The 57,671-nt window shown below is 68.8% G+C and carries 46 protein-coding genes, 1 pseudogene and 1 riboswitch (2 of these 48 running past the window's edge); of the genes and pseudogenes, 26 read left to right on the top strand and 21 right to left on the bottom strand.

All coding sequences use genetic code 11. From position 1 onward, the window contains the following. The 7 genes from DEH84_RS17205 to dapF all read right to left on the bottom strand — a co-directional run. A protein-coding gene (locus DEH84_RS17205; protein WP_159099032.1) for an ATP-binding protein crosses the window boundary here: on the bottom strand, window positions 1–1,815 show its 5' portion. 111 nt of this gene lie to the left of the window's left edge; only the first 1,815 of its 1,926 coding nucleotides appear in the window; its start codon is at window positions 1,813–1,815; its stop codon lies beyond the left edge, outside the window. 231 nt (window positions 1,816–2,046) lie between these two features. Continuing rightward, window positions 2,047–2,874, bottom strand: a complete 828-nt coding sequence (locus DEH84_RS17200) for an HDOD domain-containing protein (protein WP_159099031.1) — start codon at window positions 2,872–2,874, stop codon at window positions 2,047–2,049. A gap of 131 nt (window positions 2,875–3,005) precedes the next feature. After that, on the bottom strand, window positions 3,006–3,986 hold the full coding sequence (locus DEH84_RS17195; protein WP_159099030.1) for an AraC family transcriptional regulator: 981 nt from the start codon (window positions 3,984–3,986) through the stop codon (window positions 3,006–3,008). Between the two features lie 214 nt (window positions 3,987–4,200). Continuing rightward, a complete protein-coding gene (locus tag DEH84_RS17190) occupies window positions 4,201–5,403 on the bottom strand; it encodes a class I SAM-dependent rRNA methyltransferase (RefSeq protein WP_109038081.1) in 1,203 nt (400 codons plus the stop codon). A gap of 60 nt (window positions 5,404–5,463) precedes the next feature. Next, entirely contained in the window at window positions 5,464–6,444 is a 981-nt protein-coding gene (locus tag DEH84_RS17185; protein ID WP_109038080.1) for a tyrosine recombinase XerC, read from the bottom strand. Between the two features lie 2 nt (window positions 6,445–6,446). Beyond that, on the bottom strand, window positions 6,447–7,139 hold the full coding sequence (locus tag DEH84_RS17180; RefSeq protein WP_109038079.1) for a DUF484 family protein: 693 nt from the start codon (window positions 7,137–7,139) through the stop codon (window positions 6,447–6,449). A 14-nt stretch (window positions 7,140–7,153) separates the two neighbouring features. Beyond that, window positions 7,154–8,017: a diaminopimelate epimerase gene (dapF, locus tag DEH84_RS17175; protein WP_109038078.1), complete on the bottom strand. Its 864-nt coding sequence runs from the start codon at window positions 8,015–8,017 to the stop codon at window positions 7,154–7,156. A gap of 148 nt (window positions 8,018–8,165) precedes the next feature. Between dapF and DEH84_RS17170 the strand changes: the two genes are divergently transcribed. Then, window positions 8,166–9,371, top strand: coding sequence for a nucleotide sugar dehydrogenase (locus DEH84_RS17170; protein ID WP_109038077.1), 1,206 nt, complete (start codon window positions 8,166–8,168; stop codon window positions 9,369–9,371). Here DEH84_RS17170 and DEH84_RS19685 read toward each other — a convergent pair. The 3 genes from DEH84_RS19685 to DEH84_RS17155 all read right to left on the bottom strand — a co-directional run bounded on the left by DEH84_RS19685 (window position 9,362) and on the right by DEH84_RS17155 (window position 12,845). After that, on the bottom strand, window positions 9,362–10,933 hold the full coding sequence (locus DEH84_RS19685; protein ID WP_109038076.1) for a methyl-accepting chemotaxis protein: 1,572 nt from the start codon (window positions 10,931–10,933) through the stop codon (window positions 9,362–9,364). The two genes, DEH84_RS17170 and DEH84_RS19685, sit on opposite strands and share 10 nt — an antisense overlap. A 92-nt stretch (window positions 10,934–11,025) precedes the next feature. Beyond that, window positions 11,026–11,940 (bottom strand): lysophospholipid acyltransferase family protein, encoded by a 915-nt coding sequence (locus DEH84_RS17160; RefSeq protein WP_109038075.1) that lies wholly within the window; start codon window positions 11,938–11,940, stop codon window positions 11,026–11,028. Then, entirely contained in the window at window positions 11,940–12,845 is a 906-nt protein-coding gene (locus tag DEH84_RS17155) for a lysophospholipid acyltransferase family protein (protein ID WP_109038074.1), read from the bottom strand. The genes DEH84_RS17160 and DEH84_RS17155 overlap by 1 nt, the downstream gene beginning before the upstream one ends. A 324-nt stretch (window positions 12,846–13,169) precedes the next feature. Here DEH84_RS17155 and metK point away from each other — a divergent pair, with 324 nt between their 5' ends. Next, window positions 13,170–14,354, top strand: a complete 1,185-nt coding sequence (gene metK / locus DEH84_RS17150) for a methionine adenosyltransferase (RefSeq protein WP_109038073.1) — start codon at window positions 13,170–13,172, stop codon at window positions 14,352–14,354. Between the two features lie 87 nt (window positions 14,355–14,441). Here metK and DEH84_RS19680 read toward each other — a convergent pair whose 3' ends face one another. Continuing rightward, window positions 14,442–15,986 (bottom strand): methyl-accepting chemotaxis protein, encoded by a 1,545-nt coding sequence (locus DEH84_RS19680; RefSeq protein ID WP_170119679.1) that lies wholly within the window; start codon window positions 15,984–15,986, stop codon window positions 14,442–14,444. Between the two features lie 243 nt (window positions 15,987–16,229). On the opposite strand from DEH84_RS19680, the gene DEH84_RS17140 reads away from it, so the two are divergent. Then, on the top strand, window positions 16,230–17,486 hold the full coding sequence (locus tag DEH84_RS17140; protein ID WP_109038072.1) for a cyclic di-GMP phosphodiesterase: 1,257 nt from the start codon (window positions 16,230–16,232) through the stop codon (window positions 17,484–17,486). Between the two features lie 21 nt (window positions 17,487–17,507). On the opposite strand, the gene DEH84_RS17135 is transcribed toward DEH84_RS17140, so the two are convergent. The 4 genes from DEH84_RS17135 to DEH84_RS17120 all read right to left on the bottom strand — a co-directional run bounded on the left by DEH84_RS17135 (window position 17,508) and on the right by DEH84_RS17120 (window position 24,474). Further along, window positions 17,508–18,227 carry a PEP-CTERM sorting domain-containing protein gene (locus tag DEH84_RS17135; protein WP_159099029.1) on the bottom strand — a complete coding sequence of 240 codons (720 nt, stop codon included), beginning with the start codon at window positions 18,225–18,227 and terminating at the stop codon, window positions 17,508–17,510. 155 nt (window positions 18,228–18,382) lie between these two features. Further along, complete coding sequence (locus DEH84_RS19325; RefSeq protein ID WP_218929740.1) at window positions 18,383–19,267, bottom strand: PEP-CTERM sorting domain-containing protein; 885 nt, start codon at window positions 19,265–19,267, stop codon at window positions 18,383–18,385. A gap of 142 nt (window positions 19,268–19,409) precedes the next feature. Next, entirely contained in the window at window positions 19,410–21,026 is a 1,617-nt protein-coding gene (locus DEH84_RS17125) for a peptide chain release factor 3 (RefSeq protein ID WP_109038070.1), read from the bottom strand. Window positions 21,027–21,087: 61 nt separating this feature from the next. Continuing rightward, window positions 21,088–24,474 carry a PAS domain S-box protein gene (locus tag DEH84_RS17120; protein ID WP_109038069.1) on the bottom strand — a complete coding sequence of 1,129 codons (3,387 nt, stop codon included), beginning with the start codon at window positions 24,472–24,474 and terminating at the stop codon, window positions 21,088–21,090. Window positions 24,475–24,714: 240 nt separating this feature from the next. Between DEH84_RS17120 and DEH84_RS17115 the strand changes: the two genes are divergently transcribed. The 6 genes from DEH84_RS17115 to DEH84_RS17090 all read left to right on the top strand — a co-directional run bounded on the left by DEH84_RS17115 (window position 24,715) and on the right by DEH84_RS17090 (window position 30,990). Next, on the top strand, window positions 24,715–25,782 hold the full coding sequence (locus tag DEH84_RS17115) for a GGDEF domain-containing protein (protein ID WP_109038068.1): 1,068 nt from the start codon (window positions 24,715–24,717) through the stop codon (window positions 25,780–25,782). A 35-nt stretch (window positions 25,783–25,817) separates the two neighbouring features. Continuing rightward, window positions 25,818–25,910, top strand: a riboswitch (S-adenosyl-L-homocysteine riboswitch). Between the two features lie 86 nt (window positions 25,911–25,996). After that, complete coding sequence (ahcY, locus tag DEH84_RS17110) at window positions 25,997–27,433, top strand: adenosylhomocysteinase (protein WP_109038067.1); 1,437 nt, start codon at window positions 25,997–25,999, stop codon at window positions 27,431–27,433. A 129-nt stretch (window positions 27,434–27,562) separates the two neighbouring features. Then, window positions 27,563–28,336 carry a TlyA family RNA methyltransferase gene (locus DEH84_RS17105; protein ID WP_109038066.1) on the top strand — a complete coding sequence of 258 codons (774 nt, stop codon included), beginning with the start codon at window positions 27,563–27,565 and terminating at the stop codon, window positions 28,334–28,336. A 4-nt stretch (window positions 28,337–28,340) separates the two neighbouring features. Beyond that, window positions 28,341–29,204 carry a methylenetetrahydrofolate reductase [NAD(P)H] gene (metF, locus tag DEH84_RS17100; RefSeq protein WP_109038065.1) on the top strand — a complete coding sequence of 288 codons (864 nt, stop codon included), beginning with the start codon at window positions 28,341–28,343 and terminating at the stop codon, window positions 29,202–29,204. Between the two features lie 213 nt (window positions 29,205–29,417). Beyond that, window positions 29,418–30,056 carry an OmpW/AlkL family protein gene (locus DEH84_RS17095; RefSeq protein WP_109038064.1) on the top strand — a complete coding sequence of 213 codons (639 nt, stop codon included), beginning with the start codon at window positions 29,418–29,420 and terminating at the stop codon, window positions 30,054–30,056. A gap of 244 nt (window positions 30,057–30,300) precedes the next feature. Continuing rightward, window positions 30,301–30,990 (top strand): PEP-CTERM sorting domain-containing protein, encoded by a 690-nt coding sequence (locus DEH84_RS17090; RefSeq protein ID WP_159099028.1) that lies wholly within the window; start codon window positions 30,301–30,303, stop codon window positions 30,988–30,990. A 100-nt stretch (window positions 30,991–31,090) separates the two neighbouring features. Here the strand turns inward: DEH84_RS17090 and DEH84_RS17085 are convergent, their stop codons facing one another. Beyond that, on the bottom strand, window positions 31,091–31,678 hold the full coding sequence (locus DEH84_RS17085) for a 5-formyltetrahydrofolate cyclo-ligase (protein ID WP_159099027.1): 588 nt from the start codon (window positions 31,676–31,678) through the stop codon (window positions 31,091–31,093). A gap of 17 nt (window positions 31,679–31,695) precedes the next feature. Between DEH84_RS17085 and DEH84_RS17080 the strand changes: the two genes are divergently transcribed. Both DEH84_RS17080 and DEH84_RS17075 read left to right on the top strand, forming a co-directional pair. Next, window positions 31,696–34,041 (top strand): lytic transglycosylase domain-containing protein, encoded by a 2,346-nt coding sequence (locus tag DEH84_RS17080; protein ID WP_245932630.1) that lies wholly within the window; start codon window positions 31,696–31,698, stop codon window positions 34,039–34,041. A gap of 19 nt (window positions 34,042–34,060) precedes the next feature. Continuing rightward, window positions 34,061–35,032 carry a complex I NDUFA9 subunit family protein gene (locus tag DEH84_RS17075; protein WP_109038060.1) on the top strand — a complete coding sequence of 324 codons (972 nt, stop codon included), beginning with the start codon at window positions 34,061–34,063 and terminating at the stop codon, window positions 35,030–35,032. 239 nt (window positions 35,033–35,271) lie between these two features. On the opposite strand, the pseudogene DEH84_RS17070 reads toward DEH84_RS17075, so the two are convergent. From DEH84_RS17070 to DEH84_RS17060, 3 genes and pseudogenes are all read right to left on the bottom strand, one after another. Beyond that, window positions 35,272–35,658, bottom strand: a pseudogene (locus tag DEH84_RS17070) (barstar family protein); the annotation flags it as partial. Window positions 35,659–35,762: 104 nt separating this feature from the next. Continuing rightward, entirely contained in the window at window positions 35,763–36,152 is a 390-nt protein-coding gene (locus DEH84_RS17065) for a guanyl-specific ribonuclease (protein WP_109038474.1), read from the bottom strand. A 332-nt stretch (window positions 36,153–36,484) separates the two neighbouring features. Continuing rightward, complete coding sequence (locus DEH84_RS17060) at window positions 36,485–38,779, bottom strand: NADP-dependent malic enzyme (protein WP_109038058.1); 2,295 nt, start codon at window positions 38,777–38,779, stop codon at window positions 36,485–36,487. 371 nt (window positions 38,780–39,150) lie between these two features. On the opposite strand from DEH84_RS17060, the gene DEH84_RS17055 reads away from it, so the two are divergent. From DEH84_RS17055 to DEH84_RS17035, 5 genes are all read left to right on the top strand, one after another. Continuing rightward, entirely contained in the window at window positions 39,151–41,604 is a 2,454-nt protein-coding gene (locus DEH84_RS17055) for a hypothetical protein (protein WP_159099026.1), read from the top strand. A gap of 110 nt (window positions 41,605–41,714) precedes the next feature. Beyond that, window positions 41,715–42,881, top strand: a complete 1,167-nt coding sequence (locus DEH84_RS17050) for a hypothetical protein (RefSeq protein ID WP_159099025.1) — start codon at window positions 41,715–41,717, stop codon at window positions 42,879–42,881. A 42-nt stretch (window positions 42,882–42,923) separates the two neighbouring features. Continuing rightward, window positions 42,924–43,913 (top strand): thiamine-phosphate kinase, encoded by a 990-nt coding sequence (gene thiL, locus DEH84_RS17045; protein WP_109038473.1) that lies wholly within the window; start codon window positions 42,924–42,926, stop codon window positions 43,911–43,913. Window positions 43,914–43,916: 3 nt separating this feature from the next. Then, on the top strand, window positions 43,917–44,495 hold the full coding sequence (locus DEH84_RS17040; protein ID WP_109038055.1) for a phosphatidylglycerophosphatase A family protein: 579 nt from the start codon (window positions 43,917–43,919) through the stop codon (window positions 44,493–44,495). Between the two features lie 13 nt (window positions 44,496–44,508). Continuing rightward, window positions 44,509–45,000 (top strand): CinA family protein, encoded by a 492-nt coding sequence (locus tag DEH84_RS17035; protein WP_109038054.1) that lies wholly within the window; start codon window positions 44,509–44,511, stop codon window positions 44,998–45,000. 22 nt (window positions 45,001–45,022) lie between these two features. Here the strand turns inward: DEH84_RS17035 and DEH84_RS17030 are convergent, their stop codons facing one another. Further along, window positions 45,023–45,394 carry a phage holin family protein gene (locus tag DEH84_RS17030; protein WP_109038472.1) on the bottom strand — a complete coding sequence of 124 codons (372 nt, stop codon included), beginning with the start codon at window positions 45,392–45,394 and terminating at the stop codon, window positions 45,023–45,025. Window positions 45,395–45,552: 158 nt separating this feature from the next. Between DEH84_RS17030 and DEH84_RS17025 the strand changes: the two genes are divergently transcribed. From DEH84_RS17025 to infA, 9 genes are all read left to right on the top strand, one after another. Continuing rightward, entirely contained in the window at window positions 45,553–46,686 is a 1,134-nt protein-coding gene (locus DEH84_RS17025; RefSeq protein WP_218929739.1) for a GGDEF domain-containing protein, read from the top strand. Further along, window positions 46,683–47,882 (top strand): GGDEF domain-containing protein, encoded by a 1,200-nt coding sequence (locus DEH84_RS17020; protein ID WP_109038052.1) that lies wholly within the window; start codon window positions 46,683–46,685, stop codon window positions 47,880–47,882. The genes DEH84_RS17025 and DEH84_RS17020 overlap by 4 nt, the downstream gene beginning before the upstream one ends. Window positions 47,883–48,133: 251 nt before the next feature. After that, window positions 48,134–51,364 carry a response regulator gene (locus tag DEH84_RS17015; protein ID WP_109038051.1) on the top strand — a complete coding sequence of 1,077 codons (3,231 nt, stop codon included), beginning with the start codon at window positions 48,134–48,136 and terminating at the stop codon, window positions 51,362–51,364. Beyond that, window positions 51,361–52,458 (top strand): response regulator, encoded by a 1,098-nt coding sequence (locus tag DEH84_RS17010; protein WP_109038050.1) that lies wholly within the window; start codon window positions 51,361–51,363, stop codon window positions 52,456–52,458. Before DEH84_RS17015 ends, DEH84_RS17010 begins: the two co-directional genes overlap by 4 nt. A 23-nt stretch (window positions 52,459–52,481) precedes the next feature. Next, complete coding sequence (locus tag DEH84_RS17005; RefSeq protein WP_159099024.1) at window positions 52,482–53,762, top strand: hypothetical protein; 1,281 nt, start codon at window positions 52,482–52,484, stop codon at window positions 53,760–53,762. Window positions 53,763–53,771: 9 nt separating this feature from the next. After that, a complete protein-coding gene (locus tag DEH84_RS17000) occupies window positions 53,772–54,197 on the top strand; it encodes a hypothetical protein (RefSeq protein WP_109038048.1) in 426 nt (141 codons plus the stop codon). Window positions 54,198–54,238: 41 nt separating this feature from the next. After that, window positions 54,239–54,562: a hypothetical protein gene (locus DEH84_RS16995; RefSeq protein ID WP_109038047.1), complete on the top strand. Its 324-nt coding sequence runs from the start codon at window positions 54,239–54,241 to the stop codon at window positions 54,560–54,562. A gap of 126 nt (window positions 54,563–54,688) precedes the next feature. After that, complete coding sequence (locus DEH84_RS16990; protein WP_159099023.1) at window positions 54,689–55,870, top strand: hypothetical protein; 1,182 nt, start codon at window positions 54,689–54,691, stop codon at window positions 55,868–55,870. 217 nt (window positions 55,871–56,087) lie between these two features. After that, window positions 56,088–56,345, top strand: a complete 258-nt coding sequence (infA, locus tag DEH84_RS16985) for a translation initiation factor IF-1 (protein WP_109038045.1) — start codon at window positions 56,088–56,090, stop codon at window positions 56,343–56,345. Between the two features lie 37 nt (window positions 56,346–56,382). On the opposite strand, the gene DEH84_RS16980 is transcribed toward infA, so the two are convergent. Then, a complete protein-coding gene (locus DEH84_RS16980) occupies window positions 56,383–57,312 on the bottom strand; it encodes a LysR family transcriptional regulator (RefSeq protein WP_109038044.1) in 930 nt (309 codons plus the stop codon). 122 nt (window positions 57,313–57,434) lie between these two features. On the opposite strand from DEH84_RS16980, the gene DEH84_RS16975 reads away from it, so the two are divergent. Beyond that, on the top strand, window positions 57,435–57,671 hold the start of the coding sequence (locus DEH84_RS16975; RefSeq protein ID WP_245932629.1) for a sulfite exporter TauE/SafE family protein. Its footprint extends 558 nt past the window's final position; 237 of the gene's 795 nt are visible here — the first part of the coding sequence; the start codon lies at window positions 57,435–57,437; its stop codon lies off the right edge, out of view.

Genomic DNA, 57,671 nt, shown 5'->3' with positions numbered 1-57,671 from the left:
GCAGCGCGCCCGGTCGCCCGACATGGCGTTGGCCGTGAGGGCCACCACCGGCATGCGCGGCACGCCCTGACGGGCCTCCCAGTCGCGCAGCCGCCGCGTGGCCTCCAGGCCGTCCATCTGCGGCATCTGGCAGTCCATCAGCACCAGGTCGATCGACCTGGGCAGGCGTGTCAGCACCGCCAGCGCGGCGGCGCCGTCTTCCACATGCGTGACGTGCAGGCCCATGGCATGCAGCGTCGCTTCGGCCACCATCGCGTTCACCGGGTTGTCCTCGGCCAGCAGCACGCGCCGCCCCGGCCGTGCGGTGGTTTCCGGCTCGATCGGCACATCCACCGGGGCCGTGTCGCCGAAGTCGGCCAGCGGCAGTGTGTCGGGTGCGGCGGCGGCATCGGCGCCCTCGTCCATCGGCAAGGGTACGTCCACGGACACCACATCGGCGGGCGGCAATGGCGCCGTGAACTCGAAGGTCGAGCCCTTGCCCGGCGCGCTCACACAGGTGATGTCGCCCCCCATGGCCCGCGCCAGTTCGCGCGAGATCGTCAGCCCCAGCCCGGTGCCCTTGTGGCGGCGTCCAAAGCTGCCATCGGCCTGATGGAAGGCCTCGAAGATCAGGCCGATCTGGTCGGCCGAAATGCCGACGCCCGTGTCCTGCACGCTGAACGCCATCCCCGCCTGTGTGCCGTCCCCCTGGCGCGTCACGCGCACCGTGACTTCGCCCTGGTCGGTGAACTTGATGGCGTTGCCCACCAGGTTGTGCAGCACCTGCCGCACGCGGGCCGCGTCACCTTCCACCCAGCAGGGCGCCGGCAGTGCCACGCGGGCGCGCAGGGCGATGCCCTTGCCCTGTGCCGTCACGCGCAGCAGGCCCAGCACCTCGTGCACCACCGTGCCGAGGTCGAACGGCGCGCGCTCGATGTGCAGGTGGCCCGCCTCGATGCGCGAGAAATCCAGCACGTCGTTGATCAGCGTGAGCAGGTGTTCGCCAGCGTGCTCGATGAGTTCGGCCTGCTGTCGGCATTCGGTCAGCACGCCGGGGCGCTGGGGCAGGCGTTGCCGGATCAGGCCGGCCAGCCCCAGGATGCCGTGCAGCGGGGTGCGCATCTCGTGGCTCATGGTGGCCAGGAACTGGTCCTTGACGGCGCTGTGTCGCCAGGCGAGTTTCAGCGCCTCGGCGCGTTCCCGGGCGATGCGGTCGGTGGTGAAGCGCAGTCGCAGCAACTCGGTGATGCGGCGTTCGGCCCGCCGGCTTTCGAACAGCATCAACGCCAGCAGGGCCACCAGCCCGAGCCCGCCGAAGGCGCCGTAGCGGTCACCCCGCATGGCAATGGCGGCGGCGGCCGGCAGCAGCATGGGCAGGTTGGCCGCCAGGTTGGGCAGCATGTGGGCCTGCATCGTGAAGGTGCTGACGGCACAGGCCCCCACCAGCACCGCCAGAATGACGGCGCTGGTGACCAGATCCTGCACCGGCGCCAGCCAGGCACCGGCCAGGCCCCAGACCAGGCCATGGAACAGGCAACCGGCGGTCAACGCATGGAGCCAGCCCGCGCTGTTGGGCTGCGCCCGCTCAGACCAGGCGGTGGCCAGCGCCACCCTCAGCCCCGAGGCGAGCAGACACAGCGCCACCCAGGCTGCGGTGCGGTCGGTGCCGCAGACGGGCGCGATCAGCACGCCCAGTGCCACGGCAAAGACGGCGCTGACCAGGGCCACCGGCACGGTGGGGGCCATCAGCATGCGCAGCCGTTCGCGGTGGACCAGCGTGTCGAGCTCGGGGTCGGCCTGCGAGGCGGTGCGCGTCAGGACGGTGGGGGACAGCATGAGGGCGGATTGCAACAGCGATGTCACATTTATCCCTGCTCTGGCGCGCGGAGGACTCATGGCAGACCCTGTAACCCCCCTGTTCACCGGACGGGATGCACGCGCTCGCGGGGTCAAAAGGTGACAAGTGACGTCCCGCCGACCTCGCCGGATGCCGGACACGCCTGCGAGACGCCGGGGCGTGACATGAGCAATCGCTCACGTCCCGTCGTTGCGGATGGCCCCGGGTGGTCAGCCCTGCATGTTGAGGCGCTCGCACACCCGCATGGTCGCGAGCTGGAACGCCTGGAAGTGCAGCCCCACCTGCGCGGCCACCGGCTCGAGCTCGGCCCACACGGCATCGTTGCCGCGCGTGCGGGTCGGATTGAGCAGCAGTTCGTCGACGGCCGAGCCGATGGTGAGCAGGCGCTGCACGGTGGGGCGCTCCTGCGTCCATTGCGTCGGGCTGTGCGGCCGCGAGCGCACGGTGTCGGCCACGTCCCGGGACAGGCCCCAGGACTGCACCATGGCCGCCCCCAGCGCCGAATGGCTGACGCCGAAGGACTCGATCTCGGCCGCACACAGCAGGGCCTCGTCGTCCGTCTCGGCCGAGTTCTCCAGCGTGCTGTAGCGGGCGCTGTCGTACACGTACAGCACCGCCCGCCCGGATTCGGCAAACAGCCCCGCGGTGTGGGCCAGCCAGGGATCGACATCGAGCTGGCGCGCGATGCGGCTCATGGCCAGGCCGCGCACGCCGGCGCGATCCCAGATGCGCTGCAGGATCGGGCTGGGCGGGAAAGCGCCCCGCAGGCCGATTTCGTAGGTGAGGCCCGCCACCTGCGCCATGCCCAGATAGCGGATCGCCTCGTGCACCGTCTCGACCCGCTTGAGCAGGCCGAACAGCGCCGAGTTGACCGTGCGCACCACGGCCGACGACAGCGCCATGTCGGTCTCGATCAGCGCGGCCAGCTGGTCGACCGAGCTCTCGTCGTCCGCCATCAGCAGGGACAACTTGACGAGCGTGTTGGGGCACGCGGGCAGGTCGATGTTCAGGTTGCGCAGCTGGGGGGCGATGGACATGGCGGGCTCTCGTGGATACCGGGTCAGTCTAGGCGGCCGCACCCGACGCAAAAAGCCGGACATCGCCCGTAAAACGTGCGCTATCTCTCGCCACGGCACGAAAAGCGCGGGCCGTGTCGGCCCATCGCCCGTCAGCGCGGAATGAAGCGGCGGCGCAGCTGGCCGCTCGACGGCGGCGGCAGACCCTGCGTGCGGCGGAAGGTGCTGGGTGCCACGCCTTTCCAGCGGCGGAAGGCTTCGATGAAGGTGGTGACGTCGGCATAGCCCAGCCGCTCGGCGATCTCGCCATGCGTCAGCCCCGCAGTCGCCATCAGTTCCTCGGCCAGGGTCGAGCGCACTTCTTCCAGCAGCCCGCGGAAGGTGGCGCCCTCGGCCGTCAGGTGGCGTCGCAGCGTGCGCGAGGTCATGCGCATCTCGGCCGCGATCTCTTCCATGTCGGGGATGTGGCCAGGGGTGCGCATCAGGCGGTTGCGCACGGTGGCGGCCACGCCGGTGCGGGCCTTGCGCGAGTCCACCAGCCGGCGGCACATCTGCTCGCACAGCTGCATGGTGTGGGTGTCGGCCTGGGGCAGCGGCACGTGCAGCAGACTGGCATCGAAGATGCCCGCGTCACGCGGCTGGCCGAACTCGGGCCGGATGCCGAACAGCTCGGCGTAGGCGTTCGCCACCTCGGGCGAGGGCTCGGCGCGGCGCATCTGGATGCGGCGGTAGCCCAGCGGGCGCCCGAGGATTTCGCGCTGGAGCGTCACGGCCGCCGCACGGTCGCGGTCGATGATGAACTGGCGCACGTCGGGCGGCAGGTGGTCGCTGTGATAGCTCACCTGCACCAGCTGGTCGTGCTGCTCGACGCTGTTCGTGGTGAGCGCGAAGGTCTGGTTCAGCATGCGCGAGGCCATGCTGACGGCGGCCCCCAGCGTGGGGCTGCTCAGCAGTGCAAAGCCCCACAGCCCGTACGTGGTCACGTGGTAACGCGTGCCGGCGATCAGGCCCAGCGTGGGCAGGTGGGGCAGGGCGTGAAGCAGGTTGCGGATCAGCTGCACTTCCTGCAGCGCCTCGATCTCGGCCGCCGGGTCATCCAGCACCGCCCGGGTGATGCCCGTGTGCTGCAACATGGCGTCGACCCCGACCCCATGGTCGAAACCCAGCTGGGTGAGAACCCGCGCGGTGGCAATGCCGCGCCGAAAATCCCAGATGTTCCCTTTTGTTACCGGCTTTTGACTCATGAAACACTCACGACTCGCTGAATTAGTCAAATGATTATGCGGTGTCCACCCCCCAAGTCGGACGTGATTTGTACATAACCCTAACTAAAAGTCGTAATGCCTGTCATTTCCGGACAATCGCCAGCCCTTTGAGGTACTCCCCTTCCGGAAACGTGATGGTCGTGGGGTGGTCCGATGTGGCTTCCAGGCGCCGCAAAAGGTAACCGTCTGCCTGGGCATCCAGCCCCGCGCCGGCCACGATCTTGTGGAACAGGTCGGCGCTGATGCCCCCCGAACATGAGAAGGTGAGCAGCAGACCGCCCGGGTTCAGCAGCTTGAACGCCAGGCGGTTGATGTCCTTGTAGGCGCGGCTGGCGCGGTCGGCATGGGCGGCGCTGGGCGCGAACTTCGGCGGGTCGAGCACGATGGCGTCGAAGGTGCGCCCTTCCTGAATGAAGCGGCGCAGCGTGCCGTTCACGTCGGCATCCAGGGCGGTGTGGGCGCCGGCGTCGAAGCCATTGAGCGTGACGTGGGCCGTGGCGCGGGCGAGTGCCGGGCCCGACGAGTCGACGCTGGTGACCTCGGTGGCCCCGCCCGCCAGGGCCGCCACGCTGAAGCCGCCGGTGTAGCTGTAGCAGTTCAGCACCGTCTTGCAGCCCAGTTCGCGCACGAGGCGGGCAAACAGCCCGCGGTTGTCACGCTGGTCGAGGTAGTAGCCGGTCTTGTGGCCTTCGGCCACGTCCAGTGTCAGCTTCCAGCCGTTCTCGTGGATGGTCACCTCGGTGGAGCGGCGGCTGCCGTCCGGGGTCTCAGGGTGGCGCAGCCAGCCGGTCACGGGCTCGAGGCCCTCCAGTCCGCGCACGTTCGCGTCCGAGCGCTCGTAGACATACGCGCACCCGGTGGCGGCCACCAGGGCATCGGCGATCTGCTGCTTCCAGCGTTCGCTGCCGGTGCTCAGGAACTGCGCACTCAGCAGGTCGTCGTACTGGTCGACGATCAGGCCGGGCAGGCCGTCGGCCTCACCGTGGATCAGGCGGATGCCGTTGGAGTCGATGCCCAGGCGGCGACGCAGGGCCACGGCCTGCGCCACACGGCGCTGGAAGAAGGCCGCGTCGATGCGTTCGGCCTCGTCGAAGCTCCAGGCCCGCACGCGGATCTGCGAGCTGGGGCTGAAGGCGGCCCAGGCCAGGAAACGGCCATCGTGCGCCTGCACCCGCACCGTTTCACCCGCATCGCCGCCGCCCTTGGCGATGCTGCCCTGGAAGACCCAGGGGTGTTGCCGCAACAGGGAGCGCTCTTTGCCATCGCGCAGCGTGATCGTCTTCATCGTGGGAACCGGGTGGGTGCAAAACCCGGATTGTCCCCCAGTGCCCCGCGGCAAGGGGGCTCAAGGCTTGCGGCGCGCGCGGGGGTGGGCCGCGTCGTAGACCTTGGCCAGGTGCTGAAAATCGAGCTTGGTGTACACCTGTGTGGTCGTGATGTGGGCGTGGCCCAGCAGCTCCTGCACGGCGCGCAGGTCACCGCTGGACTGCAGCAGGTGGCTGGCAAAACTGTGGCGCAGCATGTGAGGGTGCACATGCGTGGGCAGCCCGGCCAGTTGGGCGAGTTGCTTGAGCCGGTTGCGCAGTTGCATCGGCGTCAGGCGGGTGCCCAGCCGGCTCAGGAAGAGGGCGTTGTCCTGAGGCGCGGTCAGGCTCGCACGCACGTCCAGCCAGTGCCGCAGGGCCCGCAGGGCCGCGCTGCCGACCGGCACGCTGCGACGCTTGTGGCCCTTGCCCAGCACGTGGGCTTCGGCGGCCTGCAGGTCGATCCAGCCGGCCGCCTGCGGGCTGGCGGCCACATCCAGCCCGATCAACTCGGCGCTGCGCAGGCCGCTGCTGTAGAGCAGTTCGATCATGGCGCCATCGCGCGCGGCCAGCCACGGGGCCTCTCGTTCCTGGCGGGCCGCGGCGGCGGGCGAGGCCGCCGTCGGCGGGCTGAGGCGCGGCGCCTGCTCGGCCAGTTGCACGGCCTGGTCCACCGACAAGGCCTTGGGCAGCGGTTTGGCGGCCTTCGGCGGTTTGATGCCGTCGGCCGGGTTGACCTTCGCCAGGCCTTCGCGGCCCATCCATTTGAAGAGCCCGCGCCAGGCGGCCAGCGTGATGGCCAGGCTGCGCGGGCCGAGGCCCTGGGCGTGCAACCGTGCGATCCAGCCCCGCACATGGTGCGATCGCAGTGCGTCGAGTGCAAGCCCTTCCGGCTCGCACAGCGCCTGCAGGCGGGCGAAGGCGTCGCCGTACATCGCGAGCGTGCGCTCGGCCAGCCGGCGCTGCGTGCGCAGGTAGGCCACGTGCTGGGTGATCAGCGTGTGGCCCGGCGCGTCGCCCATGCTCAGTCCAGCAAGCGGCTGAGCGAGGCGCCGGCCACCTCGCCGACCTGGACGAGGAAGTCCACGCCCATGTCGGCCGTGTAGCGGGTGGCGTCGGGCGAGCCGAGCACCAGCAGGCCGTAGCAGGCGCCATCGCGGTGCAGCGGGATCAGCGCCAGCGAGGCCACGGTGCCGGCGTCGTCCAGCCACTTGGCGGCCTCGAAGCCGGCGTTGACGCCGCAGTAGGGCTGGCTCAGGCTGCCGGCGAAGCTGCGGGCGTCGTCGCTGACGGGCTGCAGCGCGGGCAGGGCGCCGGCGCGCTCGGTCAGCGCGGCCTGCACCGGGTGCGTGGTGGTGCCCCAGATGCGCACGGCCGCCTGCGGAATCAGGAACTGGTCCTGCAGGCCCTTGACCACGACATCGGGCAGCGCCGCATCGTCGTGGCACAGCAGCACGCTGCGCACCCACAGGTGCAGGCGGTGCACGATGGCTTCGTTTTCCTGGCTCAGGCGAATCATGTCCATGATGCGCTTCTCGAGTCCACGGATCTTGTCACGCAGCATTTCCATCTGCCGCTCCTGCAGCGAGACGGCGCGGCTGCCGTGCGGGCTGCTGAGCTGGATGCTGGCGAGCAGCTGCGCGTGGCGTTCGAAAAACGCCGGGGTGTTCACCAGGTAGTTGGCGATTTCTTCTTCGGTGATGCCTTGCAGGGTCATGAGGGGAATGGGGTTCAGAGTGCGGGGACGTCGATTTCGCCGTCAAACACCTTGACGGCCGGACCGGTCATGAGAACGGGCGTGCCGGGGCCGGCCCAGCGGATGGTCAGGCGGCCGCCCGGCATGTCGACGTCGACGGCCTCGTCCAGCCAGCCCAGGCGGATGCCGGCCACGACAGCGGCGCAGGCGCCCGAGCCGCAGGCCAGCGTCTCGCCCGAACCGCGTTCGTACACGCGCAGGCGGATGTGGCCGCGGTTCACCACCTCCATGAAGCCGGCGTTCACGCGGCGCGGAAAGCGGCGGTGGCCTTCGATCTGCGGGCCGAGCTCATCGACCGGGGCGTGTTCGGTGCTGTCCACCCGCATCACGGCGTGGGGGTTGCCCATGCTGACGACGGCCACTTCCACCGGGTGGTTGGCCAGCTCGATGGGCCACAGCTCCCCGCCGTTTTCCAGGCGCGGCGTGAGGCCGGTGCCGTCGAAGGGCACCTCGGCCGGCACCAGAAAGGGGGCCCCCATGTCGACCGTGACGCGGCCATCGGCCTGCAGGTGCGGCTCGATCACGGCCTTCTGGGTCTGCACGCGGATCACATCCTTGGACGTCAGCCCCGTGTCGTGCACGAAGCGCGCAAAACAGCGGGCACCGTTGCCGCACTGTTCCACCTCGCCGCCATCGGCGTTCATGATGCGGTAAGTGAAGTCGGTGCCGCGGGCGGCGTCGCCCGGCTCGACGATGAGAATCTGGTCGGCGCCGATGCCGAAGCGCCGGTCCGCCAGAAAGCGGTACTGGGCCGGGCTCAGGTCGATCGGGGCGCGGGTGGCATCGAGCACAACGAAGTCGTTGCCCGCGCCGTGCATCTTGGTGAAACGCAGCTTCATGCGCCGGATTATCCGCCCATCGGGTGCCCCCTGCTTGAGGGCGGCCCAGCTGGAAACGAGGGGGGTGCTCACACCTCGTTGCGCTGCAGCAAAGGAAGGCGGTTAGCATCGGCGCTGTGTCCATCCGCACCCGCTGCCCCGCGTCAACATGAGCCATCCGTCGTCCACCCCGTCGCAACACGCTCCGTCGAAGATCGCCGTCGTCGGTCTCGGCTATGTTGGCATGTCCATGGCCGTGCTGCTGGCCCGCCAGAACCAGGTGACGGCCGTCGACATCACGCCGGCGCGCGTCGACATGGTCAACAACCGCGTCTCGCCCATTGAAGACGCCGACATCACTCGCTACCTGCAGACCGAGCAGCTGAACCTGCGCGCGACCACCGCGGCGGCCGAGGCCTATGCCGAGGCCGAATACGTGGTGATCGCCACGCCGACCGACTACGACGCCGACACCAACCGCTTCAACACGCGCAGCGTCGAAGCCGTGATCCAGGAGGTGCTCAAGGTCAACCCGAACGCGGTGATGGTGATCAAGTCGACCATCCCGGTGGGCTACACCGAAGAGGTCAACCGCAAGTTCAACACCAGCCAGGTGATCTTCTCGCCCGAGTTCCTGCGCGAAGGCCGTGCGCTGCACGACAACCTCTACCCCAGCCGCATCGTGGTGGGCGAGCGGTCCGAGCGGGCCGAGCGCTTTGCCGGGCTGCTCAAGCAGGCCTCGCTCAAGCCGGACGTGCAGGTGCTGCTCATGGGGCCGTCCGAGGCCGAAGCCGTCAAGCTGTTCGCCAACACGTATCTCGCGATGCGCGTGGCCTACTTCAACGAGCTCGACACCTACGCCCAGACCCACGGCCTGAACACCCGCGAGATCATCGACGGCGTGTGCCTGGACCCGCGCGTGGGCACGCACTACAACAACCCGAGCTTCGGCTACGGCGGCTACTGCCTGCCCAAGGACACCAAGCAGCTGCTGGCCAACTACTCGGCCGTGCCGCAGAACCTGATCGGTGCCATCGTCACGTCCAACACCACGCGCAAGGACTTCGTGGCCGACAGCATCCTGGCGCGCAAGCCCAAGGTGGTCGGCATCTACCGCCTGATCATGAAGGCCGGCAGCGACAACTTCCGCGCCAGCTCCATCCAGGGCGTGATGAAGCGCATCAAGGCCAAGGGCGTGGAAGTCATCCTGTACGAGCCGGTGCTCGAGCAGGACGAGTTCTTCAACTCCAAGGTCATCAACGACCTTGCCGAGTTCAAGGCCCGCTCGGACGTGATCGTCGCCAACCGCATCGGCGCCGACCTGCAGGACGTGCTCGACAAGGTCTACAGCCGCGACCTCTTCGGTCAGGACTGATCGAGCCGGAAGCGCTGCACGGTCTTCGACAGGTCGATGGCCTGCTGGCGCAGGCTGTCGGCGGCGGCGGCCGATTGCTCGACCAGCGCGGCGTTCTGCTGCGTCATCTGGTCGAGCTGCCCGACCGACTGCGTGACCACGCCGATGCCGGTGGACTGCTGACGTGTCGCGTCGGCAATCTCGTTCATCGCCTGCGAAACGCGCTGAATCGACTCCACGATCTCGGTCATCACCGAGCCGGCCTCGCGCACCTTCTGCGAGCCCACCTCGACGCGGTCGACCGACTGGCCGATCAGCGTCTTGATCTCGCGGGCGGCCTCGGCACTGCGCTGCGCCAGCGAGCGCACTTCGCCGGCCACCACCGCAAAGCCGCGGCCCTGTTCGCCGGCGCGCGCGGCCTCCACCGCGGCATTGAGCGCCAGGATGTTGGTCTGGAACGCGATGCCGTCGATGACGCTGATGATGTCGGCGATCTGGCGCGAGGCCTCGGTGATCTGCTGCATCTGGGCCACCACGCTCTCGACGACCTCGCCACCCTGTGCAGCGCGCTGGCTGGCGGTGTCGGCCAGGTGGTTGGCCACGCCGGCCGATTCGGCCGAGTGCTCCACGGTCTTGCTCAGCGTGTCCATCGACGAGGCGGTGGCCTGCAGGTTGGACGCCGTCTGCTCGGTGCGGTTCGAGAGGTCCTGGTTGCCGGCCGCGATCTCGGTGCTGGCCGTCAGCATGCTTTCCGATGAACTGCGCACCGAGGCCACCATGTCGCGCAGCCCGGTCTGCATGGTCCGCATGGACAGCATCAGGTGGGCGATTTCGTCCTTGCCCCTCGGGTTGATTTCGCGGGTCAGGTCGCCGTGGGCAATGGCCTCGGTGATCTCCTCCGCGCGGCGCAGCGGGCCGGTGATGGAGGCGATCGTCAGGCCCATCAGCGGCAGGAAGACCAGACCGGGCGACAGCAGCAGCACCCACAGCAGGATGACGGTGTGGGTGGCGCTGTCGGCCGCACGGTCACGCCGGGTCTCGGCCAGCTGGTTGATTTCCTTGTCGAGCTGCGTCACGCCCAGTTCCAGCACGTCGGCCTTGGCGCGCGCGGCTTCGGTGGCGAGATAGGCTTCCCCCGGGGCGGTCAGGGCGTTGTCGGCCACCATCTGCAGCGTGGGCGCCAGCAGCTTGCCGTAGCCGTCGAGCTGCTCCTGCAGCTTGCGCGCCTGATCCCGCAGGCCTTCGCTGGGGGCCGATTCCAGCATGCGGGCCATGGTCTGGCGGGTCTGCTCGAGCAGCTTCTGCCAGGCCTTGAACTCGGTTTCGGCCGAAACGGAGTCACCCGCATTGATGATGGCGGCCTTCTCGTGGCCCCGCAGCCGCCCCATGTTGAGGGCCAGTTCGGCCATGGTCTGCGTGGCCGAGAACTCCTGCCGGGCGAAGCCGTCGAGCTCCCCCTTGAGGCTTTGCAGCTGCACCGTCATCCCGACACCGACGATGGTGCCGATGCCCACCACCAGGGCCATGCAGGCCAGCAGGCGCGAGCGAATCGAAAAACCACGCAGCCACGTGATCCAAGCCATGGGTTGTCTCCATCTGTCCAGACACGAACGATGAAGTGGTATCGGCAGGTACCGCGCCGCGCTTGATGTGGGCTAACCCGCGGTTAGCACAATCAATACAAGCCGGGCTGGCCCTCCGGGCGGGTCTTGAACCGCTTGTGCACCCAAAGATACTGGGCCGGTTGCCTGGCGATCTCACCCTCGATGTAGTGATTGAGGGCAGCGGTGTCGGCCTCGGCGTCCGGCGTGGGGAAACCGGTCAGCGGGGCCTCGAAGCGCACGCGCCAGCCACGTCCACCGGGCAGGATCTCGGCGATCACCGGCTGCACGACCATGTCGAGCATGCGCGCCAGCCGCGACGGCGCCAGCAGCGTGGCCGCCGGCACGCCAAAGAACGGCACGAAGGCCGCGTCCTTGGCGCCGAAGTCCATGTCGGGCAGGTTGAAGAAGCCCCGGCCCTGCTTCACGGCCTTCAGCAGCGGCTTGACCGAATCGCTGCGGGGAAAGATCTCGGCATTGCCGAAGCGCAGGCGGCCGCGGCGCATCAGTGCGTCCATCAGCGGGTGGCTCTGCGTCTGGTAGATCGAGGCGCCGGGACGGGCCTGCTTGAGCAGGATGGCGGCGCCGGCCACGTCGAGCCCGACGAAATGCGGGCACAGCCACATCGTGGGGCGGCCCGTCTCGTGGAACATGCGTTCGGCCAGACCAATGTCGCCTTCGACATGGATGAGCCGACTCACCCGAGCCGGCGGGGCCCACCACAGCACGGTGCGGTCGAGCAGGCTCTGCGTGAGCCAGCGGAAGTGCTGCTTGAGCAGCGCTTCGCGCTCGTCCGGCCCCATCTGCGGGAAGCACAGTTCGAGGTTGCGCAGGCCGATGCGGCGGCGCGAGCCGGCCAGGCGGTACAGCGCCTTCGACAGCACCACAGCCAGCCCGGCCAGCACCGGCAGCGGCAGGAAATGCAGCAGCCAGAGCACCCCGATGGCGCTGCGGATGCCGGCTTCGCGGGCGAGTTCGCGCGTGCGCATCAGGCGGCGTCCCCGGCTGGCGCCGAGGTCAGGATCTCCGCGCGGGGCGTCTTGTAGCGGTTGTAGCCCCACAGGTACTGCTCGGGTGCTTGCATGATCTGGTGTTCCATCAGCCGGTTCACGGCGGCGGCCGATTCTGCCGCATCACTGCCGGCCAGCACGGCCTCGACCTCGGGGGCCACGCGTTCGGCATGCACGACGTAGTCGCACCCGAGCGATCGGCGTTGCGCGGCGTCCAGCCGCTCGCCGCGCAGCAGCACCACGGCGCAGCGTGTCTGCGCCACGAGCTTGGCGGCCATCGTCATCGTGTAGGCAGACCGACTGAAAAACGGCGCCCATGCGCCCATGCCTTCGGGCGGGACCTGGTCGGGCAGCAGGCCCACGGTCTCGCCTTTCTTGAGCGCACGCAGCATCTGGCGCACGCCCGCCAGCGTGGCTGGGCTGGTCTGCATGCCCGGGCGATTGCGCGAATCCTTCATCATCTCGGCCAGCCAGGCCTGCTTGGCCGGGCGGTACAGTGCCGTGATGGGTTTGACGGCGCCAAAGCGCTCGGCATAGGCCTGCGCCGTGACCTCGAAGCAACCGAGGTGCGGTGTCAGCAGCAGCAGGCCGCGCCCCTCGGCGAGGGCCGCCTCGACCACCTCGGGGTGGCGCCACTGCACGCGGTGGCCCAGGGCCTCGTCGCGCGGGCGGCCCCACATCCAGGGCAGCTCGCCGACCATCCGGCCTGCATGGGCCACGGCCTGCCGCACCTGCGCGTGGCTCAGCCCGGCGGCGCGGGCGTGCGCCTGCAGGCGCCGGCGGTAGGTGGGCGACAGCAGGTAACTCAGCCAGCCCAGGCCCGCGCCCAGGGCGTGCAGGAGACCGAGCGGCCAGCGGGACAGGAGCGAGAACAGGCGGGCCATGCGGCGATTGTAGGGAGTCCCCCGCCTGCGCCCGCCGCGGCGGGCACACCGGCTTCGGGACAACCCGGCACCTTCCGCGCCCGCGGGTCCGGAAAACAACCCCGCTTCTGTGGTGCATCTGGCGCGTTTTCCGGGGCGCTGCGGCGAGCACGGCGAGCGCCCTTCCTCTAGAATTGCGCCATCGCCGAGTTAACAGGACAACTTGCGGGGCGATCCACAAATGCCGCTAAAGCGTTCGCCGCTGCCAGAAGAACCGCACCTTGCATGACTTCCACAGCCTCGGCGACGCCGAGTGCCCGTCATCAATCTTCTGGAGTACCCACTGTGGCGAACGATTTCCTCTTCACTTCCGAATCCGTCTCTGAAGGCCACCCCGACAAGGTCGCCGACCAGATCTCGGACGCGATCCTCGACGCCATCTTCGAGCAGGACCCCAAGTCCCGCGTGGCCGCCGAAACGCTGTGCAACACCGGCTTGGTCGTGCTGGCCGGTGAGATCACCACCAACGCCCACGTCGACTACATCCAGGTGGCGCGCGACACCATCAAGCGCATCGGCTACGACAACACCGAGTACGGCATCGACTACAAGGGTTGCGCCGTGCTGGTGGCCTACGACAAGCAGTCGAACGACATCGCCCAGGGCGTGGACCATGCTTCGGACGACTACCTGAACATCGGCGCCGGCGACCAGGGCCTGATGTTCGGCTACGCCTGCGACGAGACGCCCGAGCTGATGCCCGCGCCCATCTATTACGCACACCGTCTGGTCGAGCGCCAGGCCCAGTTGCGCAAGGATGGCCGCCTGCCCTTCCTGCGCCCGGACGCCAAGAGCCAGGTGACGATGCGCTATGTGGACGGCAAGCCGCACAGCATCGACACCGTGGTGCTGTCGACCCAGCACGCCCCCGAGTGGAGCCTGGGCGACAAGATGAAGCCCGAGTTCAACGAGGCCATCATCGAAGAGATCATCAAGCCGGTGCTGCCCAAGGAATGGCTCAAGGAGACCCGCTACCTGATCAACCCGACCGGCCGTTTCGTGATCGGGGGCCCGCAGGGTGACTGTGGCCTGACCGGCCGCAAGATCATCGTCGACACCTACGGCGGTGCCTGCCCGCACGGTGGCGGCGCGTTCTCGGGCAAGGACCCGTCGAAGGTCGACCGCTCGGCCGCCTACGCCGCCCGTTACGTGGCCAAGAACATCGTGGCCGCCGGCCTGGCTCGCCAGTGCCAGGTGCAGGTGGCCTACGCCATCGGCGTGGCCCAGCCCATGAACATCACGGTCTACACCGAAGGCACGGGCGTGATCCCTGACGACAAGCTGTCGAAGATCGTGGCCGAAAGCGGCATTTTCGACCTGCGTCCGAAGGGCATCATCCAGATGCTGGACCTGCTGCGCCCGATCTACTCCAAGACCGCGGCTTACGGCCACTTCGGCCGCGAAGAGCCCGAGTTCACGTGGGAGAAGACAGACAAAGCGGCTGCACTGCGTGCAGCCGCCGGGCTGTAAGCCCGCCGCGCGTCAGCGCGGTATCCGGCTTCCGGCGAGCCGCTGGGGGCGTCAGCCGCCCGTGGCGCAGCGGGCCTGTAACCCCGTTCACACCTTGAACACCCGCACCAGGCCGTTGAGCTGATCGGCCTGGTCGCGCAGGCTGGAGGCGGCCGCCGCGGCCTCTTCCACCAGCGCAGCGTTCTGCTGCGTCATCTGGTCGAGGTGGGTCACAGCGCCATTGACCTGGCGGATGCCCTCGCTCTGCTCGCTGGCCGAGGCGGTGATCTCGCTCATCATCTGGTTGACCCGCTCGATCGCCGAGACGATCTGCCGCATGGTCTGCCCCGCCGAGTCGACCAGCTTGGCGCCGTTGTCCACGCGCTCGGTCGAATCGTTGATCAGCGTCTTGATTTCTTTGGCCGCCTGCGCGCTGCGTTGGGCCAGCGTGCGGACCTCGCCGGCCACCACGGCAAAGCCCCGGCCCTGCTCGCCGGCGCGCGCCGCTTCCACCGCAGCGTTCAGCGCCAGGATGTTGGTCTGAAACGCGATGCCGTCGATCACGCCGATGATGTCGGCGATCTTGCGCGAGGCCATCGCGATGCCGTCCATCTGCGTCACCACCTCGTCCACCACCTGGCCCCCATGCCGCACGGCCTGGGTGGCGTCGGTGGCGAGCTGGTTGGCTTCGCGGGCGGTGTCCGCATAGTGCTGCACGGTGCCCGAGAGCTGCTCCATCGACGAAGCGGTCTGCTGCAGGCTGCTGGCCGCCTGCTCGGTGCGGGCGCTCAGGTCGTGGTTGCCCGTGGCGATCTCGCTGGAAGCCGTGTGGATGCTGTCGGTGGCCTGCCGAACCTGGCTGACCAGACCACTGAGCGAGCGCGCCATGGCTTCCAGCGCCTGCATCAGCTGGCCCAGCTCGTCCTGCCGGGTGGTGTCGAGCTGCACCGTCAGGTCGCCCTCGGCAATGCGGCGTGCGGCTTCCACCGATCGGTCCAGCGCATGGCGGATCGAGCTGATGAGGCGCTGCGCGCCGAGCGCCGCCAGAGCCAGCAGCGCCGCCATCAGGCCCAGTGACCACAGCGTGTGGCGCCGGTGGCTGGCCGCCAGTTCGGTGCTCACGGCATTCGAAGCCTCTTCCTGCATCTCGGCAAACCGGCCCAACGCCTGGTAGTAGGTGCTCACTTCCTTCTGAAAGGTGGCATCGGCCAGCGCACGGGCGCCTTCGGCGTCCCCTGCCTGCTGCAGCGCGTCGATGCGCGCACGGGTGGCCAGCACCGTCGCACGCCGTTCGGCGATCACCTGGATCTGCGCCTTGTCCGCGTCGCTCAGCGGCAGGGTCTCAATTCGCTGCTTGATTTCGGTGATTTTGCGGATGTCGGCTTCGTTGCGGGCGCGGACCTTGTCCACGGCCCCGGTGTCAGTGCGGGCGTCGGTCAGCGCGACGATGCGGGTCACGACCACCTCGCTGAGGTGCGCCCACTGGCGTGCGGCCTTCAACTTTTCCGCGGCGATGGCGCGTTGCGCATCGGCACCGGCCATCTCCTGCATCGAAATCCAGCCGGCTCCGGCGTTGAGCGTCAGCACGGCGACAATGAGGAGGCCCAGGCCGGCCCACAGTGTGCCGGCGATGCCCAGTCGGGCGTGTTTCATGGCGTGGTTCCCTGGTTTTGCGGCCCGACGACATGCGGGCGGCTCAAGCAGGTTTTCGGCACACAATAGCCCCAGGGGTATGAGGGATTTTGCCGGGTCCGGAAGCCGTTAATTCATCTCCATTAATCGGCGGATGGCCAAAGCAACAAACTGACCGGTATCCCGCATTTTTAACGATCCGATGTCTTCCAGCGCCCCTAGGATGATCGTGCAGTGCGGCCCCGTCGCCTGCCACACCCCATCATGAGAAAAAAGATTCCCGTGGCGCAGGTTCGCGTCGGCATGTACATCGACGAGCTGGACGCATCCTGGCTGGACCACCCGTTCTGGAAGTCGGCGTTCAAGGTGGAGCAGCCGGCGCAGGTGGCGCAGCTGAAGGCCTCGAACATCAGGACGGTCTGGATCGACACATCGAAGGGCGTGGATGTCGAGGCGCCGCGGCCCCCGGCGCCGACACAGTGGGTCGATGATGTGGAGGTGCCGGCGGGTGCCGGCGCCCCGGAAGCCGACCTGAGCGGCATTGGCGCCCCGGCGCCGCAGCCCGTGCCTGCCCGGCCCTGTGGCATGGCCGAAGAGGTGGTGCGCGCGCGCCGCATCCTGGGGCAGGCCCGGCCCGCCATGAAGTCGATGTTTGCCGATGCCCGCATGGGCAAGGCCGTCGACACCGAGCACTGCCTGCCGCTGGTCAACGAGATCACGCAGTCGGTGGCCCGCAACCCGGGCGCGATCGTGAGCCTGGCACGGCTCAAGACCAGCGACGACTACACCTACATGCACTCGGTGGCGGTGTGTGCGCTGATGGTGGCCCTGGCGCGTCAGCTCGGGCTCAGCGAGGACGAGACCCGCGAGGTGGGCCTGGCCGGCCTGGTGCACGACCTGGGCAAGGCCATGATGCCGCTGGACGTGCTCAACAAGCCCGGCAAGCTGACCGACGCCGAGTACGCCATCATGAAGGGCCACCCGGAAGCCGGGCACCGCATGCTGGTCGAGGGGCGCGGCGTGGGCCCCATCCCGCTCGAGGTGTGTCTGCACCACCACGAGAAGATGAATGGCACGGGCTATCCGCACCGCCTCCAGGGCGAGCAGATCAGCCTGTACGCCCGCATGGGTGCCGTGACCGACGTGTACGACGCCATCACCTCGAACCGCCCTTACAAGGCGGGCTGGGACCCGGCCGAGTCGGTGCAGAAGATGGCGCAGTGGACCAAGGAAGGCCACTTCGACGAGCGCGTGTTCCAGGCCTTCGTCAAGAGCCTGGGCATCTACCCGACGGGCTCGCTGGTGCGGCTGCAGTCCGGTCGGCTGGCCGTCGTGGTGGAGCAGGGGGCCGGCTCGCTGCTGCACCCGGTGGTGCGGGTGTTCTTCTCGACCAAGGCCAAGCAGCACATCCCGCCCGAAAGGCTGGACCTGAGCAAGTCGGTCGATCAGATCGTCAGCCGGGAGTCACCGGCCGTGTGGGGCTTCAAGCACCTCGACCAGCTGTGGATGCCGCAGCCCTGATCGGCTGCGGCGTGTTCCCGTTCAGGCGCGGCGGCGGCGGGCCACGGCGGCCACACCGGCCAGACCCAGGCCCATCATGGCCAGCGTCGAGGCTTCCGGCACGGCCGTGACCTTCAGGCCGGCCAGATAGTAGTCTTCCGGCGACTTCTTCACGGCATAGCCGAAGGTGAAGGTGTTGCCGATCAGCGGGGTGCTCAGGGTGACCGGCTGGCCGCCGTTCCTGCCGAAGCTGTATTCGACGGCTGCACGGCCGTCCACCGACACCGTGAAGCCGTCGAAGTCGTCCAGTTCGCGCGTCAGGCTCAGCGAGAGGCGGTCGTCCGGGAAGAACACCAGCTGGCTCAGCGCCACGGTGTGCTGGAACGACAGCGTCAGCGTTTCCTTCGGCTGGCTCAGCGAGTAGTTGCCGTCGACGATGTCGAAGCCGCTGGACTTCATGTAGCCGGTGACCACGCCCAGGCCAGCGTTGTTCAGCTTGCTCTGGTGCACGAGGGCCAGCGTGTCGAAGTCGGGGCTGTCCTTGGCGGTGACGGTCAGCAGGCCGCCGGCGGTGGTGTTGTAGCTGAGCGAGGTGGCGCAGACGCCGCTGCTGCTGCAGAGGTTGGTCGAGCCCGGGGTGCCGGTGGCGGCCGTGAGGGCCACCCCGCCCACCGTGGTGTTCGTGAAGCCGATGGTTTCGGCGTGGGCGGTCGCCGCGATCAGGGCGGCGGCGGCGAGAGAGGAACGGATCAGGCTGTGCATGGTGATGATGTCTGGATGGCGCAGAACGCACGCCGATGCCCCGACTGTACCGAGCCCTTGTCCTGTGTTGTCCCCCCCGAACCCATGGATGCCGCCGTTCTTAGGGGGAAATCCGGACGCCCTGTCGCGGCTTCCCCCGTTCGTTCCAGGGGGGCTCAGGCTGCGGCGTCGGTCGCGCAGGCGCGCCGTCGGGCGGCCCACCCGGCCACGAGCAGGCCGGCGCATGCCAGGCCCCAGGTGGCGGGCTCGGGCACCGCCGGCGGTTGCGTGATGATCTCGCCCACCTTGCCGGCCACGAAGGCGCTGGTGAAGGACTCGGCGTGCAGGCCGCCATTGCGCAGGATGTTGAGGTTCCAGGCGCCACCGCCGGTGGCCAGGGCGAGGTCGACATACGCCGCCCGCGTGCTGCCCGCCCCGGTGGCGAAGGCGCCGGTGCAGGTCGAGAACCCGCCGGCGCCGTCTGCCTTGAACCCGGTCGAGCCGATGATGCCCATGGCGGCGCTGCCGTCACCGCAGCGGAAGGTGCTGTTGACCACGACGTTGAGCAGGGTGCGGTCGGCCTGCATGTCGGCCAGCAGGCCCCCGAAGGTCAGGCCGGGGTCGGTGCTGTCGCGGTCCTCGTCGGTGACGAGGATGAGGTTGCGCGCGGCTCCGGCGCGGGGCGCGATCGTGGCGGCCTGGTTCAGGGCGGCCCAGCCGTCCTCGGTGGAGCCGGATGCCACCAGCCCGGCGCTCGCCGTCACCCAGTCGGCCGCCGTGCCCAGCTGGCTGCCCCCGATGCTGAACGAGCGCACGTAGTCCGGCTTGCCTGCCACCGTGGCGCCGAAGCCGGTCAGGCCGAAGCGGTTGCCGGTCAGGCCCAGGGCGCCGAGTTCGGTGTCCAGCGTGGGGACGACGGTGCGCATCCACGCCTGTTCGCCGGCCATCGAGCCGGACTCGTCCATCAACACGATGACATCGGCCGTCGTGGCCTTGGGGGCGGCCTGGGCCGACAGGGCGGCAAACGCCGCGACGACCACGGCAAGGTGGCGCTGGTTCATGGGGACTCTCCTGAAATGAATGATGGGGACGCGCGGACCGCGCGGACGGCAGCTTACGGGCGTGCCGGTCACCACCCCATCCCTAGAGAGCGGGATCGGATTCCGTGCGCGGGGCATGCGATTTGCCCGCGCACGGATCACTTCACTGGCTCGACAGGCTCAGGCCCGCGTGCTCGCGCAGCGGGTGGAAGTGCACCTGCGGGTGGCGCTCGGCTGTCAGGCGCAGGTCGTAGGCCGAAGTCATCATGTAGGCCAGGGTGTCGGCCGCGTCGAGCGCCAGCTTGCTGGCGTTTTCGTCGGTGAACTTCTTCATCGCCTCGGGCGTGTCGGCCGTGATCCAGCGCGCGCCGGTGAAGCGGCAGGGCATCAGGCGGATGTCGACGCCGTACTCGGCCATCAGGCGGTGCTGCACCACTTCGAACTGCAGCTGGCCCACGGCGCCCAGCAGCATCGCCCCGCCCACCTCGGGCCGGAAGACCTGGATGGCGCCTTCTTCACCCAATTGCAGCAGGCCGGCCTGAAGCTGCTTGCTCTTCATCGGGTTCTTCAGCTCGACCGTCTGGAACAGCTCGGGCGCGAAGAAGGGCAGGCCGGTGTACTGCAGGCTGATGCCGTCGGTGATGGTGTCGCCCAGCTGCACGCCGCCGTGCGTGGTGAAGCCGATGATGTCGCCGGCAAAGGCCTCGTCGACCGCTTCACGGCGCTGCGACAGGAAGGTGACGACCGACGTGGGCCGCAGCTCCTTGGCCGAACGCTGCACCTTGAGCTTCATGCCCGGGGTGTACTTGCCCGAACACACGCGCACGAAGGCGATGCGGTCGCGGTGCGACGGGTCCATGTTGGCCTGCACCTTGAAGACGACGCCGGAGAAGTTGGCCATGTCGGGCGCGATCTCCTTGTGCGAGCCGTCCTTCTCGGTGCTGAAACGGGGGCGGGGTGCCGGGGCCAGGTCGACCAGGGCGTCGAGCACCTCCTGCACGCCGAAGTTGTTGACGGCCGAGCCGAAGAACACCGGCGTCTGCTTGGCGGCCAGGAACTGTTCGAGGTCGAACGCCGGGGCGGCTTCGGCCATCAGCTCCATGTTCTGCTCGGCCAGCTCCCAGTCGTGGCCGAAGCGCTCGGCCAGCTTGTCACGCTGGTCCAGCGAGACCACTTCGTACTCGTCGCTGCGCTTGTCTTCGCCGGCGTCGAACAGGCGCATGCTTTGCGTGCGCAGGTTCACGATGCCGCCAAAGCCCTTGCCCTGGCCCACCGGCCACGTCATCGGCACACAGGGCATGCCCAGTTCGGCTTCCACTTCATCGAGCAGTTCGATGGGGTCGCGGCCTTCGCGGTCCATCTTGTTGATGAAGGTGATGATGGGTGTGTCGCGCTGGCGGCAGACCTCGATCAGGCGCTTGGTCTGGGCCTCCACGCCGTTGGCCGCGTCGATGACCATCAGGGCCGAGTCGACCGCGGTCAGCACGCGGTAGGTGTCTTCCGAGAAGTCCTTGTGGCCCGGGGTGTCGAGCAGGTTCACCACGTGCTCGCGGTAGAGCATCTGCATGACGGACGAGGCCACCGAAATGCCGCGCTGCTTTTCGATTTCCATCCAGTCCGACGTGGCGTGGCGCGAGGCCTTGCGGCCCTTGACCGCCCCGGCGATGTGGATGGCGCCCGAGAACAGCAGCAGCTTTTCCGTCAACGTCGTCTTACCGGCGTCGGGGTGGGAAATGATCGCGAAGGTGCGGCGGCGGCGGGTTTCGGGCGTGAAGCTCACGGGCAGGCTCGGCAGGGAATCGAACCTGCGATTGTCGCAGCTTCGGTTGACCTGCGGGGGATCAGGCTGTCTGCGGGGCGTGCAGGCCGAGGGCGGTTTCCAGCGGCTCTGGCCGGTGCACGAGGTAGCCCTGCGCGTAGTCCACCCCGATGCGGCGCAGTTCGGTCACCGTCGCCTCGTCCTCGACGAACTCGGCAATGGTGCGGATGCCCAGCACCTGGGCCACGTCGCGGAAGCAGCGCACGGCGGCGTGGTCGAGCGCGTTGCTGGTCAGGGTCTTGATGAACTGGCCGTCGATCTTGAGGTAGTCCACCGCCAGGCTCTTGAGGTAGCCGAAGGACGAGGAGCCCGCACCGAAGTCGTCCAGCGCGATGCGCACGCCCAGGCGGCGCATCTCGTCGATGAAGACGGTCGCGTCGGCCAGGTTGGTGATGGCCGCGGTCTCGGTGATTTCCAGGCAGAGCTTGCGCACGTCGATGCGGGTGCGGGACACCAGTTCGGCGACGAAGCGGTGGAAGGCCTTGTCGCCGATGGACTGGCCCGAGAGGTTGACGGTCAGCGTGGCCACGTGACCCAGGTCGCCTTCGTGGGCCTCGAGCACGCGGAAGGCGTGGCGCAGCACCCAGCGGTCGATGCGGGAGGCCATGTGGAAGCGCTCCGCGGCGGGCAGGAAGGCGCCGGGCGGGATGAGCTTGCCGTCGTCGTCGCGCAGGCGGATCAGCAACTCGGCGTGCAGCCCTTCGTGCGCGGCGTGTTGGCCCAGCGGGGCGATGCGCTGCGCGTACAGCACGAAGCGGTCTTCGTCGATGGCCTGCTCCAGCCGGCTGGCCCATTGCATCTCGCCCTGGCGGGCCTTGAGCATCTGGTCGGTGTCGTACCAGGCGTGCACGCGGTTGCGGCCGGCCTCCTTGGCGGCGTAGCAGGCGGTGTCCGCCGCCTGCAGCACCAGTGAGGCGTTGGCCCAGCGCGCATCCACCGGCACGAGACCGATGCTGGTGCCGATGCGGAAGCGCCGACCTTCGTGCGTGAAGCGGAAGTCCTCCATCGCGTCGCAGATCTGCTGGGCCACACGCTGTGCCTGCTCGACCGTGCAGTGCTCGAGGATCACGCCGAACTCGTCGCCGCCCAGGCGCGCGAGCGTGTCGCGCGACCGCACGCAACCCTGCAGCAGCGTGGTGACCTGGCACAGCAGCTGGTCGCCCATGGCGTGGCCGCACGCATCGTTGACGAGCTTGAACTGGTCCAGGTCGATGTACATCATCGCGTGGTGCGTGCGGTCGGCGTGGGCCTTCTCCAGCGTGTGCGTCAGGCGCCGTTCGAACTCGCCCCGGTTGATGAGCCCCGTCAGCTCGTCGTGCGTCGCGCGAAAGCGCATCTCGCGGCCCATGCGGCGCTGCTCGGTCACATCGTGGAACACGAGCACCACGCCCAGCACGGTGCCCTGGTCATCGCGGATGGGCGCGGCCGATTCCTCGATGCCGTACTCGCTGCCGTTGCGCGAGAGCAGTTGCGTATGGCGGCACAGCGGAATCGCGTGGTGGTCGGACAGGCAGCGCGTGACCGGGCAGGGCGCGGGCAGGCGGCTGTGCTCGTCCACGATCTGGAAGACCTCGGCCAGGGGCAGGCCGCGCGCGGCCTCGGTGCTCCAGGCCGTCATGCGTTCGGCCACGGGGTTCAGCCACTGCACACGGCCTTGTGCATCGGTGGTGATCACGGCGTCGCCGATGGAGAGCAGCGTCACCCGCAGCAGCTCGTGCTTCTCGGCCAGTTCGCGCTCCATGCGCTTGCGCTCGGTGATGTCGTAGTTCGTGCCCACCACGCGCACCGCCTGACCGTGGTCGTCGCGGAAGATGGTGGCGCGCGCGTAGACCGAACGCATGGTGCCGTCGGGATGCTGCACGCGGAAGTCGTAATCCAGCGTACGCCGGCCGGCCAGCGCCTCGGCAAACACCTGCGCCGAATGGGCGCGGTCATCCGGGTGAATGCAACGCCGCCAGTCGTCCAGCTTGCCGGAGAAGGTCTCCCGCGGGCAGCCGAAGATGCCGAACATCTCGTCGCTCCACATCAGGCGGTCGGCCGCGATGTCGAATTCCCAGATGCCGATGCCGTTGGCCTGCGTGGCCACGCGCAGGCGCTCCTGGTGGGCCTTCAGCTCGGCCTCGACGGCGCGCCGGCGCGTCACGTCTTCCAGGATGGTGACCGTGCGGACATGCTGGTCGTGGTCGTCCCGCTCCAGGATGGCCGACATCAGCGTTTCCAGCACGGAGCCGTCCTTGCGGAGCAGGCGGTAGGGCATGTCCAGGCACCGCCCGTGACGCTCGAGTTCGGCACGGGCGTGGGCCCGGGTGGGTGCCATGCCCGGCGCCATCAGCGCATCGACCGGGCGGCCCACCACTTCGTCACGGGCGTAGCCCATCTTGTCCAGCCAGGTGTCGCTGACCGTGAGGATCCGGTTGGCCGCGTCCATCGAGCACAGCATCGCCGGTGTCCGCTCGTACAGCGTGCGCAGGCGCGCTTCGCTCTGGCGCAGTGCCTCGGCGGCCGCGCGGTAGGCCGTGACGTCTCGTCCCACGGAGTGGATGCACAGCACGCGGCCCTCGGCGTCGCGGCGAACTCGGTTCGTCCAGCCGAACCAGTGCAGTCGGCCATCATGGCCCTGCATGCGGTTCTCGCCATCCCAGACCTCGCCCTGCTCGCACAGCGCCGCCAGGTGCTGGCGGACCCCTGAACAGTCCTCTGGTGCGATCAGGTCGTAGATGGAGCGACCCACGAGCGCCTCCGCCTCGACCCCCAGGAAGCGGGCATAGGCCCCGTTGACGAAGCGCAGCGTGCCGTCCGGGTCCATCAGCGAGATGAGCTCCGACTGGTCCTCCACCAGCATGCGGTAACGGTGCTCCCGCTCGCGCAGTTCGTCTTCGTAGCGGCTCTTGGCCTGCAGCGTCTGCTCGATCGCCTGCCCGCGCATCGCCAGCGCCGCGGCCGCGGCATCGGCCAGTTCGCGCAGCATGGCGCGCTGGTGGGCGTTCAGTTCACGGGGCTCGCGGTCGATCACGCACAGCGTGCCGATGCGGGTGCCGTCGTCGAGCGCAATCGGTGCGCCGGCGTAGAAGCGGATGTGCGGGTCGTCGCACACCAGCGGGTTGCGTTCGAACCGCGGGTCCTGCCGGGCGTCGTTCACCTCCAGCACGTCGCTTCCGAGGATGGCATGCGCACAGAAGGCGACATCGCGCGGCGTCTCGCTCACCCCCTCCAGGCCCGTGGCCGACTTGAACCACTGCCGCTCGGCATCGATCAGCGACACCAGCGCGATCGGCACGCCGCACACCTGGCTGGCCAGCCGGGTCAGCGCGTCGAACACCGGTTCGGGTGCGGTATCGAGCACCGCCAGCGCCTTCAAGCGCGCCAGACGGTGGGCTTCATCGGGGGGCAGCGGGGCGGGGCAAGTCATCCAGAGGGGTATGGACCAGAGGAGGGTGGGGGCGGGGGAGCCCCGTTCGCGTGCCTTGCGTCGGCTCCCGGCGTTATTGTCGGGTGGCCGACGTGTCGTTATGCTCGAGCCGCAGCCGTATTTGCGCCGGTTTTGTCACGATCGCCACGGGTTCGTCACACGGCTCAAGCCCGCATCGCCAAATGCCGATACACAGGACGATCGAGTCCGCTTACCCGCGCTGAAACCCAGCCCCCTGCCTTGCGCCGCCTTCTCACCCTCTTTCACCCTGGTTCGTCGCTGGATGTCTTCCGCGAACTCATGGGGGCCGTGGCCATCGTGGCGGGGATCACCCATTTCTGCCTGATCCTGGTCTTCCATTTCACCGGGGTGCGATCGCTGGCGCTGGTCAACATCGCCAGCGTCCTGCTGTACGTGCTGACCGGCCTGCTGCTGCGCAACGGGCACGTCCGCCTGTCGATGGGGTTGATGGCGCTGGAAATCATCGCCCACGGCGTGCTGGCGGTGCAGGCCATCGGCTGGGACAGCGGCTTTCACTTCTACATCATCCTCATCATCCCGGTGCTCATCGTGAACTCGATGCTGGCGCCCGCCGGGAAGACGGTGCTGGTGGTGCTCACCGGGCTGCTCTATCTGCTGATGGACTGGCGCTGGCGCGGGGCGGCGCCCTACATGACCGCGTCCCAGACGGTGGTCGACGTCCTGTACTACTTCAACCTCACCTGCACCCTCGTCATCCTGGCCCTGCTGGCCACCATCTACTACCGGCTGGTGACCCTGGCCCACGCCCGCCTGCAGGATCTGGCGCGCACCGACCCGCTCACGCAGTTGCGCAACCGGCGGGCCGCGATGGAGGCCGCCCAACGCGAGGCCGCGCGGGTGGCCCGCGGCGCGGGGCAGCTGGCGGTGCTGCTGGGCGATGTCGATCACTTCAAGGCGATCAACGACACCCATGGCCATGAGACCGGTGACGACGCCCTCAAGGCCGTGGCCGAGGTGCTGCGCGCCGGGGTGCGCCAGGTCGACCATGTGGCCCGCTGGGGCGGCGAGGAGTTCCTGATCCTGCTGCCCGGCACCGAGGTGCCGGAGGCGATGGCGGTGGCCGAGCGCCTGCGGGCCGGCGTCCAGCAGTTGCGCGTGGCGGGCGCCGACGGCCGCCCCCTGACCCTGGCCATGACGGTGGGGGTCAGCGTGCTGGTGGCCGGTGACGCCTTCGACCAGGCCCTGGCCCGCGCAGACCGTGCGCTCTATGCGGGCAAACAGGCCGGCCGCAATCGCGTCGTCCTCGCGTCGTCGCCCGAAACCTGAACACAGGCCGCCCCGGACGATTTATACTCACGTCCGCTTTCGAGGAGCGTTGCAAGGCCCCTGACCCTCCGGTCGGCGCAGGCCCCAGGCTCGAAAGACAAGACCTCTTGCAACGGCGCTCACCCGCATGTGTCCCGCTGGGTGAGTTGCATCTATTTGCCTTTCCGACCCCCGGCAGCGCACGGCGGCTTCTGATCCTTTCGGAGCCCTGACCATGAACGCTGTTCTCAAACCCCTGCCTTCCGACCAGTACGTGGTCGCCGACCTGTCGCTGGCCGACTGGGGTCGCAAGGAGCTGACCATCGCCGAGCACGAGATGCCCGCGCTGATGGCCATCCGCAAGGAATACGCCGCCACGCAGCCGCTCAAGGGCGCGCGCATCACCGGCTCGCTGCACATGACCATCCAGACCGGCGTGCTGGTCGAAACCCTGCAGGCCCTGGGCGCCGAAGTGCGCTGGGCGTCGTGCAACATCTTCTCGACCCAGGACCACGCCGCCGCCGCCTTGGTGGCCGCCGGCACGCCCGTGTTCGCCTACAAGGGCGAGACGCTGGAAGACTACTGGGATTACACGCACCGCATCTTCGAATTCGGCGCCAAGGGCACGCCGGGCGAAGGCCCGAACATGATCCTGGATGACGGTGGCGACGCCACCATGCTGATGCACCTGGGCAAGGCCGCCGAGAAGGACCAGAGCGTGCTGGCCAACCCCGGCAGCGAGGAAGAGCGCGTGCTGTTCGCTGCGATCAAGGCCAAGCTGGCCGTCGACAGCACCTGGTACAGCCGCAAGGGCGCCGAGATCATCGGCGTGACCGAAGAGACCACGACCGGCGTGCACCGCCTCAACGAGATGAGCGCCAAGGGCACGCTGATGTTCCGTGCCATCAACGTGAACGACTCGGTGACCAAGTCGAAGTTCGACAACCTCTACGGCTGCCGTGAGTCGCTGGTCGACGGCATCAAGCGCGCCACCGACGTGATGATCGCCGGCAAGATCGCCGTGGTCGCCGGCTACGGTGACGTGGGCAAGGGCTCGGCCCAGGCCCTGCGCGCGCTCAGCGCCCAGGTGTGGGTGACCGAGATCGACCCGATCAACGCGCTGCAGGCCGCCATGGAAGGCTACCGCGTCGTCACGATGGACTACGCCGCCGACAAGGCCGACATCTTCGTGACCGCCACCGGCAACAAGAGCGTGATCACCTACAAGCACATGGAAGCGATGAAGGAAAACGCCATCGTGTGCAACATCGGTCACTTCGACAACGAGATCGATGTGGCCGAGGCCGAAGCCAAGTGCAAGTGGGAAGAGATCAAGCCGCAGGTCGACCACGTCATCTTCCCCGATGGCAAGCGCATCATCATGCTGGCCAAGGGCCGCCTGGTGAACCTGGGCTGCGCCACCGGCCACCCGAGCTACGTGATGTCGTCGAGCTTTGCGAACCAGACGATCGCCCAGATCGAGCTGTACGCGCACCAGGACGCCTACGACGTGGGCAAGGTCTACGTGCTGCCCAAGCACCTCGACGAGAAGGTCGCCCGCCTGCAGCTGGTCACGCTCAATGCGCAGCTGACCGAGCTGACCGACGAGCAGGCCGCCTACATCGGCGTGCCGAAGCAGGGCCCTTACAAGCCCGATACGTATCGGTATTGACCACCCCCTACGGCCTTCGGCCGCCCCCTCAAGGGGGCAACCACCAGCGGACTGGCCAAGCCAGATCCGCGGTGGTTTGCTTGATCGCGGTGCGCCGCGTGAGTGCCTCGATCCATCACAAGGAAATTCATGCCACGCGCTGACCAGCTTCTCGTTCAACAAGGGCTCGTGCCCACCCGCTCGGCGGCCCATCGGCTGATCGACGCCAGCGCGGCGCAGTGGCTCGGCCCCAAAGGCTGGACCACGCTGCGCAAGGCGGGCGAAGACCTGCCCGAGGACGCGCAGCTGCGCGTGACCAACGACGACGAGCTGCGCTGGGTGTCCCGCGCCGGCCTCAAGCTCGAAGGCGCCCTGGCGCACATCGGCCTGAACGTGGCGGGCATGACCTGCCTGGACGTGGGCCAGAGCACGGGCGGCTTCACCGACGTGCTGCTGACGCAAGGCGCCGCCCGCGTGGTGGGGGTGGAAGTGGGCCACGGCCAACTCCACGACAAGCTCAAGGCCGACGACCGCGTGGCCTGCCTGGAGAACGTCAACGCCCGCGAGCTGGACGCCAGCCCGCTGCGCGAACACGCCCCGACCGACGGCTTCGACCTGATCGTGGCCGACCTGTCCTTCATCGCGCTCTCCAAGATCGTGCCGCACCTCGGCCCCTGGCTGAAGCCGGGCGGTCAGGTCGTCATGCTCATCAAGCCGCAGTTCGAGGTCGGCAAGGAGCACGTCGGCAAGGGTGGCGTGGTCAAGGACCCGGCTCAGCACGCCCGCGCCCGCGACATGGTGCGCCGTGCCTGCACCGACCTGGGCTGGAAGGTCCACAAGGGCTTTGCCAGCCCGATCGCAGGCGGCGACGGCAACCTCGAGTTCTTCATCTGGGCGCAATCGCCCGTGCCCGACCAAGAGTGAGTCCATGACGACCCTGACGCGTTCGCAGCCTGCGCTGCCCATCAGCATGGAGTTCTTCCCGCCCAAGACCCCCGAGGGCGTGGACAAGCTGGCCGCCGTGCGCCAGCAGCTCTATCCACTGAAACCCACTTACTGCTCGGTGACGTATGGTGCCGGCGGCTCCACCCAGGACGGCACGCTGCAGACGGTGTGCGCCATCCTGCGTGAGGGCTTCGATGCCGCGCCGCACTTCTCGTGCATCGGCGCCAGCAAGGACGGCGTGCGCGCCCAGCTGCAGCAGTTCAAGGCCGAAGGCATCCGCCGCATCGTGGCGTTGCGAGGCGACCTGCCCAGCGGCTACGGCGGCTTCGGTGAGTTCCGCTATGCGTCCGACCTGGTGGCCTTCATCCGCGCCGAGACGGGCGACCACTTCCACATCGAAGTGGCCGCCTACCCCGAGATGCACCCGCAGGCCCGCAACCCGCAGGCCGACCTGAATGCCTACGTCACGAAGGTGAAGGCTGGGGCCAACGCCGCGCTCACCCAGTACTTCTACAACAGCGACGCCTACTTCCGCTTCGTGGACGAGGCGGCCGCGCTGGGCGCCGACATCCCGGTGATCCCCGGCATCATGCCGATCACCAACAGCAGCCAGTTGCTGCGGTTCTCGGACGCGTGCGGCGCCGAGATCCCGCGCTGGATCCGCAGCCGGCTCGAAGGCTTCGGCGACGACAAGGCCTCGATCCAGGCCTTCGGCCTCGATGTGGTGACGGACCTGTGCGACCAGCTGCGCTGTGCGGGCGTGCCGGGGCTGCACTTCTACACGATGAACCAGGCCGGCCCGGTCAAGGCCATCTGCGAGCGCCTGGGCCTCACGCCCTCCGCGTGAGTGCTGCTGCCGGGCGGTGTGTCGCCCGGCGTTGCGCGGACGCATCACCGATGTCTGATCTGACGCAAAGCACCCGGGGCGCTGCCCCTCGCGCGGCCCCGGCCCGGGTGGCGACTTGATGCAGCACAAGTCCGGGCGACGTTCCGCTTGCTGCAATGATGTCATGGAAAGCCCTCCGGCGATCCACAAGCCACTGAACAAGAAGGAACGACCATGAGCACCATCTTCACCCGCTCGAGCCTGATCGCCGCAGTTGCCCTGGCCTGCGCCGCCCTGACCCCCGCCGTCTCGCAAGCCGCTGCCGGTGACATCGTGGTGCGTGCCCGCGCGCTGTACCTGGAGCCGGCCAACGAAAGCACCGGCCCCATCGTCCCGGACAACGCCATCAAGGTGAACTCGAAGTACATCTGGGAAGTGGACGCTTCTTACTTCGTCACCAACAATCTTGCATTGGAACTGATCGCCACTTCGCCGCAGAAGCACACTGTTTACGCAGGTGATGCGAAGCTCGGCACCCTGCGCCACTTGCCTCCTACGCTCACGCTGCAATACCACTTCGCGCCTGACCATCCCACCGTGCGCCCCTACATCGGCGCGGGCGTGAACTACACGCGCTTCTCGGCAGTGAAGCTGACTTACCCGGACGGCAACGCTCTCAAGCTGGAAGAGAGCAGCTGGGGGACGGCCTTCCAGATCGGTGCTGACTTCCCGATCACCAAGGAACTCGCGCTTAACGTGGACTTTAAGAAGATCGATATCCGCGCCGATGTGACCCACCCGGTTGCTGGCAAGGCCGCCACCGTGAAGGTTGACCCGATCGTCTTCGGCATCGGCCTCGGCTACCGCTTCTGATGGCGCTGCACCGGCCCGGCCGGTGCGCCGCTTGAAACGGCCCCCGCAAGGGGGCTTTTTTGTGTGCGTCAGGAACGCAGGGGCGAAAGCGCGAGCAATCCTGGCCCAAGGCGCCCGGATGCTGCCCCACGCTTGGGGGGTGTTTAAGGGTCAACGATATGGGGTGGGGCGTGCGCCCGCTGCAGCATGGTTTCAACTGCCTTGTGGCAGTGCCAACCAACAACTGCAATCTAAGGTGATACACATGCACAGCACCCTGACCCGGCTCGCGCAAGCGGGCGTGGCGGTGGCGGCCCTGACGGCCGGCGCAGCCGTTCATGCGGCGGCCTTCACGGCGCCCACCCAGGCCGTTCTGACCCTCAGCTCCGACATCACGCAACTGCTGACCGGCGCGACCTTCTCGTCGGTCGGCGACGCCACGTACGATGCCAGCTCGAACAAGCTGAGCGAGGCGTTCACGGCCGTTTCCCTCAGCAGCCCCTCGGCGGCGGACTTTCTGGGCAACACCAGCGCCAGTTCGGGCTTCAACCTGAACTACAAGACCTCGGTGCTGAGCATCACCAACATCAGCTACAGCCAGGCGAGCAAGTCGCTCTCCGGCACGCTGGCGCTGGATGGCAGCGTCAAGTACACCGGGCAGCTGCTCACCTCGGCCTCGGCCTCTGTCTCCGAAAACTTCAATGCCGCGCTGGGCACGGGCTACCTGAGCACCGGCCAGCTGTTCCTGACGGATGGCGCGGCCACGGCCATGCTGTCGGCCTTCGGTCTGCCCACGCTGGCCTTCTATGTGAACACCGCCAAGAGCATCAACTTCGGCACGTTCGCGGCCGATGTGACGGGCCCGACCCCGGCGGTGCCGGAGCCCTCGACGTACGCCCTGATGGGCGTGGGCCTGCTGGGCGTGGCCGTGGCCACGCGACGCCGCACCCGCTGAGCTGCACCGCGCTCCGCTTGAATCAGGCGCCCCCTCGCGGGGCGCCTTTGTTTTGTCTCGCTTTCCGCCGTGCCGGCATGCGCGGTCAGCGCAGCCCCGTTCAGCCGCCCCAGACCCCGGACGGGGTCAACACCGCCAGCAGCGGGATGTCGTGCGGGGCCGGCATCAGGTCGGTGTCTGCCAGCTGGCCTTCGTCCCATGCGAGGCCAATGGCCGTCACACCGGGGTGCGCAGCCAGGTAGCGGTCGAAGTATCCGCCCCCGTAGCCCAGGCGGAACCCGGCGGCCGTGAAGCCCAGGCAGGGCACCAGCACCACGTCCGGTTCCACGGTCTTCGTCGTGGCAGGGCTCGGCAGGCCGCATTCATCCACGCCGTCCGGCTCCCCACCGGTCCAGGGGCGATACGTCATGACCACCGGATCGCGTTGCGCAAAGGGCAGGGCGAGGCCGCAGTGCCATGTGGACAGGGCCGACAAGGCGACATCCCTTGGGTTAAATTCTCCCTTGACCGGCCAGTACAGACCCAGGGTCTGAGGCTCGAGTTGCGCCAGCACGGCCTGCAGCCGATCGGCCAGGGCCTGTTGTGCCGTTTCGGCGGCCGGGGTGGTGGCCCAGTCGCGCCGCGCCGCCAGCAGGCGGCGGCGCAGCAGGGTGCGGGCATCGGCATCGGGGGCAGCGGTCAAGGTCATCCAACAAGGTCCATCAATTGAGCACGTCCCGACAGTATCCGTCCCGCGCGCGGCGCATCCCGCTTCCCTCTGCCCGGCATGGCGGCTGGTTGGCTGCGGCCCGCCTGGCATGGGCCGCGGCCACGGCCGGCGTGCTGACCGCGCTGGGGGGGCTGACTGCCCCCGCGGCCCTCGGCGGGCTGGCCGCGGTGACGCCCACGTTTGCGGGCGCGCAGACGGCCGCGGTCAACGACACCCTCATCCTCGAGGCGCGCGAAGCCTGGCGCCTGCGGGATCGCCAGCGGCTGACCAGCGCCCGTGACGGCCTGATCGCCACCGCCCATCCACTGGCGCCCTGGGCCGACTACTGGCTGTACCTGCTGCGCCAGTCCGAGATCACCCCGGTCGAGGTCGACGCCTTCCTGGCGCGCTGGCCGGACGCCTACGTGGCCGACCGCGCTCGCAATGACTGGTTGCTGGAGCTGGGGCGGCGGCGGGACTGGTCGACCTTCGTGCGCATCCAGCCCACTTTCCGCATGAACGACGACCGCGAGGTGCTCTGCCTCGGCTTGCTGGCGCGCCAGCAGCTGGGTATCCCGCTGGAGGGCGGCGACCTGCGGGAGCAGGCCCGCCAGGCCTGGTGGACGCAGAAAGACCCGGATCAGGGCTGCGATGCCATGGCCCAGACGCTGCTGGCCGCCGGCGTGCTGACCCAGGCGGACGTGTGGGTGAAACTGCGCCTGGCGCTCGAGGCCGACAAGTTCAAGACGGTGCAGCAGAGTGCCCGCCTGCTGGGTGAGCCGCTGGCGCAGGCGGTGGCGCGGGTGATCGGTCAGCCGGCCGCCCTGCTGATGCCGACTGCGGCCGCAGCAGGCGGAACCGCCGCGCGAGGCAGCGAGGCGCCGGGTGCCGTCATGGGGGCTCCCGGCACGCCTGCACGCAAGGCGCCGGTGTCGAAGGCGCGGGCCCGCAACCGGCCTGCACCTCAGCCCATTCCCCTGGCCTTGCCCGAGCCGATCGAAGCCCAGCTCAACCTGCTGGCCTTCATCCGCTGGGCCGGCACCGACACGACGGCCGCGGCGGCCGCCATCCAGGACAACACGCTCCGACAGCGCTGGCACTGGCAACCCGAAGAAGCCGGCTGGGCATGGGCGCAACTCGGGCGTTCGGCCGCCTGGCGCCTGAACCCGGAGGCCCCGGCGTACTTCCAGCGCGCGCTGACCGACCGCGGCCTGGCCCTCGGGACAGGTGGACGCATCCCCGTGAGCTGGTCGGCCGAGACGCTGGCATGGATGGCCCGGGCTGCCCTGCGTGCGGCCTCGGCGGGCCAGCCTGCGGCGTGGGCCCAGCTCGAGCAGGCCCTGGATGCCATGGCGCCCGAACAGCAGGCCGACCCGGCGTGGGCCTACTGGCGTGCCAAGGCGCTGCAGGCCCGGGCGGCACAGGCCTCGGCCGAGCCGGCCCGCAAGGAGCTGCGCGAGCGGGCCCGCGCGCAGCTGCAGCGCGTGGCGCACCCGCTGACCTTTTACGGTCAGCTGGCGGCCGAAGAGCTGCACGGCACCCCGGCGCGCGCCCCCGCCACCCCGGCGCCGTTCACCGAGGTGGAGCTGGCCCAGGCGCGTGCCGTGCCCGGCACCGACCGCGCGCTGCGCCTGTTCGATCTCGGCTGGCGTGGCGAGGCCGTGCGCGAATGGAACTACACCCTCACCTGGGGCAAGCCCGGTGGCATGGCCGACCGTGACATCCTGACCATGGCCGAACTCGCCTGCCAGCGCGAGATCTGGGACCGCTGCATCAACGGCAGCGAACGCACCCGCAACGAAGTGAGCCTGGCCCAACGCTATCCCACGCCCTTCCGGCAGGACATCCTCTCGGCGGCCCGTGATGTGGGCCTGGACCCCGCCTACATGCTGGGGCTGATCCGGCAGGAGTCACGCTTTCTGGTGGCCGCCCGCTCGCACGTCGGGGCATCGGGGCTGATGCAGGTGATGCCCGCCACCGCCGCCTGGACAGCGCGCAAGCTCGACATCGCCTACCAGCCCGACCTGCTCACCGACAGGCAGACCAATCTGCGCATCGGCGCGGGCTACCTCAAGCTGGTGCTGGACGACTTCCAGGGCATGCAGGCGCTGGCCGCCGCGGCCTACAACGCCGGCCCGGGCCGTCCGCGGCGCTGGCGCGAAGGGCCACGCACCGAGGCCGCGGCCTGGGTCGAGAACATCCCGTTCACCGAAACCCGCGATTACGTCAAGAAGGTGTTGTCCAACGCGGTGGTCTATGCCCACCTGCTGCACGGCAAGCCCCTGTCCCTGCGTGAGCGCCTGGGCGCCAGCGTCGGCCCGCGTGCCGGCACCGCACCGCCCAGCGCCACCGACCTGCCCTGAAACCACCCGGAGACCCGACATGCAACGCATCCTCATCCTGGGCGGCACCGGCTTCGTGGGCCGGGCCCTGTGCGAGCACATCCCCCACAGCCCGGCCCTGGCCGGCGCGCGCGTGCTGGTGCCCAGCCGCCGGCGTGAACGCGGCAAGCACCTGTTTCCGCTGCCCCATGTCGACGTGGTGGACGCCAACGTGCACGACGAGGCCACCCTGGTGCGCCTGCTGGCCGGGTGCGATGCCGTGGTCAATCTGGTGGCCATCCTCCACGGTACGCCGCAGGCCTTCCGCGCGGCCCATGTCGATCTGGTCCAGCGGCTGGTGGGCGCCTGCCTCAAGACCGGTGTGCGGCGCCTCGTGCACGTCAGCGCGCTCGGCGTGCCGGACGACCCGGCTCAGGCGCCGTCGAACTACCTGCGCAGCAAGGCCGAAGGCGAGGGCGTGCTGCGTCAGGCAGCGGCGAGCGGCCTGAGCGTCGGCATCCTGCGGCCCAGCGTGATCTTCGGGGCGCAGGACCGCTTCCTGAACCTGTTCGCGGCCCTGCAGCGCCTGTTTCCCGCCATGCCGCTGGCGGGCAGCCAGGCGCGCTTCCAGCCCGTGTGGGTCGAGGACGTGGCCGCCGCGTTGGTGAAGCTGCTGGAGGGCGGGCAGACCGGCGTCTACGAGGCGGCCGGCCCGCAGGTGCTGACGCTGGCCGAGCTGGTGCAGCGCGCGGGCCGATGGAGCGGGCATGCGCGCCCGGTGCTGCCCATTCCCGACTTTGCGGGGCGCATGCAGGCCACGATGATGGGCCTGCTGCCGGGCGAGCCGCTGATGTCCACCGACAACCTCGACTCGATGAAGGTGCCCAATGTGGCGAGCGGGCGCCTGCCGGGTCTGGCCGAGCTGGGCGTCACGCCGCATGCGCTCGATGCCGTCGGCCCGGGCTACCTGGGCGAAGCCGGGGCCATGGCGCGGCAGATGGACCTGTGGCGCTCGCTGGCGCGGCGCGGCTGAGGCACAGCCTGCAGAAGCGGCAACGCCGCCCGGAGGCGGCGTTGGTCAACGCGAGGCGGTCGAACTCAGGCGGCAGCCAGCAACTGGGCCGTGTCGAACACGCTGCTCATGGGCGGCAGGTTCATGATCATCGGTTGCGGCGCGTTCTTCGAAATCTTCACCGGCTTGGCGTTCGGGTCGTTCTGGGCCACGTCGGCCTTGTCCCAGTTGCCGGCCGATTCCTTGCCCGACACGGCGATCGAGTAGAAGACGCGGAACGGCACCTTGCGCTCGCCCCAGAAATCAGCGGCGTCTCGGAAGGCGTCGAGCAGCTGTTCGCGGCTTTCGCGGTCGTAACGGGCGCCATCGGGGATCAGTTCCAGCACCACGACAAAGCCCGGCTGGGGGCCTGACTTGTGCACGGTGTCGGTGATGCAGTCGTACAGCGCGTCCAGGTTCTTGCCGAAGTGGTCCGGGAAGAGGAAGTCACGGGCGATGATGTCCAGCACGTCCTGCTTGCTCTGAGCGCCGCTCAGGTTGGTGTACAGGAAATGCTGGCCAGCCGCGTTGGCCGCCTGTTGCAAGTCTTCCGGGCGGTAGGCGCGGATGGATTGAACGATGTTGGTTCGAACGGATTGCAACAACATGATCGCTGGGGCCACGAAGCGGAAGACGCTGAGCGCCTGCGCCCCGGTGGGCCGATGAGAAGGTATGAAGAAAGAACGAAGATGGGGTCGACCGGGATGACCGGTCAGCGCCGCGGATCAATGGTCAGGAAGCTCTGGTAGTGATCCTCGGTGTAGAAACAAGTTTCAGGTTGACGAAGCTCATGCCCGCCACAAACAATGCGCCGGGCCCCCCGGTCGCGCGAGCCCGGCGTGGGCACGGTGTACTCACGGTAAAAGCCGCGTGGCTGCCGGGGCAGGGCACGCTCGCGGTTGAAGAACACCGTGCCGTCCTTGTCGTAGCGGAACGGGCCGCCCTGGTGGATGCGTCCGTAAACGTCCTGGGCCTGACGCGGCAGGGAGGACAGGGGCGCAACCGCCAGACCGGACGGGCTGGACAGCTCGGTGTCTTGCGGGGTACTGCGACGAGCCTGCGCCGAATCGGGCACGAGGCCCAGACTCAGGCTGGCTCCCATCAACAGGGACAGGGCCACGCGGGCGACGCAACCGGCCAGCTTGTGGTGGCCGTTCAGGCGCCCCGGTCGGGTCAGGGAAGCGGGCTGGGTAAGCAAACCGCGACCACTTGGCGACGGATCCCGGGTCAGCTTGGAGGGCACCATGTTGCTGTGTTTCCAGCCTTGATCGGTCAGCAATGCAGCACTTCGACAAAGACGAGATGCTATAGAAATCGGCCCAAAAGCTCAAGGCCCCGGTGCCTCAAAAAGGGGCAGACGGGGCCTTTTGATCCCGCTGGAGCGGGTGTGCTATAAGCCCGCCGCCCCGTTTCCGGGGGGCGGGCATGCGCCTTTCAGCGCACCGCGTTGGCGTCGGCCACGGTCATGGCCGTCATGTTGACGATGCGGCGCACGGTGGCCGAGGGCGTCAGGATGCACACCGGCTTGGCCGCACCCAGCAGCACGGGGCCCAGCGCGATGCCGTTGCCCGCCGCCACCTTCAGCAGGTTGTAGGCGATGTTGGCGGCGTCGATGTTCGGGCACACCAGCAGGTTGGCCTCGCCGGTCAGGGTGCTGTGCGGCATCAGCTCGGCGCGGTAGGCGGCGTCGAGCGCGGTGTCGCCGTGCATCTCGCCGTCGATCTCCAGCCACGGAGCCTGCTGCTGGATCAGCCCCAGGGCCTCGCGCATCTTCACGGCCGAAGGCTGGTTGCTCGAGCCGAAGTTCGAGTGCGACAGCAGCGCGGCCTTCGGGCGCTGGCCGAAACGCATCATCTCCTCGGCGGCCATGATGGTGATCTCGGCGATCTGCTCGGCCGTCGGGTCGTAGTTGATGTGCGTGTCGAGGATGTTGACGGTGCGTCCCGGCAGGATCAGGCCGGTCATGGCGGCGTAGGTCTTCACACCCTGGCGCTTGCCGATGACCTGGTCGATGTAGTTCAGGTGCATCGAGGTCTGGCCCCAGGTGCCGCAGATCAGGCCATCGGCGTCGCCCTTGTGCACCAGCATCGAGCCGATCAGCGTCAGGCGGCGGCGCATCTCGATCTTCGCCATCTGGGCCGTGACGCCCTTGCGCTCGGTCAGGCGGTGATACGACTGCCAGTACTCGCGGTGGCGCGGGTCGTATTCGGTGCTGACCACGTCGTAGTCGACACCGGCCTTCAGGCGCAGGCCGAAGCGCTCGCAGCGCTGTTCGAGCACGGCGGGGCGGCCCACCAGGATCGGACGGGCGAGGCCTTCGTCCACGACGATCTGGGCGGCGCGCAGCACACGTTCCTCTTCGCCCTCGGCGTAGGCAATGCGCTTGGCCTTGGCGCGCTTGGCCACGCTGAAGATCGGCTTCATCGTGGTGCCCGAGGCGTAGACAAAGCTCTGCAGCTTCTCGCCGTAGGCCACGAAGTCCTTGACCGGACGGGTGGCGACGCCGGATTCCTCGGCGGCCTTGGCCACGGCCGGCGCGATCTTCATCATCAGGCGCGGGTCGAACGGCTTCGGAATCAGGTATTCGGGGCCGAAGCTCAGCGTGGCGCCCACGTAGGCGGCGGCCACGACGTCGCTCTGCTCGGCCTGAGCCAGCTCGGCGATGGCGTGCACCGCGGCGATTTCCATCTCATCGGTGATGGTGGTCGCGCCGGAATCCAGCGCGCCGCGGAAGATGTACGGGAAGCACAGGACGTTGTTGACCTGGTTCGGGAAATCCGAACGGCCCGTGGCCATGATGGCGTCGTCGCGGACGGCCTTGACCTCTTCGGGCAGGATTTCCGGCGTGGGGTTGGCCAGCGCGAAGATGATGGGGCTGTCGGCCATGCGCGCGACCATGTCGGCCTTGAGCACGCCACCGGCGGACAGGCCGAGGAAGATGTCGGCGTCGGCAATGACCTCGGAAAGCTTGCGCTGTTCGGTCTTCTGGGCGAACTGGGCCTTGTCCGGGTCCATCAGTTCTGTGCGCCCCTCGTACACGACGCCGGCCAGGTCGGTCACCCAGATGTTTTCGCGCGGCAGGCCGAGCTTGACGAGCAACTGCAGGCAGGCGAGGGCTGCGGCGCCCGCGCCCGAGGTCACGAGCTTGACCTTCTTGATGTCCTTGCCGACGACCTTCAGGCCGTTGAGCAGGGCCGCGCCCACGACGATGGCGGTGCCATGCTGGTCATCGTGGAAGACGGGGATGTTCATCCGCTCACGGAGCTTGCGCTCGACGTAGAAGCAGTCGGGCGCCTTGATGTCTTCCAGGTTGATGCCGCCGAACGTGGGTTCGAGCGCAGCGATCACCTCGACGAGCTTGTCCGGGTCCTTTTCGTTGATCTCGATGTCGAAGACGTCGATGTCGGCGAACTTCTTGAAGAGGACGGCCTTGCCTTCCATCACCGGCTTGGCGGCCAGCGGGCCGATGTCGCCCAGACCCAGCACGGCGGTCCCGTTGGTGATGACCGCCACGAGGTTGCCGCGGCTGGTGTACTTGAACGCGTTCGCGGGGTTCTCGACGATCTCTTCGCAAGGCGCGGCAACGCCAGGCGAGTAGGCCAGGGCCAGATCACGCTGGTTGGTGAGCTGTTTGGTGGCGCTGATCGCGAGCTTGCCGGGTGTCGGCAGCTCGTGGTACTCGAGCGCGGACTTTTTGAGTTCGGCTCGTTTCTGCTCAGGTGTGGTCATAGAGGGGACTTGCTCCGTGGTGACGGCCGAAAGCGGTCGCCGGAGGAGGGATTTTAGGAAGTTTCCCTGGCGCAGGGGGATGTGGATGCCCGCATGGGTGAGGGAAGTGCGCTTTGCGCACCGGCGGCGCCTCTCAGGCAGCGGAGAGATGGCAGCTGGTACGCCGGCTCACCGTGAGCTTGTCACGTTGGCGCCCTCTCTCTCAGGGCGATTGGCCATCTGGCCGATGAACAAGCCGGGAAACCCCAGCTAACTGACATTCCAGGTTCACGTTAATTCACACAGAATGTCCTTTGTGACTGCAGTGACATTTGGTTTCCTGGCGAAGCCGCTGCTGCAGTTGTTTCAAACCGGCCTTCAAGGAGATGGCGTTGACGACTTGGCGTAAGCAGCCCTGGACATGGGCGAAGACAGCGGTAGGCGTGGCGGTGGTGGCGACCCTGGCGGCATGCGGTGGTGGCGGTGGGAGCAGCTCCACCCCGCCGTCGACCAGCACGGCCAGTGTGTCGGGTGTGGCGTCGAAGGGGTTGATGCGCAATGCGGTGGTGTCGGCCTATGCCGTCAAGGCGGACGGCACCGTCGATCGGTCGAAGGCACTGGCCACCGACCGCACGGACAATGCCGGTCTCTATGAACTGCGCGGGCTGCCCGCAGGGCAGGTTGTGGTCATCGAAGTGGTGGCCGACGACCAGACCCGCATGGACGATGAGGCGACGGGCGCCGTGATCACTCCGGTGGCCGGGTTCACGATGCGCGCGGCCGCCGTGCCCGAAGCCGGTGGCACCGCGAGCGTGCAGGTCACGCCGTTCTCCGAAATGGCTGTGGCGATTGCCGAGAAGAATGCCGGTGGCCTGAAGGTCGACACCGTGGCGGCTGCCAACGCGCAGGTCGTGCTGTTCGTCGGCGGCACGGACGTGCTGAAGGAAAAGCCGGAGTTTGACGCGGTCACCAAGGCGCCGCTGAACGCCGCCGCCGTGGCGCTGGCGGCCGTTTCCAAGCTCGCCGAGCGCGGCGGGCTGGGTTGTAGCGCCCCCACTTCCCAGCTCAGTGTGCCGGGCCGTGCAACGGCGGCGACCGCCGCGCCGGTCGACCAGGCAGATGCGGTGAAGTGCGTGGTCGAGAGGCTGGCTGCCCTGGGCACCGAGGATGCCACGCCGGGCGACGGTCTGGGCGTAGCGGACGAACTGGACAGCGCTCGTACGGGCATCATCGCGCAGGTGGGCTACACCGGCACCGTGCCACCGGTGACATCGCAGACCACCCTCGAGCCGGGCAGCGTGTCCACCGACGTCGCGGGCTACATCCGTGACGCCAAGGCGCTCATCGGCTCGCTGCGCACGACGGGCACCACGCTGGGCGACAAGACCGACAACGGCATTGCCGCGCGTCTGAGGGCGGTGGGCAATGCGTTCGACAACCTGGTGGCTCCGCTGGACCGCAGCTCGTGGACCCAGATCGTCACCTCGCTGGCTGCCACGAACGTGTTGGACAAGGGACAGGATCCTGCGGTCTTCTCCAACATCACGAAGGACGGGCAGGGGCGCTTCAACCTGTTCAGCTTGGTCACAGACCTGGCCAGCGAAGTCGGCACCACCCCGGTCATCTGTCGCTTCACGACTGACAACACGTTCAACACGGCGGCCACGCTGCCCTCGCGCTTCCTGGTCTGCCGCGCCACGTATGCCGTGGTGGATGCGTCGTTGCCACTGCCCGACGGCGTCGGCCTTTCGAACAACAAGGTGGCATTCCAGCATCACATGAAATTCACGCTGAGCGACACGGGCGACAGCGTGGCCGTGCAAAGCCGCTTGATTCGTCAGTTCGGCACGATGGGCGGGGCGGGCTTTATGGCAGGCCTGGAATCCGATGCGCGGCCTCTGAAGATCCTTGGAACGGATAATGATGGCACCAAGGAGTTCTCGACGGCCACGGCCACGCGCACCTGCCAGCGCAGCGGCGGCCTGATCACCTCGTGCTCGGCGTTCGGCATCACGGGCACCATGGCGGCCGGGCTGAACGTCGAGCCGGGCGTCGGCTTCTTCTCGCGCGGCACGCACCAGGAGATCACCGTCAACTTCGCGTCGTCGGTGTCCGGCACGGACCTCACCAAGCTCGCCACCACGGCCGAATTCAAGGTGATGAACGGTACGACCAGCCTGTCCACGCTGGCCCTCAAGCCCGGCTCGGAAGTCATCGCCAAGACCGCCACGCCGGGTGACGTCTACGCGGTGTCGTCGGCCCTGGTCGACATGGCGAAGGCCAGTGCCAAGTTGATCGTGGAAGGCGTGGCCGAGGACGGTGCCACGCTGACCGGTACCCTGAACGCGAGCAGCTTCATTCCGGATGCGATTGGCCGTGCCGTGCCGACGGCGGCTTCCTTCCAGGGCGTGGTCAAGGATAAGACTGGCGCCAAGCTGTTCGATGGCACCTTGAGCGCCATCATGCCGGAGTACCTGCAGCTCAATCAGGGCAACGGTTGGTCGGTGACGCTCAACGGCACGCTGTTGACCGCCAGCACCAACGCCCTGACGCTGAACCTCACGGCCACGCAGGAAGACTATGACGCGGCCACCGGCAAGCGCACGCTGACGCTGGCGGGCACATACAGCGAGAACGGCAGCACGAAGATCAGCCTGAATGGCACGGTCGATGAGCTCAACTCTGACAACACGACGCTGACATTCGCCACGGCCTCGGGGGTGACCTTCACGGTCAAGCCCGGCGACAAGCTGATCGACCTGGTGAAGGGCAGCAGCCAGGTGGGTCGCTACGACGTCGACAAGAGCCTGCTGGTCTACGCCGACAACAGCTACGAGCGCTTCTGATCGTTCGGATTGAGTGAAGCGTGTGGGCCCCCGGCGACGGGGGCCTTTTTTTCTGGCTTGCGCGGCAGGGCGATGTGGCATACCTGAGGCGACAGGCAAAGGAAACGACAGTGAAGAGCAACAATCGACGTCCCTTGCGATTGAAGGACACCGGACTGGCGCTCGCCCTGACGCTGTGCGCAGTGGCGGTCGGCGCCGCCGAAGTGGGGCCCTCGGGCTGGGCTGTGCGACCGTATGCGTCGGTGCGAGCCGAGGCCTGGTCCAACGGCGTGCCGGTCTTCCAGCTTGATGGCGACTGGTCGTCGGATTACCGGATGCGGCATGACACGCAGCGGGCGGAGGTGCAGGGCCGGGCCGAGGCCGGCGTGGCCGTTGCCTTCAGTGAAGCGGGGCGCGACAACCCGTGGCGCATTGGTGCGCTGGCTCGGGTGGACGGTACAGCGCGGCTGTCTGGCGAGGCCGCCCAGGTGCTGTACCACTACCAGAGCCGCACCGACCCCGACGCGCCCGTGCGTTACAACGCCGACACCAACCTGATGATGTGGGCCGGGCGTGGCGTGGCCCTTCACCTGCCTGCCGTGCGCATGGGGCAGCTGGGCCTGGAAGTCGGGTGGGATCAACTGATTCTGCAACGCCTGCGGACCATTCACAGCCAGGGGGAGGTGGGCTACCAGGCCGACGACAGCTATGCCTTCCGCGGGACGCTGCGCGACGACAACCATGAAGCGACAACCCCGTTCCTGCCTCCGGCGCGCGCACAGGGGCACGGCCAGGCGCTGTCCATGGCCTTGACATGGGCGCGGCCTGCAGGCGAGGCGGGGGCGCCGCTGTGGCCCGACCGATGGCGGCTCGATGTCCGCGATGTGTGGTCGCGGCTGACCTGGTCCGGGCTGATCCGTGACGACGCGGTGCTCGACAGTGCCGTGAGCACGCGCACGCCCGAAGGACGCATTGAATACAGGGCGGCGATCAACGGGCAGTACAGCCAGATCGAGGCGGTCAAGCGCATTCCGGTAGCCACGCGCTGGCAGGCCGACTGGGATCGAGCGAATGGCACCTGGACCTTGACCCTGGCCCACCGCATCGGCCTCTGGCAACGCTGGCTCGACTGGCAGTCCCCCGGCACGGTGCGCTTGCGCGTCGGGATGGAGCCGTTTGTCGGCGTGGCGCGCGTCGGGGTCGCCTGGCAGGGGCTGGAAGCATCGCTGATGAGCGGCTTTGGCGAGGCGTCGGGCCACGTGCGCGGCCTGCAGATGAGCTGGATGCTGGGTTTCTGATTCGGCAATCGTCTCATCCGGCGCGACAATCGACGCATGAGCCTGGGTGAATTCGAACTGATCGAGTCGTTTTTCTGGCGCCGGCCGGGGCAGGGCCCGCGGCGTGCTGTCGTGGGCAATGGTGACGACTGCGCCGTGATCGCGCCGGCGCCCGGCATGCAGCTGGCCGTTTCCACCGACACGCTGGTGGAGGGGCGGCACTTCCTGTCCACGGTCGACCCGCGCCGTCTGGGGCACAAGGCCCTGGCCGTCAACCTGTCCGATCTCGCCGCGTGCGGCGCGCAGCCGCTGGCCTTCACGCTGGCGCTCACGTTGCCGCGGGTCGATGCAACGTGGCTCCAAGCCTTTGCGCAAGGCCTGCTGGACCTGGCCGACGAGCACGAGTGCGAGCTGATCGGCGGCGACACCACGGCCGGGCCGCTGGCCATCGGCATCACGGTGATGGGCGAGGTGCCAGTCGGCCAGACGCTGTTGCGCAGCGGGGCCCGCGCGGGCGACGACATCTGGGTGAGCGGCTTCCCGGGCGAAGCGCGTCTGGCGCTCGAGGCCTTCCGCGGCACGTTGCACCCGGGGCTCAGCGGCGACGCCTTCGACGCCACGCGGCTCGCGATGGAGGCTCCGGACCCGCGCGTGGCGCTGGGTGTGGGCCTGCGCGGCGTCGCGTCGGCCGCGGTGGACGTGTCCGATGGCCTGTTGGGCGACCTGGGCCATGTGCTGCGGCGCAGCGGCGTCGGGGCCATGCTGGCGCTCGACACGTTGCCGCTCAGCCCCTGGCTCGCCGCACGCCCGCGTGCCGAGCAGCTGGATTGCATCCTTGCCGGCGGCGACGACTACGAACTCGTGTTCACGGCCCCGCCCGCGCGGCGCGAAGCGGTGGCGGCGCTGGGCGACACGCTCGGGCTGGTGCTCAGCCGCATCGGCCGCATCGAGGCCGAACCCGGCGTGCGGCTGCACGTGTCCGGGCTGGATGGTGAGGGCGACGCCACCCCCGTGCCCAACCGCTGGGCCTCGTTCGACCACTTCCGGGGCTGAGCCATGGAGACGCTTGTTTCGGCTCCCCGCCGCCCCGGTGTGCGTCTGCTGCTGAGCCACCCGGCGCACTGGATCGCCCTGGGCGCCGGCAGCGGCCTCAGTCCGATCGCGCCCGGCACTGTCGGCACGCTGTGGGGCTGGCTGGTCTTCGTGGCGATCGAGCAGGTGCTGGGCCAGGGCCGCCAGGCCGACCTGACCTGGGCCGCCATCCTGGCCATCGGCTGGCTGGTTGGCTGGTGGGCCTGCACGCGCACGGCCCGCAGCCTGCAGGTGGCCGACCCGGGCGCCATTGTGTGGGACGAGATCTGGGCGATCTGGCTGGTGCTGTGGGTGGTGGGGGCCGCAGACTGGCGCGGTCAGGCGCTGGCCGTGGCGGCCTTTCGCTTCTTCGACGCGGCCAAGCCGGGCCCGGTGGCCTGGGCCGACCAGCTGTTCAAGCTGCCCAAGGGCCAGCCCATCGGGTGGGCGCAGGGCCTGGGCATCATGTTCGATGACCTCGTGGCGGCGGGCTGCACGCTGCTGCTGCTGGCGCTGGCCGTGGTGGTGCGCCAGGGCGGCGTGTCGGCCGGCCTCTTGAGCTGACCAAGGAGCACACATGGACACACTCGCAACCCTGGGCCTTGTTGGCGACGTGGCCGCCCGCCTGCAGGCCCGTGGCTGGCGCCTGGCCACGGCCGAATCCTGCACCGGCGGCCTGATTGCCGCCGCCTGCACCGAGCTGGCAGGCTCCAGCCTGTGGTTCGAGCGCGGCGTGGTGAGCTACAGCAACGAGGCCAAGACGGCCTTGCTGGATGTGGCGCCCGCACTGATCGAGGCGCACGGCGCCGTGAGCGAGCCGGTGGCGCTGGCCATGGCGCAAGGGCTGCTGGCGCGCTCGCAGGCCGATGTGGTGGTGGCCGTCACCGGCGTGGCGGGCCCCACGGGGGGCTCGACCCTGAAGCCGGTGGGCACGGTGTGGTTTGCCTGGGCCACGGCGGCGGGGGCGCACGCCGAAGTCCGCGTCTTCCCCGGTGACCGGGCGGCCGTGCGCGAGGCCACGGTGCGCCATGCGCTGGCCGGGGTGCTGGCGCGCAGCGTGCCGCTCTGAAACGCGGGTCGCGGGCGCGGTCTCAGGCCCGTGGCGGCAGGCTGCTCGTGCGGAACATGCGCTCCAGCGCCACGTCGATCACCAGGCCCCACAGGCTGTAGAGCACCGAGCCGAGCAGCGCGCCGCCGAACCCGCTGACCTGAAAGCCGTCCAGCAGGCCCGACGCCATCTGGAAGGTGAGGGCGTTGATCACGAACAGGAAGAGCCCCAGCGTCAGCACCGTGACCGGCAGCGTGAGCAGGATGAGCACCGGGCGCACCACCGCGTTGAGCAAGCCGATGACAAAGGCCGCGAGCAGGGCCGAGCCGAAGCTGCGCACCGACAGACCCAGATCCCATTGGGTGAGCAGCACCAGGGCGCAAGCGAGCAGAAGCCAGCGAACGATCAGTTTCATGACACGAGCATAGCCCAGCAGCAACCGTGCGCAAGTTGACGCCGCGATGCACCCTGGGCCGCATTGGGTCAAGAACGCGCGCGTTGACGGTGTCACACTTTGAATGAACAGTCCGGCCGGAGCCGGGCCTGGAGTGCACAACGGTCATGCGAGCCCGGATGGCCCACCTCTTGAGCAGCGCGACACCCGCCCGCCGCATCCTGCTGGCCGTTGCGGTGTCGTTGCCGTTCTTTCTGCTGGTGCTGTTCATCCACGAACAGGCGCTGTCCCACCCTGCCGTGTCGCCCTACCTCGATACGGCGCTTGTGCGGGCCATGCAGTGGCCCATGCTGGGCGCGTCGCTGATCAACCTGGGCGTGGCGGCCTGGGTGTGGCCGCGGCGTGACGATGCTGCGCCGCTGGCCTGTGCCACGCTGCTGGTGTGCCTGACGATCGGCGGCACCTACACGCTGATCACCATTCTCTCGGGGCCCTACACCTCGCCGCCCAGCCTGGTGCTGGGCGGGGTGCTGCTGGTGGGGCTGCTGCTGTTCGATCGCCGCCCGGTCGCCATCACCTTCGCGGTGTGCATGGCCATGCTGCTGGCGCACGACGCGGGCGTGCTCGCTGGCTGGTGGGCCTACGCGCCCGGCCTGCGCCCTGCGCTGTTTCAAGACCCGGCGGCATCGGAGGCTTGGCGGGGCTGGCGCACCTTTGTTTTCGTGAGCGGCTTTGCGGTGCTGCTGGGGCTGGCGATGGTGCTGTTTGCCCGGCTGGACGCCCTGCATGGGCAACTCGACACGCTTTCGCACACCGACGCACTCACCGGTCTGGCCAACCGCCGCCGGCTGATGGAGGCGCTGGAGGCCGAAGTAGCGCGCCAGCGGCGCACTGGTCGGCCGTTCTGCCTCGTCATGATCGATGCCGACCACTTCAAGCGGGTCAACGACACCTGGGGCCATCTGCAGGGTGACATGGTGTTGCGTGGCCTGGGCCGGCTGCTGCTGGCCGGCGTGCGCAGCCCGACCGACCTTGCTGCCCGCCTGGGGGGTGAAGAGTTTGCGCTGTTGCTGCCCGACACCCGGCTGGACGAGGCCGAGGTGGTGTGCCAGCGCATGCGCGAGGCCCTGGCCCGAGAGCGCTTCGGCGATCCGCTGGCGCCGTTCACGATCACGGTGAGCATGGGTGGTGCGGTGTGCAGCAGCACCACGTCTCACCAGGCGCTGCGCGAGGCCGACCAGCAGCTCTATCTCGCGAAGGCGACCGGGCGCAACCGGATCTGCCTGCGAACAATCTTGGGGGCGGTCGCATGAAGGCCTGGCGCAGCGTCTGGCTCCAGCGGCTGGCGCACAGCCTCGTCGCGCACCACGACGCGCGGGGCGTGCTGCTGTTCGTGATGGGCGCCTGGCCGATGCTGGCCGTGCTGTGGCTGATGCAGACGGTGGCCCTGCTGGGCCTGGCCGGCACGCAACATTTTCACCGGCCGTGGCTGCTGGGGGTGCATGGGGCGCTGAGCGCGTTGATGGCGTGGCTGCTCGGCGTGGCGTGGTGGGCGTGGACGCGGCGCTGGCGGACGCCCGCGCAACCCGGTCTGGTGCGCTGGACGGTGTGGCCGGGTGTGCTCGGCGTGACGGCCCTCGGCCTGACCTATGGGTTGACCGACACCCCCATGGCCTTGGTGTTGATGGCGCAGATCGTTCTGGCACGATCCGTGTTCAAGTGGGCTCAGTTGCGTCCTGCGATCGTGGCGGCCTTCGTGCTGGTGGCCGTGGTCGGGCTCGATCGCCTGGGGCCCGGGCAGGACCTGTCGCCGATGCTGCGCGCGCCGGTGTTCTCTGGCGAGCCCATGGCCCCCTGGTGGCTCTGGTGGACCCGCATCACCTTCGCGGTGGCCATCGGACCGCACACCGCCATGATGTTCTTTTACGCAGGGGTGTTCGCGCGGCGCCAGCGCGCACTCGAGACGCTGGTCAGCGCGGACGGCCTCACCGGCCTGCTCAACCGGCGCGCCTTCCTCGAGCGCTTCGAGCGCGAGGCGCACCGCCAGGCGCGCAGCGGCCGGCCGCTCACGCTGCTCATGTTCGACATCGACCGCTTCAAGCTCGTCAACGACCGCCATGGGCATCCAGCCGGGGACACCGTGCTGGCCGAGTTCGGGCGCATCCTGCGCGACCACACCCGTGAGCGCGTCGACACCGCCGCCCGCTATGGCGGCGAGGAGTTCCTGCTGCTGTTGCCCGAAACCGACCTGGCCGGGGGCGAGCGCGTGGCCGCCAAGGTGTGCGACCACCTTCGCCAGCACACGTTCCAGGTCGACGCTGCAGCCTTTCACGTCACCGCGAGCGTGGGGGTCGCCCAAGTGGTGGAGGGCCACGCGGAAGCCGCCTTGCGTCTGGCGGACAACAACCTCTACGATGCCAAGCGGGCCGGGCGGGACCGCGTCGTGGGTGGCGTGGCCACTCCCGAGCCGGTACGACCCGGGACCGATCGGGCGGGGTTGTTTCAGTGATCAGACAGGCGAGGCGAGATGCAGACATTCCCCCCGGCTCAGGGGCCACGAGCGTGACATATGGCCGCTCAAGACCGCCCATTCCGCGCGAGTGCGCGCGCCGTGCGTGCGCACAATCGGGTGGTGATGACATCCCGTCCTGTCCGGCGCGCACGCATGGCGTGCGTTGATCTGCCCGTCTGTTGCAAAGGGTGTGCACCCCTGGGGCTCGCACACGGCGCGCCTGGGCGCATGGCGCACGGGGTGGCGCGATGAAGCTGCAGACCGTGTCCCGCTGGTTCTTCGTGCTGGTTGGCCTGGCGCTGCTGGCCAACGTGAGCTTTCTCCTGCTGATCCGCACGGCCTACCAGTCGAACGAGGCGGCCAATGCCCGGCGCGCCGAGACCCTGCATGTCGTGACGGCGCTGCGGCACGAAACCGAGCTCCTCGGGCGGCTGGTGCGCTCCTACGCCACCACCGGCAACCCGCGCTACCTGCTCTATTACTACGACATCCTGGCCATCCGCGAGGGCAGCAAGCCCCTGCCCGAGTCGGACAACCCTGACCTGTACTGGGATGACGTGATTGCCGGCCGCCGAGGGCACGTGCTGCCCGAGGGCAAGTCGGGCGTTTCCCTCATCGACCGCATGCGCGCGCTCGACTTCAGTGCGACCGAACTGGCCGCGATGAACCAGGTCGTGGCGGCCACCGAGCGCCTGCGCAAGACCGAGCAGGAGGCCTTTGCCGCTGCCCAGGGCCTGTTCGACCGCGAGAAGCAGGCCTATGTGTCCGAGGGCCGGCCGGATCTCGCCTATGCCAGCGAGCTGGTGCACGCCGCACGCTACGAGGCGCAGACCGCCGACCTGGCGCAGGCCGTGGGTGCGCTCGGCCGCGCCACCGACGAGCGCACCGCCCGCGAGCAGCAGCAGGCTGCGGCCAACCTGCAGCGCTTCATCGGCTACGCGCTGGTGATCGACCTGATTCTGGTGCCGGCCCTGGCGTTGGCGCTCTACATCCTGCGTGCCCGTCTGCTGAATCCGATCGAACGGCTGGGCGGCGTCGCACGGCAGATTGCCGGAGGCAGCTATGCCGCCCGCACGGGCGACCGCGCAGGCTGGGTCGAGGAGCTGGACACGCTGGGCCGTGCGCTCAATGGCATGGCGCAGGCCGTGGAAGATGACCTGGCCCGCCGCGCGCGCATCCAGGAGGAACTGCAGGCCGCCCGCGACCAGGCCGAAGGCGCCACGCGCGCCAAGTCCATGTTCCTGGCCAACATGAGCCACGAGATCCGCACGCCGATGAACGCCATCCTCGGGATGACGCACCTGGCGTTGCAGACCGACCTCGACGAGCAGCAACGCGATTACCTCAACAAGGTGCAGGCCGCGTCCGACACGCTGCTGGGCGTCATCAACGACATCCTCGATTTCTCGAAGATCGAGGCCGGCAAGCTCGAGCTCGAGTCCGCTCCCATGCGGCTGGAAGATGTGGTCGGCCACGCGCTGATGCTGCTGCGCCAGCGCGCGCAGGAAAAAGAGCTGGAGCTGCTGTGCGAGTTCGGCAGCGAGGCCTTGCTCAACGAGGCCGGCTGCGTCTATGGGGATGCGCTGCGCCTGGGCCAGGTGCTCACCAACCTCGTGTCCAACGCCGTGAAGTTCACGCACCACGGGCACGTCAAGGTCGGCGTGTACGTCGTCACGCACATCGGTTCGCAGCTCACCCTGCGCTTCGAGGTGCGCGACACCGGCATCGGCATGAGCGCCGAACAGCAGGCGCGCCTGTTCGAGGAGTTCACGCAGGCCGACGGCTCCACCACCCGCCGCTATGGCGGCACCGGCCTGGGTCTGAGCATCACCCGCCGGCTGGTCACGCTCATGGGCGGGACCATCGACGTGCACAGCGAGCTCGGCAAGGGTTCGTGCTTCTCGGTGACCGTGCCGATGCAGATGGCGCCGATGCCGCAGCACGCCCTGGGCGGCATGCCCGTGTCGCGGCTGCGTGTGCTGGTGGTCGACGACCAGGCCGAGACCCGCCTGACGCTGCGCAGCCTGCTGAACTCGCTGGGCGTGGGCAGTCAGGCGCCGGGTGGCATCGACCTGGCCGAGGACGGCCAGCAAGCGCTCGACAGCGTGCACGCCGCGCTGCAGGAAGAGCACCCCTACGACCTCGTGCTGCTCGACTGGGTGATGCCCGGGCGCGACGGCAAGTCCGTGATGGCCGAGTTGCGCACGCTGGCGCCCCGCACCGAGGTTGTCGTCATGTCGGCCTACGGCCTCGACAGCCTGCGCATCTCGGCGATGCAGGCGGGCGCCAGCGGGTTCCTGAACAAGCCGGTGCTGCCGGAAGGCCTGCGCGCCATGCTCGCCCGGTTGCTGGGCATCAGCCTGCCGGAGCACTCGCGCCCGGCGGTGGTCAACGAAGGGCTGCGGCTCGACGGCCTGCGCGTGCTGCTGGTCGAAGACAACCTGCTCAACCAGCAGCTCGCCATCGAACTGCTGGCGCGGCGTGGCGCGCGCGTGGCCGTGGCCAACAACGGCTGTGAGGCGCTGGAGCGGTTGCGCCAGGCCGGTGCCGATGGCTTCGACGTCGTGCTGATGGACCTGCAGATGCCATTGATGGACGGTTACGAGGCCACGCGCGAGATCCGCGCGGACGCCACGCTGGCGCGCCTGCCCATCGTGGCGCTGACCGCCCATGCCATGCAGGAAGAGCGCGACCGCTGCACGGCGCTGGGCATGGTCGGCCACCTGACCAAGCCGCTCGACCCGGGGCGGCTGTACGAAACGCTGATGCCGTTCGTGCCTGCGCCGTCGACCGGCTCACCGAGCGGTTTCGGCGCGCTGGCCGACAGCGCGCATGCACCGCTGGATGCGCCGGCTGCCGCACCGACCGCCGACGGCCTGCCGCAGATCGAAGGCCTGCATGCCGAGCTGGCGCTGTCGCGGTTCGAGGGCGACGTCGACTTCTACAACCGCACGCTGCGCAGCTTCATGCTGCACGCGCGCCACCTGCCGCACATCCTGCGCTCCGCCCAGCAGGAGCGGGCCTGGCCCGACCTGGCGCGTGAAGCGCACACCCTGAAAGGGCTGGCCGGCACCATCGGGCACGACGGCCTGGCCCTGCATGCCACCATGCTGGAGGCGGCGGCCCAGTCGCCCGACGCGCTGGACGGCGCCCCGCCCGCGGTCGACGCGGTCGTCGGCGAAATCGAGCGCCTGCTGCCCGCGCTGCGCGCCCACCTCAACGGGCCGTCTTCCGCGTCGAGCGCCGGGGCGCCGACGGGCACCACCGCCGAGCACGTGGCGCTGGCCGAGCAACTGCGCCGCCTGACCGCCGAGAGCGACAGCGAGGCCCTCGCGCTGTGGCAGCGGCATCGCGCCGACTTCGCCAATTGGTTGCCGCCCCTGACCACCGCCCGACTGGCTTCGGCCCTCGAGCGCTGCGACTTCGACTCGGCCTTCGGGCTGCTCACGGAACTCAACGAGGTGGTGAAGCAGCCATGACGACCACGCCGATCGCACCCCTGGCCACTGTGCTCGTCGTCGACGACGCGCCCGCCAACCTGAGCCTGCTGGCCGGGCTGCTCAACCGGCTGTACCGCGTCAAGCTCGCCGCGTCCGGCGCAAAGGCGCTCGAAATTGCGCGCCGTGACCGTCCCGACCTGATCCTGCTCGATGTGATGATGCCGGAGATGGATGGCTACGAGGTATGCCGCCGCCTCAAGGCCGACCCGGCCACCGCCGGCATCCCCGTGCTGTTCCTGACGGCCATGAGCCAGGTCGAGGACGAGACCCGTGGCTTCGAAGTGGGCGCCGCCGACTTCATCCACAAGCCCGTGAGCCCGCCCATCGTGCAGGCCCGCGTGCGCACCCACCTGCAGATCAAGACCTACCAGGACGAACTGATCGACCGCGCCGAGTGGCTCGAGCGCGAGCTGGCCAAGCGGCTCACGCAGGTCGACCAGCTGCGCGAGGCCACGCTGCACGTGATGATCTCGTTCGCCGAGTTTCGCGACGAGGACACCGGCCACCACGTCAAGCGCACGCAGGAGTACGTGCGCACGCTCGCGCAGCATCTGTACGAGCAGGGCCGCCACCTCGACGTGCTCAACCCCGAGAGCATCGACCACATCGCCCGCTCGGCCCCGCTGCACGACGTCGGCAAGGTGGCCATCCCGGACCACATCCTGCTCAAGCCGGGGCGCCACACGCCGGAAGAGACGGTCATCATGCGCACGCACGCCATGCATGGCTGGGAAATGCTGCGCCGTGCCGCCGAGCGCCTGGGCGAACACGCGGACTTCCTGACCTATGCCATGCAGATCGCACGGGCCCACCACGAGCGCTGGGACGGCACCGGCTACCCCGACGGCCTGCAGGGTGAGGCCATCCCGCTGGCTGCCCGCCTCATGTCCGTCGCCGACGTCTACGACGCGCTGATCAGCCGCCGGCCTTACAAGATTCCGTTTGCCCACGAAGAGGCGGTGCGCCTGATCGACGAAGGCAGCGGGCACCACTTCGACCCGGAGGTCGTTGCCGCCTTCCACGCGACGATCGATCAATTCCGCTCCATCGCCGACACCTGGCGCGACGCCTGATGCCCACACCGTACGCTGTCCCCTTGCCCCGTGTTCGCCGCACCCGCTGGCTGGCGCTGGCCGCGGCCGGGCTCACGGCCTTCGCCCATGCCGATGCGCAGGTGCTGGACTGGCGCCTCTCCGGCTTCGGCACGGCCGGCTGGGCCCAGACCGATCGGCCGTACGCCTACCAGCGCTTTCTGTCGGACCAGGGGTCGTTCAAGCGCGATTCCGTCTTCGGCGCGCAGCTGGACGTGCAGTTCAACCCGGCCTGGTCGGCCACCGTGCAGGCCACACTCGCCCCCTCGCTGAGCGACGATCACGGCCTGGCCGTGACGGCCACCTGGGCCTTTGTCTCCTGGCGCCCGGACAACGACTGGCTGGTGCGGCTGGGGCGACAGCGCATCCCGCTGTTCCTCAACACCGAGAACCGTGACGTGGGTCAGACCTATGACCTGCTGCGGCTTCCCGCCGAGGTCTACGGCATCGCGCCCAGCACCGACGTCACCGGCCTGTCGGTGTCGCGCACCTGGCAGCAGCCGGCGGGCGAGTGGTCGCTCGACGCCTATGCCGGCGCCGACGACCTGAGCGTGCGCGCCTCCTCGCGCGACCTGGGCACCCAGTTCCTGCGCGTCCACACCCGGGTGGTCGGCGCGGCGCTGACCCTGCGTCTGGAGGATGCCAGCACCTTCCGCGCGAGCCTCTACCGCGCCACCACCGAGAAGCGCGATGGCACGCCCCTGGACGCCCGCTACGCCCGTGTCGACGCCGGCTTCCCGCTTGGCAGCTACTACCAGGTCAGCAACGACCTGCCTGGCCCCGGCGTGCAGACCGCCTCGTCCATCGTCAACGACGTCGTCACCCTCGGGGCCGACCTGAATCTGGCGCCTGACTGGCGCCTGGTGGGCGAGGTGGCGCGCAACTTCCAGCGCCGAACCGACCTGGGATCCAGCACCGTGGGTGCCTACATGGCGCTGCTGCACCGCATCGACCGCGTCACGCCGTATGTGGTGGTCTCGCACCTGCGCAGCCTGGGCGCCTCCATGCGCAATGCCCAGGCGCTGGAGCAGGCGTCCCAGGCGGCCATCATCCCGGACCTGGCGCTCGCCCAGCGTGCCGCCGGCGACAGCATCCCGGTGTACGACCAGACCGCGCTCAGCCTCGGCCTGTCGTATGCGCTCACGCCGCACAGCAAGCTCAAGGGCGAGTGGATGCGCACGCGCATCGGCAAGCGCTCGGCGATGGTCGACAGCCCGGCCGGTGGCGCGGTCGTGTCGCATGAACTGATCAACACGCTGTCGATCAGTTACAGCTTCGTGTTCTGAGGAGGCCGCATGTCGCACTCACTCAGAACCCTCGCGCACCGGGCCCTGCTGGCCTTCGGTCTGTGTGGCGCCTTGCTGGCCCACGCTGGCGTGGTCGTGATTGCCCACCCCACGGTGCGCAAGCTCGACGTCCCCGCTGTCCAGCGCATCTACACCGGCCGCATGGTCGAGGTCGATGGCGTGCCCGTCGTCCCGCTGAACGCCCCATCCGGGCAGATGCTGCGCAAGCGCTTCCTGGCCGATTACCTCGACCAGACCGAGGACGCCTACACCGCCTACTGGACGGTGCGCCGTTACGTGGGCAAAGGCGTGCCGCCGCGCGACGTGTGGCCCCTGTCCGAGCTGCTCGCCCAGGTCAGCCGCACGCCCGGCGCCATTGCCTACGTGGACGAGGCCGACGTGCCGCCCGGCGCCCACATCGTGTTGCGCAAGTGAGCGGTCGACACAGCGCCCCCGCTTCGCGCTAGCATCCTCACATGGTTGCCGGTGTCTCGTCGTGGATTGCGTTGGCGGTCGCCCTCGTGTGCGGCGTGCTGTTGCTGCGCTTGCTCCTGCGCCCCGCACGGCGCGCCCGGTTCGACCGGTTCTGGGTCGACCGCGTGGGGCGAGGCAGCCTGCACCGCGCCCGGCATCTCGGGCACGCCCTGCGGCGTCTGTGGCGCCGCCGTGCCGACCGCCGCGAGGCCGCACGCGCGGCCGAGGACGTGATCAACCGCGCCCGCCGCGCCCGCCCCGGGGTCGACAAGGACGGCAACGTCTACACCCCGCACTCGTTCAAGGGGCCGCGCAAGCCCCACTGAGGGCCGACACCCCACTGCAGGGGGGGCGTCTGGCAGGGCAAGTGAGCCGGAATTAGCCATCCGGCCAATGGTGCGGCCGGGAAGAAGGTGCGACATTCGGACATGCTCTCGTCCCCCTGGCGTTCCATGTCCGCAGAACCCTCCGAACCCGCCACTGGCTCGGCCGCCGCCCGGTTCTGGGCCGACACCAATGTGGTCACCCAGGTGCATGACGCCGCAACGCGTTCGCCGGCGGCGACCGACATCGGCGAACCCGTGGGGCGCCACACCCGCGAGTTGTTCGTCTCGTGCGAGCCCGCCGAGGCCTTGCGCATGCAACTGGGCCAGACCGGGCTGCGCTACATGGTCATCGCCGACCTGGGCGGGGGGCGTGCCCGTCGGGGGCTGCTCGACATCGCCCGCGCGTCGGGCTGGCCGCTGCAGCGCCTGGTGGTGCGTCGGCAGGGCTTTGGCGACACGCTCGCCACGCTTCACTTTCTGGACAGCCCCACGCAGGACGGCGGGCGGGTGCGCGTGTTCTGTGCCGACGCCGATGCCGACGAACTCAGCCGCCAGGCCCTGGCCCAGGCGCTGATGGGCCGCGCCGAGCTGGTCGCCATGCTGGTGCCGGGCGGGCTGACCCTGGCGCAGCAGGCGGAAGCCGTGAGCGCACTGGCCACCGAGGTGCGCAGCGGGCGCGGTGACTGGCTGTGCCGCGCCATCATCTTCATGCCAGGGCAGACGTCGCCCGACCTCGTCAAATACATCACCCGGTTTCGGGCCGACACCGGCATCCCGGCGCGCATGGCGCCGGCCGTGCGCCGTGCCGACCAGCTGTGGGTCTACCTGGGCTCCACCTGGAACCAGATGCAGGACAAGGTGCCGCCTGCCCAGCGCCTGACCCTGCGCACCCTGGCGCTGGTCGCCAACCCCACGCCGCAGGCCACCCGGGCGGAGTCCATCGTGGTCAACGACACCGGCCTGCTGGCGCAACGGTGTGTGCACCACCTGATGCGCCAGCCGGGTGTGCAGCGGGTGTGCCTGTTCAACCTGCAGAGCCAGGCGGTCGTCGCCCACAGCGGCTCGGCGGAGGAGGGCCGCGTCATGGCGGCCCAGGGGCGCGCCTTGCTGCAGGTCACGGGACGCGCCGGTGAAACCCTCAGGCTCGGCCACGCCCTGGTCGAGGCCACCTTCACGCTCGCCGAGCACCGGGTGCAACTCAGCGGCATTGCGCTGCTGCCCGGGTGCGTGATGCACGTCATCCTGGCCCGCGGCGCCCCGCCGCTCAAGCCGCTGCCCAGCCGCGCGCAGCTCGAAGCCGGCAGCTGATCCGGCGCCCCCCACCGCGGACGAGGTCTGGACGAGCATGTGGCCCGCATGCTACAGTCAAAGGTTTCTTCTCGGTTGCCATGCATCGGCCCGGGAGGAGCATGCCAGGGCGAGGGCCGATCCGAACCCCCGTCCGCCCGACACCCGGCACGCCGGAGCGTGGTTGCGCCAGAGGACGCAGCCCGATCCGAGCGGGCCACCCAACCGGTTCCATTTCATGGCCAAAGAAGAACTGATCGAAATGAACGGCGTCGTTGACGAAGTCCTGCCCGACTCTCGTTTCCGCGTCACCCTGGAAAACGGGCACCAGCTGGTTGCCTACACGTCCGGCAAGATGAAGAAGCACCACATCCGCATCCTGGCGGGTGACAAGGTGTCGCTCGAACTCTCGCCGTACGACCTGACCAAGGGCCGGATCACCTTCCGCCACATCGAGCGCAGCGGCAACTACACGCCCGCCCCGCGCCGCCACTGAACCGGCTGAAGCCCCCACCGCGGAGCAGCGCGGCGCGTCACCAGCTTGCGGCCTGCTGCGGCGAAGCGGGTCGATAGGCCGCAAAGCGGTCTGCCAGAAAGTCCAGAAACACCCGCACGGTCGCCGAGAGGTGATGGCGCTGCGGGTAGATCGCGTGGATGTCGGCCGACGGGTCGGACCACGCGGGCAGCACGCGCTGCAAGGCCCCTGACCGCAGGTAGGGTGCCACGTCCCACTCCGAACGCAAGAGGATGCCGTGACCGGCGACGCCCCAGTCCACGGCGATCTCGCCATGGTTGGTGGCCAGGGCGCCGCGCACCTTCACGGTTTCCTGCTGGCGCCCGTCGGACAGGTGCCAGGTGTTGTAGGCCGCGTTGTTCTCGCGGATGACGATGCACTGGTGCCGCGCGAGCTCGCGCGGGCAAGCCGGTGTGCCGTGCGCCGCCAGGTAAGCGGGCGCGGCACAGAGCAGCCGCCGGTTGACGGCAATCTGCCGCGCCAGCACCCGCGCATCCGGCGGCACGCCAAAGCGGATGCCGATGTCCATGGCGTGGGCCGTGAGGTCCAGCGGTCGGTCGGTCAGCTCCAGAATTACCTCGACGGCCGGATGCAGCCGCACGAAGTCGGACACCGCGGGGCCCAGGTGCCGGCGCCCGAAACCGAAGGTCGCGTTGATGCGCAGCAGGCCCCGGGGCGCATCCCGGCTGGCGCCCAGGGCGCGCTCCAGTTGCTCGATCTCGCGCAGCAGGCGGGCGCCTTCCTCCAGATAGCGTTCTCCCTGGGGGGTGAGGCTCAGTCGCCGCGTGGTGCGGTTGAGCAGGCGCACACCCAAGCGCTGTTCGAGCGCCGCCAGCCGGCGGCTCACCGCCGGGGCCGACAGGCCCAGTTCGGGCGCGGCGGCCGCCAGACTCGGGTGGCGGGCCAGCACGGTGAAAAAGGCCAGATCGGCCTGGGTGGAATGGACCATCGGGTCTCCGTCGAGAAGCAGCTTGGGTGGCAGTGAACCGCCGCCATTCTTGCATTCCTTGCATCAATCAAATGAATGGATGCCCATTGATGTGATGGGTGGCGCGAATGATCATGCAGGTCATGTTGTCGCCTGCTGATCTGCTCGCTTTCGTGCCCGCCCTGATGCTCGGCAGCCTCATGGGCTTTTTCGGGGGGCTGTTCGGCATTGGCGGCGGCATCATCGCCATCCCGCTGCTGGTGCTGGGCTACGGCATGGACCAGGCGCTCGCACAGGGCACCGCCCTGGTCATGATGGTGCCCAACCTGCTGATTGGCTGGTGGCGCTACAGCCGGCTGTACCCGGTACCCCTGCGCCGT

Source organism: Aquabacterium olei (genome assembly GCF_003100395.1).
GTDB classification, from domain to species: Bacteria; Pseudomonadota; Gammaproteobacteria; order Burkholderiales; family Burkholderiaceae_C; genus Aquabacterium; species Aquabacterium olei.
This window is presented reverse-complemented; position numbering and strand designations above follow the sequence as displayed.

Bases quoted from the DNA above. Each gene is read 5' to 3' on its own strand.
- DEH84_RS17095 (WP_109038064.1), top strand. From the start codon at position 29,418: ATGAGCACCATCTTCACCCGCTCGAGCCTGATCGCCGCAGTTGCCCTG.
- DEH84_RS17185 (WP_109038080.1), bottom strand. From the start codon at position 6,444: ATGGGCGACGCGCCGGGCCACACGCTGATCACCCAGCACGTGGCCTAC.
- DEH84_RS16995 (WP_109038047.1), top strand. From the start codon at position 54,239: ATGGTTGCCGGTGTCTCGTCGTGGATTGCGTTGGCGGTCGCCCTCGTG.
- DEH84_RS17195 (WP_159099030.1), bottom strand. From the start codon at position 3,986: ATGTTGCAGCACACGGGCATCACCCGGGCGGTGCTGGATGACCCGGCG.
- DEH84_RS17105 (WP_109038066.1), top strand. From the start codon at position 27,563: ATGCCACGCGCTGACCAGCTTCTCGTTCAACAAGGGCTCGTGCCCACC.
- DEH84_RS17135 (WP_159099029.1), bottom strand. From the start codon at position 18,227: ATGCACAGCCTGATCCGTTCCTCTCTCGCCGCCGCCGCCCTGATCGCG.
- DEH84_RS17060 (WP_109038058.1), bottom strand. From the start codon at position 38,779: ATGACCACACCTGAGCAGAAACGAGCCGAACTCAAAAAGTCCGCGCTC.
- DEH84_RS17000 (WP_109038048.1), top strand. From the start codon at position 53,772: ATGTCGCACTCACTCAGAACCCTCGCGCACCGGGCCCTGCTGGCCTTC.
- DEH84_RS17020 (WP_109038052.1), top strand. From the start codon at position 46,683: ATGAAGGCCTGGCGCAGCGTCTGGCTCCAGCGGCTGGCGCACAGCCTC.
- DEH84_RS17090 (WP_159099028.1), top strand. From the start codon at position 30,301: ATGCACAGCACCCTGACCCGGCTCGCGCAAGCGGGCGTGGCGGTGGCG.
- ahcY (WP_109038067.1), top strand. From the start codon at position 25,997: ATGAACGCTGTTCTCAAACCCCTGCCTTCCGACCAGTACGTGGTCGCC.
- infA (WP_109038045.1), top strand. From the start codon at position 56,088: ATGGCCAAAGAAGAACTGATCGAAATGAACGGCGTCGTTGACGAAGTC.
- DEH84_RS19685 (WP_109038076.1), bottom strand. From the start codon at position 10,933: ATGGCTTGGATCACGTGGCTGCGTGGTTTTTCGATTCGCTCGCGCCTG.
- DEH84_RS17035 (WP_109038054.1), top strand. From the start codon at position 44,509: ATGGACACACTCGCAACCCTGGGCCTTGTTGGCGACGTGGCCGCCCGC.
- DEH84_RS17085 (WP_159099027.1), bottom strand. From the start codon at position 31,678: ATGACCTTGACCGCTGCCCCCGATGCCGATGCCCGCACCCTGCTGCGC.
- DEH84_RS17120 (WP_109038069.1), bottom strand. From the start codon at position 24,474: ATGACTTGCCCCGCCCCGCTGCCCCCCGATGAAGCCCACCGTCTGGCG.
- DEH84_RS19680 (WP_170119679.1), bottom strand. From the start codon at position 15,986: ATGAAACACGCCCGACTGGGCATCGCCGGCACACTGTGGGCCGGCCTG.
- DEH84_RS17190 (WP_109038081.1), bottom strand. From the start codon at position 5,403: ATGAAGACGATCACGCTGCGCGATGGCAAAGAGCGCTCCCTGTTGCGG.
- DEH84_RS17140 (WP_109038072.1), top strand. From the start codon at position 16,230: ATGAGAAAAAAGATTCCCGTGGCGCAGGTTCGCGTCGGCATGTACATC.
- DEH84_RS16990 (WP_159099023.1), top strand. From the start codon at position 54,689: ATGTCCGCAGAACCCTCCGAACCCGCCACTGGCTCGGCCGCCGCCCGG.
- DEH84_RS17160 (WP_109038075.1), bottom strand. From the start codon at position 11,940: ATGCGCACGCGCGAACTCGCCCGCGAAGCCGGCATCCGCAGCGCCATC.
- DEH84_RS17170 (WP_109038077.1), top strand. From the start codon at position 8,166: ATGAGCCATCCGTCGTCCACCCCGTCGCAACACGCTCCGTCGAAGATC.
- DEH84_RS17155 (WP_109038074.1), bottom strand. From the start codon at position 12,845: ATGGCCCGCCTGTTCTCGCTCCTGTCCCGCTGGCCGCTCGGTCTCCTG.
- DEH84_RS17040 (WP_109038055.1), top strand. From the start codon at position 43,917: ATGGAGACGCTTGTTTCGGCTCCCCGCCGCCCCGGTGTGCGTCTGCTG.
- DEH84_RS17065 (WP_109038474.1), bottom strand. From the start codon at position 36,152: ATGGGAGCCAGCCTGAGTCTGGGCCTCGTGCCCGATTCGGCGCAGGCT.
- metF (WP_109038065.1), top strand. From the start codon at position 28,341: ATGACGACCCTGACGCGTTCGCAGCCTGCGCTGCCCATCAGCATGGAG.
- DEH84_RS17030 (WP_109038472.1), bottom strand. From the start codon at position 45,394: ATGAAACTGATCGTTCGCTGGCTTCTGCTCGCTTGCGCCCTGGTGCTG.
- DEH84_RS17025 (WP_218929739.1), top strand. From the start codon at position 45,553: ATGGCCCACCTCTTGAGCAGCGCGACACCCGCCCGCCGCATCCTGCTG.
- DEH84_RS19325 (WP_218929740.1), bottom strand. From the start codon at position 19,267: ATGAACCAGCGCCACCTTGCCGTGGTCGTCGCGGCGTTTGCCGCCCTG.
- DEH84_RS16980 (WP_109038044.1), bottom strand. From the start codon at position 57,312: ATGGTCCATTCCACCCAGGCCGATCTGGCCTTTTTCACCGTGCTGGCC.
- DEH84_RS17010 (WP_109038050.1), top strand. From the start codon at position 51,361: ATGACGACCACGCCGATCGCACCCCTGGCCACTGTGCTCGTCGTCGAC.
- DEH84_RS17075 (WP_109038060.1), top strand. From the start codon at position 34,061: ATGCAACGCATCCTCATCCTGGGCGGCACCGGCTTCGTGGGCCGGGCC.
- dapF (WP_109038078.1), bottom strand. From the start codon at position 8,017: ATGAAGCTGCGTTTCACCAAGATGCACGGCGCGGGCAACGACTTCGTT.
- DEH84_RS17180 (WP_109038079.1), bottom strand. From the start codon at position 7,139: ATGACCCTGCAAGGCATCACCGAAGAAGAAATCGCCAACTACCTGGTG.
- DEH84_RS17015 (WP_109038051.1), top strand. From the start codon at position 48,134: ATGAAGCTGCAGACCGTGTCCCGCTGGTTCTTCGTGCTGGTTGGCCTG.
- DEH84_RS17200 (WP_159099031.1), bottom strand. From the start codon at position 2,874: ATGTCCATCGCCCCCCAGCTGCGCAACCTGAACATCGACCTGCCCGCG.